At 71.9% G+C, this 56,232-nt stretch carries 48 protein-coding genes and 2 tRNA genes (1 of these 50 only partly in view); 23 read left to right on the plus strand and 27 right to left on the minus strand.

Features of this window, described 5'->3' with window-relative positions; all coding sequences use genetic code 11:
* Positions 1–95 precede the first annotated feature (95 nt).
* On the plus strand, positions 96–1,283 hold the full coding sequence (locus ACWEOH_RS17375) for a hypothetical protein (RefSeq protein WP_452033072.1): 1,188 nt from the start codon (positions 96–98) through the stop codon (positions 1,281–1,283).
* Between the two features lie 27 nt (positions 1,284–1,310).
* Here ACWEOH_RS17375 and ACWEOH_RS17380 read toward each other — a convergent pair whose 3' ends face one another.
* Positions 1,311–2,150: a class II glutamine amidotransferase gene (locus ACWEOH_RS17380; RefSeq protein ID WP_452033074.1), complete on the minus strand. Its 840-nt coding sequence runs from the start codon at positions 2,148–2,150 to the stop codon at positions 1,311–1,313.
* A gap of 473 nt (positions 2,151–2,623) precedes the next feature.
* Here ACWEOH_RS17380 and ACWEOH_RS17385 point away from each other — a divergent pair, with 473 nt between their 5' ends.
* From ACWEOH_RS17385 to ACWEOH_RS17395, 3 genes are all read left to right on the plus strand, one after another.
* Entirely contained in the window at positions 2,624–4,228 is a 1,605-nt protein-coding gene (locus ACWEOH_RS17385; RefSeq protein WP_452033075.1) for a M28 family peptidase, read from the plus strand.
* Positions 4,229–4,432: 204 nt separating this feature from the next.
* Entirely contained in the window at positions 4,433–4,627 is a 195-nt protein-coding gene (locus tag ACWEOH_RS17390; RefSeq protein WP_452033077.1) for a hypothetical protein, read from the plus strand.
* A 37-nt stretch (positions 4,628–4,664) separates the two neighbouring features.
* Entirely contained in the window at positions 4,665–4,865 is a 201-nt protein-coding gene (locus ACWEOH_RS17395; RefSeq protein WP_452033079.1) for a hypothetical protein, read from the plus strand.
* A 144-nt stretch (positions 4,866–5,009) separates the two neighbouring features.
* Here the strand turns inward: ACWEOH_RS17395 and ACWEOH_RS17400 are convergent.
* The 3 genes from ACWEOH_RS17400 to ACWEOH_RS17410 form a co-directional block, all read right to left on the minus strand.
* Positions 5,010–5,084, minus strand: a tRNA-Gln gene (locus ACWEOH_RS17400).
* 148 nt (positions 5,085–5,232) lie between these two features.
* On the minus strand, positions 5,233–6,756 hold the full coding sequence (gene gltX, locus ACWEOH_RS17405) for a glutamate--tRNA ligase (protein ID WP_452033081.1): 1,524 nt from the start codon (positions 6,754–6,756) through the stop codon (positions 5,233–5,235).
* 68 nt (positions 6,757–6,824) lie between these two features.
* Positions 6,825–7,763, minus strand: a complete 939-nt coding sequence (locus ACWEOH_RS17410) for a LysR family transcriptional regulator (protein ID WP_452033083.1) — start codon at positions 7,761–7,763, stop codon at positions 6,825–6,827.
* Between the two features lie 82 nt (positions 7,764–7,845).
* Between ACWEOH_RS17410 and ACWEOH_RS17415 the strand changes: the two genes are divergently transcribed.
* Positions 7,846–8,901 (plus strand): aminotransferase class V-fold PLP-dependent enzyme, encoded by a 1,056-nt coding sequence (locus ACWEOH_RS17415; protein ID WP_452033085.1) that lies wholly within the window; start codon positions 7,846–7,848, stop codon positions 8,899–8,901.
* A 43-nt stretch (positions 8,902–8,944) separates the two neighbouring features.
* Here ACWEOH_RS17415 and ACWEOH_RS17420 read toward each other — a convergent pair whose 3' ends face one another.
* From ACWEOH_RS17420 to ACWEOH_RS17435, 4 genes are read right to left on the minus strand one after another with little or no spacing between them, the layout of a single operon-like run.
* Positions 8,945–9,718, minus strand: coding sequence for a fumarylacetoacetate hydrolase family protein (locus ACWEOH_RS17420; protein WP_452033087.1), 774 nt, complete (start codon positions 9,716–9,718; stop codon positions 8,945–8,947).
* 9 nt (positions 9,719–9,727) lie between these two features.
* A complete protein-coding gene (locus ACWEOH_RS17425; protein WP_452033089.1) occupies positions 9,728–10,189 on the minus strand; it encodes a GNAT family acetyltransferase in 462 nt (153 codons plus the stop codon).
* 13 nt (positions 10,190–10,202) lie between these two features.
* A complete protein-coding gene (locus ACWEOH_RS17430; protein WP_452033091.1) occupies positions 10,203–11,318 on the minus strand; it encodes a branched-chain amino acid aminotransferase in 1,116 nt (371 codons plus the stop codon).
* A 26-nt stretch (positions 11,319–11,344) separates the two neighbouring features.
* Positions 11,345–12,406 carry a 3-isopropylmalate dehydrogenase gene (locus ACWEOH_RS17435; protein WP_452033093.1) on the minus strand — a complete coding sequence of 354 codons (1,062 nt, stop codon included), beginning with the start codon at positions 12,404–12,406 and terminating at the stop codon, positions 11,345–11,347.
* Positions 12,407–12,544: 138 nt separating this feature from the next.
* Here ACWEOH_RS17435 and ACWEOH_RS17440 point away from each other — a divergent pair, with 138 nt between their 5' ends.
* Positions 12,545–12,808 carry a DUF6458 family protein gene (locus ACWEOH_RS17440; RefSeq protein ID WP_452033095.1) on the plus strand — a complete coding sequence of 88 codons (264 nt, stop codon included), beginning with the start codon at positions 12,545–12,547 and terminating at the stop codon, positions 12,806–12,808.
* A 79-nt stretch (positions 12,809–12,887) separates the two neighbouring features.
* On the opposite strand, the gene ACWEOH_RS17445 is transcribed toward ACWEOH_RS17440, so the two are convergent.
* Positions 12,888–14,468: an MFS transporter gene (locus ACWEOH_RS17445; protein ID WP_452033096.1), complete on the minus strand. Its 1,581-nt coding sequence runs from the start codon at positions 14,466–14,468 to the stop codon at positions 12,888–12,890.
* 88 nt (positions 14,469–14,556) lie between these two features.
* On the opposite strand from ACWEOH_RS17445, the gene ACWEOH_RS17450 reads away from it, so the two are divergent.
* Positions 14,557–15,120 carry a TetR/AcrR family transcriptional regulator gene (locus tag ACWEOH_RS17450; protein WP_452033098.1) on the plus strand — a complete coding sequence of 188 codons (564 nt, stop codon included), beginning with the start codon at positions 14,557–14,559 and terminating at the stop codon, positions 15,118–15,120.
* A 16-nt stretch (positions 15,121–15,136) separates the two neighbouring features.
* Here the strand turns inward: ACWEOH_RS17450 and serA are convergent, their stop codons facing one another.
* The 3 genes from serA to ACWEOH_RS17465 all read right to left on the minus strand — a co-directional run bounded on the left by serA (position 15,137) and on the right by ACWEOH_RS17465 (position 17,792).
* A complete protein-coding gene (serA, locus tag ACWEOH_RS17455; RefSeq protein WP_452033100.1) occupies positions 15,137–16,729 on the minus strand; it encodes a phosphoglycerate dehydrogenase in 1,593 nt (530 codons plus the stop codon).
* A gap of 150 nt (positions 16,730–16,879) precedes the next feature.
* Complete coding sequence (locus tag ACWEOH_RS17460) at positions 16,880–17,278, minus strand: hypothetical protein (protein ID WP_452033102.1); 399 nt, start codon at positions 17,276–17,278, stop codon at positions 16,880–16,882.
* A 1-nt stretch (position 17,279) separates the two neighbouring features.
* Complete coding sequence (locus ACWEOH_RS17465) at positions 17,280–17,792, minus strand: DNA polymerase III subunit gamma/tau (RefSeq protein WP_452033104.1); 513 nt, start codon at positions 17,790–17,792, stop codon at positions 17,280–17,282.
* 146 nt (positions 17,793–17,938) lie between these two features.
* Here ACWEOH_RS17465 and ACWEOH_RS17470 point away from each other — a divergent pair, with 146 nt between their 5' ends.
* Positions 17,939–18,109 (plus strand): hypothetical protein, encoded by a 171-nt coding sequence (locus ACWEOH_RS17470; protein ID WP_452033106.1) that lies wholly within the window; start codon positions 17,939–17,941, stop codon positions 18,107–18,109.
* A gap of 58 nt (positions 18,110–18,167) precedes the next feature.
* Here ACWEOH_RS17470 and ACWEOH_RS17475 read toward each other — a convergent pair whose 3' ends face one another.
* Complete coding sequence (locus tag ACWEOH_RS17475; RefSeq protein ID WP_452033108.1) at positions 18,168–18,455, minus strand: hypothetical protein; 288 nt, start codon at positions 18,453–18,455, stop codon at positions 18,168–18,170.
* Positions 18,456–18,568: 113 nt separating this feature from the next.
* On the opposite strand from ACWEOH_RS17475, the gene ACWEOH_RS17480 reads away from it, so the two are divergent.
* Complete coding sequence (locus ACWEOH_RS17480) at positions 18,569–22,777, plus strand: nSTAND1 domain-containing NTPase (protein WP_452033110.1); 4,209 nt, start codon at positions 18,569–18,571, stop codon at positions 22,775–22,777.
* Here ACWEOH_RS17480 and ACWEOH_RS17485 read toward each other — a convergent pair.
* Both ACWEOH_RS17485 and ACWEOH_RS17490 read right to left on the minus strand, forming a co-directional pair.
* On the minus strand, positions 22,774–24,009 hold the full coding sequence (locus tag ACWEOH_RS17485) for a hypothetical protein (RefSeq protein WP_452033112.1): 1,236 nt from the start codon (positions 24,007–24,009) through the stop codon (positions 22,774–22,776). The two genes, ACWEOH_RS17480 and ACWEOH_RS17485, sit on opposite strands and share 4 nt — an antisense overlap.
* Positions 24,006–24,749: a copper homeostasis protein CutC gene (locus ACWEOH_RS17490; RefSeq protein WP_452033114.1), complete on the minus strand. Its 744-nt coding sequence runs from the start codon at positions 24,747–24,749 to the stop codon at positions 24,006–24,008. Before ACWEOH_RS17490 ends, ACWEOH_RS17485 begins: the two co-directional genes overlap by 4 nt.
* Positions 24,750–24,814: 65 nt before the next feature.
* Here ACWEOH_RS17490 and merB point away from each other — a divergent pair, with 65 nt between their 5' ends.
* Complete coding sequence (gene merB / locus ACWEOH_RS17495) at positions 24,815–25,489, plus strand: organomercurial lyase (protein WP_452033116.1); 675 nt, start codon at positions 24,815–24,817, stop codon at positions 25,487–25,489.
* 25 nt (positions 25,490–25,514) lie between these two features.
* Here merB and ACWEOH_RS17500 read toward each other — a convergent pair whose 3' ends face one another.
* On the minus strand, positions 25,515–25,781 hold the full coding sequence (locus tag ACWEOH_RS17500; RefSeq protein ID WP_452033117.1) for a hypothetical protein: 267 nt from the start codon (positions 25,779–25,781) through the stop codon (positions 25,515–25,517).
* A gap of 115 nt (positions 25,782–25,896) precedes the next feature.
* Between ACWEOH_RS17500 and ACWEOH_RS17505 the strand changes: the two genes are divergently transcribed.
* Complete coding sequence (locus tag ACWEOH_RS17505; protein ID WP_452033119.1) at positions 25,897–30,120, plus strand: nSTAND1 domain-containing NTPase; 4,224 nt, start codon at positions 25,897–25,899, stop codon at positions 30,118–30,120.
* Between the two features lie 82 nt (positions 30,121–30,202).
* Here ACWEOH_RS17505 and ACWEOH_RS17510 read toward each other — a convergent pair whose 3' ends face one another.
* The 7 genes from ACWEOH_RS17510 to ACWEOH_RS17540 form a co-directional block, all read right to left on the minus strand.
* Entirely contained in the window at positions 30,203–30,682 is a 480-nt protein-coding gene (locus ACWEOH_RS17510; RefSeq protein WP_452033121.1) for a hypothetical protein, read from the minus strand.
* A 134-nt stretch (positions 30,683–30,816) separates the two neighbouring features.
* Positions 30,817–32,676 carry a 5'-nucleotidase C-terminal domain-containing protein gene (locus ACWEOH_RS17515; RefSeq protein ID WP_452033123.1) on the minus strand — a complete coding sequence of 620 codons (1,860 nt, stop codon included), beginning with the start codon at positions 32,674–32,676 and terminating at the stop codon, positions 30,817–30,819.
* Positions 32,677–32,950: 274 nt separating this feature from the next.
* Positions 32,951–33,979 (minus strand): ketol-acid reductoisomerase, encoded by a 1,029-nt coding sequence (ilvC, locus tag ACWEOH_RS17520; protein WP_452033125.1) that lies wholly within the window; start codon positions 33,977–33,979, stop codon positions 32,951–32,953.
* A gap of 70 nt (positions 33,980–34,049) precedes the next feature.
* A complete protein-coding gene (gene ilvN, locus ACWEOH_RS17525) occupies positions 34,050–34,559 on the minus strand; it encodes an acetolactate synthase small subunit (RefSeq protein ID WP_148734657.1) in 510 nt (169 codons plus the stop codon).
* Between the two features lie 2 nt (positions 34,560–34,561).
* Positions 34,562–36,367, minus strand: coding sequence for an acetolactate synthase large subunit (locus ACWEOH_RS17530; RefSeq protein WP_452033127.1), 1,806 nt, complete (start codon positions 36,365–36,367; stop codon positions 34,562–34,564).
* Between the two features lie 47 nt (positions 36,368–36,414).
* Positions 36,415–38,109, minus strand: a complete 1,695-nt coding sequence (gene ilvD / locus ACWEOH_RS17535) for a dihydroxy-acid dehydratase (RefSeq protein WP_148734655.1) — start codon at positions 38,107–38,109, stop codon at positions 36,415–36,417.
* Positions 38,110–38,119: 10 nt separating this feature from the next.
* Positions 38,120–40,363 (minus strand): bifunctional alpha,alpha-trehalose-phosphate synthase (UDP-forming)/trehalose-phosphatase, encoded by a 2,244-nt coding sequence (locus ACWEOH_RS17540; RefSeq protein WP_452033129.1) that lies wholly within the window; start codon positions 40,361–40,363, stop codon positions 38,120–38,122.
* 96 nt (positions 40,364–40,459) lie between these two features.
* On the opposite strand from ACWEOH_RS17540, the gene ACWEOH_RS17545 reads away from it, so the two are divergent.
* Positions 40,460–41,320, plus strand: a complete 861-nt coding sequence (locus ACWEOH_RS17545; RefSeq protein WP_452033131.1) for a sugar phosphate isomerase/epimerase family protein — start codon at positions 40,460–40,462, stop codon at positions 41,318–41,320.
* 78 nt (positions 41,321–41,398) lie between these two features.
* Here ACWEOH_RS17545 and ACWEOH_RS17550 read toward each other — a convergent pair whose 3' ends face one another.
* Genes ACWEOH_RS17550 through ACWEOH_RS17560 form a run of 3 tightly spaced genes read right to left on the minus strand, consistent with a single transcriptional unit; the run spans position 41,399 to position 47,059 of the window.
* Positions 41,399–43,519: a YhgE/Pip family protein gene (locus ACWEOH_RS17550; protein ID WP_452033133.1), complete on the minus strand. Its 2,121-nt coding sequence runs from the start codon at positions 43,517–43,519 to the stop codon at positions 41,399–41,401.
* Complete coding sequence (locus ACWEOH_RS17555; RefSeq protein ID WP_452033135.1) at positions 43,516–46,443, minus strand: MMPL family transporter; 2,928 nt, start codon at positions 46,441–46,443, stop codon at positions 43,516–43,518. The genes ACWEOH_RS17550 and ACWEOH_RS17555 overlap by 4 nt, the downstream gene beginning before the upstream one ends.
* 10 nt (positions 46,444–46,453) lie before the next feature.
* Entirely contained in the window at positions 46,454–47,059 is a 606-nt protein-coding gene (locus ACWEOH_RS17560) for a TetR/AcrR family transcriptional regulator (RefSeq protein ID WP_452033137.1), read from the minus strand.
* A 97-nt stretch (positions 47,060–47,156) separates the two neighbouring features.
* Between ACWEOH_RS17560 and ACWEOH_RS17565 the strand changes: the two genes are divergently transcribed.
* The 9 genes from ACWEOH_RS17565 (at position 47,157) to ACWEOH_RS17605 (ending at position 54,275) form a co-directional block, all read left to right on the plus strand.
* Positions 47,157–47,345 (plus strand): hypothetical protein, encoded by a 189-nt coding sequence (locus ACWEOH_RS17565; RefSeq protein ID WP_148734652.1) that lies wholly within the window; start codon positions 47,157–47,159, stop codon positions 47,343–47,345.
* 156 nt (positions 47,346–47,501) lie between these two features.
* Positions 47,502–47,936: a hypothetical protein gene (locus tag ACWEOH_RS17570; RefSeq protein WP_148734651.1), complete on the plus strand. Its 435-nt coding sequence runs from the start codon at positions 47,502–47,504 to the stop codon at positions 47,934–47,936.
* Positions 47,937–48,052: 116 nt separating this feature from the next.
* A complete protein-coding gene (locus tag ACWEOH_RS17575) occupies positions 48,053–48,727 on the plus strand; it encodes a biotin transporter BioY (RefSeq protein WP_452033139.1) in 675 nt (224 codons plus the stop codon).
* The gene (locus ACWEOH_RS17580; RefSeq protein ID WP_452033141.1) at positions 48,724–49,941 is read left to right on the plus strand and encodes a class I adenylate-forming enzyme family protein; all 1,218 of its coding nucleotides are present in this window, start codon (positions 48,724–48,726) and stop codon (positions 49,939–49,941) included. The genes ACWEOH_RS17575 and ACWEOH_RS17580 overlap by 4 nt, the downstream gene beginning before the upstream one ends.
* Positions 49,938–51,098 carry a thiolase family protein gene (locus tag ACWEOH_RS17585; RefSeq protein WP_452033143.1) on the plus strand — a complete coding sequence of 387 codons (1,161 nt, stop codon included), beginning with the start codon at positions 49,938–49,940 and terminating at the stop codon, positions 51,096–51,098. The genes ACWEOH_RS17580 and ACWEOH_RS17585 overlap by 4 nt, the downstream gene beginning before the upstream one ends.
* Positions 51,095–51,775, plus strand: a complete 681-nt coding sequence (locus ACWEOH_RS17590; protein WP_452033145.1) for an energy-coupling factor ABC transporter ATP-binding protein — start codon at positions 51,095–51,097, stop codon at positions 51,773–51,775. Before ACWEOH_RS17585 ends, ACWEOH_RS17590 begins: the two co-directional genes overlap by 4 nt.
* A gap of 10 nt (positions 51,776–51,785) precedes the next feature.
* Positions 51,786–52,379 carry an energy-coupling factor transporter transmembrane component T family protein gene (locus ACWEOH_RS17595; RefSeq protein WP_452033147.1) on the plus strand — a complete coding sequence of 198 codons (594 nt, stop codon included), beginning with the start codon at positions 51,786–51,788 and terminating at the stop codon, positions 52,377–52,379.
* A 122-nt stretch (positions 52,380–52,501) separates the two neighbouring features.
* On the plus strand, positions 52,502–53,299 hold the full coding sequence (locus tag ACWEOH_RS17600; RefSeq protein WP_452033149.1) for a metal-dependent hydrolase: 798 nt from the start codon (positions 52,502–52,504) through the stop codon (positions 53,297–53,299).
* A 37-nt stretch (positions 53,300–53,336) separates the two neighbouring features.
* Positions 53,337–54,275, plus strand: a complete 939-nt coding sequence (locus ACWEOH_RS17605) for a 5'-3' exonuclease (RefSeq protein ID WP_452033151.1) — start codon at positions 53,337–53,339, stop codon at positions 54,273–54,275.
* A 49-nt stretch (positions 54,276–54,324) separates the two neighbouring features.
* On the opposite strand, the gene ACWEOH_RS17610 is transcribed toward ACWEOH_RS17605, so the two are convergent.
* Positions 54,325–54,400, minus strand: a tRNA-Lys gene (locus ACWEOH_RS17610).
* 138 nt (positions 54,401–54,538) lie between these two features.
* On the opposite strand from ACWEOH_RS17610, the gene hisN reads away from it, so the two are divergent.
* The gene (hisN, locus tag ACWEOH_RS17615) at positions 54,539–55,324 is read left to right on the plus strand and encodes a histidinol-phosphatase (protein WP_452033153.1); all 786 of its coding nucleotides are present in this window, start codon (positions 54,539–54,541) and stop codon (positions 55,322–55,324) included.
* Positions 55,321–56,232, plus strand: partial view of an LLM class F420-dependent oxidoreductase gene (locus ACWEOH_RS17620; RefSeq protein ID WP_452033154.1) — the 5' portion only. Its footprint extends 24 nt past the window's final position; only the first 912 of its 936 coding nucleotides appear in the window; the start codon lies at positions 55,321–55,323; its stop codon lies beyond the right edge, outside the window. Before hisN ends, ACWEOH_RS17620 begins: the two co-directional genes overlap by 4 nt.

Consider the following 56,232-nt stretch of genomic DNA (forward strand, 5'->3'; position numbering starts at 1 on the left):
CCTCAGCATCGGCCCGGTGTCCAGCACCCGACGCGACATCCGCGGCCGTGTCGCGCGGCGTTGTGGCATGGCGGCCCGCCGCGTTGAATGGCTGCGTGGACACGGACGACCGCGTTTCCCCCGGTGAGGGCGGTGCGCCCGCCCCGGGCGGGCGACGCGGCCGGATGCCCCGCCGGTTCGCCGCGGGCCTGGCGATCATCGCGGCGGGGGCCGCCGTGCTGTCGGGACTCGGGTGGTGGTCGGCGGACGCTCGGGCACGGTACGCGGATGCCGCGACGAGCTACGACGACGCACGGGCGGCGTACGAGGACGCGGCGGAGGAGGCGCGGTCGGCCCGGCGCGACGCCGACGAGGCGGTCACGCTCGCCGCGCGCTACACCGCGATCGACCTCGCCCCGGTCGTGGACGCCGTCGTCGCGGATCCGCTCGAGCGAGCGGCCGAGGAGCTCGACGGACTCGACGAGCCCGGGGCATCCGTGCAACCGGTCGCGCCGCCGGCATCCGACGACACGGCATGGCCGCCGGCGCTGGACGAGGCCGGCGCGGCCCTCGACGTCGCGTCGCGCGAGCTGGACGAGCGCGCCGACGCGCTCGAGGCGGACGCAGGGGACCTCCGCGAGGCCACCGACCGGGTGGAGTCCGCCGGCGACGGACTCGTCGCCGCGGTCGCGGCCTCGCGCGCATCGCTCGAGGCCGCTAATCCGTCGGCACGCAACGCCGACCTCCTCGCGTTCCGCGCGGCCGCCGACGCCATGGCGACGCGCGTCGGCCGGTGGGACGCCGAGAGCGCGGCACACGTCGAGTCGTACGTCGCGGCCGCCGCCGTGCTCGCCGCCTCGAACGCCGCCGAGCTGCAGGAGCGAGCCGGCGGCCTGGACGGGCTGCGGCGGGACGTCGAGGCGTTCGCGCGGTCGATCGCCGGCGGTGTGCTGCTGGAGTTCGACTGGGCGCCCGTCGTGAACGGCTACGGCGGAGGCGACTCCTACGGCGGGTGGGCCGCGGTGCCGGACGACGCGGCGCCGCAGGCCACGATCTCGCTGTCGGACTCGATCGCGCGCGACTGGGCGACGTCGGCCATCCCCCGCGCCGTCGTGGTGCACGAGGTCGGCCACGCGATGTCGAGCAAGTGCCGGGCGCTGTTCGCGCCGAGCACGCGCGAGGAGAGCGAGGCGTGGGCCACGGCGTGGGCGATCGGCATGGGCTACGACGGTCCGGGCAACGGCGAGAGCCTCTACGGCCGCCCGTCGGCGGCGCTCATCGAGCTCGCCGCCACGTGCCGCTGAGTGCGGCGTGCGGTCGCGGCATCCGACCTATGCGGCATCGAGGAACGGCTCGTACTGGTACCCGCTCTCGTGGAGGATCGCGACGGTCGACTCGGGCACCTCGAGGAACGCGCCGGGCAGGTCGTTGAGTGGCTCGGACACCACGACGCGGGCGCGGCGACCGAACAGCTTCAGGCGCTCGACCTCGGGATACATCTCCCGCAGCGTGTCGATCTCGACCGAGTGGAAGAGCGAGCGCGAGCGACCCTGCGACGAGTAGCGGAACGCCCAGATCGTCGACCCGTCGGAGAGCGCCATGGTGCCCTGCATCGGGAACCTCACCCCCAGCTCGTGGCCCACCGACTCGACCTTGCGGACGGCTTGGCGCATCGCCTCGATCGGATCGTCCATGAGCCCGTAGGTGAGCGCGAGGTGGAAGACGACCTCGGAGTCGGTCGTCCCCTTGATGTCGGGATACAGGGATGGATCGACCGCGAAGACGAGGTCGCGCTTCATCTTGAGGAAGTCGCCGAGGAAGCCGTTGTGCATGAACATCCAGTTCTGGTACCGGAACGGGTGGCAGTTCGTCTGCTGGATCGGCGGCCCGGCCGCCGCGCGGACGTGGCTGAAGAACAGCGGGCTCTCGATGGCGTGCGCGAGCTCACGCAGGTTCTCGTCGTTCCATGCGGGCTCGGTGCTGTGGAACAGGGCCGGGATGCCCCCTGCGGCCTCGTTGGCCGGATACCACCCGAGCCCGAATCCGTCGCCGTTCACGGTCTCGGCACCGAGCTGCGAGTTCAGCGACTGCTTGACGAGCGACTGCTGCGCGTCGAGGATCAACGTCGAGGGCTGAAGCGGTTCCCCCGTGTATGCGAGCCAGCGGCACATGTCTCCCTCTCCCTGCACGACGTGGGCCTCCCGCGCTCGACCTGCGCGGGTCGGCATCCCCCTGAGACGGAGCGTACGCGTGCCGACGAGGGCCCGCCAGAGCTCCTCGGTCCCCCATATCGTGCGGCTGTCGTGCGCGTCCACCCCCGGCGTCGCCCAGTTCTGGGGGCAGTGTCCCCCGCTCCCGCACCCCTACGATGGGAGCACCGCGTTTGTCGAGGCATCCTCAGTCATCGGCGAACGCCCACGAGCCCGACACCCAAAGGGAACGAGGGACTCCGATCAATTTCTCCGGGTCGGGGTCCCTCGCTTTGGGGTGGATGCCTCGCCGCCACCCGTCCGGACGGTCGTCGCCGCCGCGCGGGATCGGCGGACACCGGATCCCGGAACTGGGGGTCGACCGCATCTGCGATGGTGTGCCAGCATGCGATCACGGACAGCCGGCTCGATGGCGCGCCGGCGGAGAGGGCGACATGCCGATCCCGAACAGACGCATCTGGAGCGTTGCCACGATCGCCGCACTCGCGGCGGTGGCGGTGGCCGCGAGTCCTGCGTACGCAGCACCGAGCAACAACACCGTCAAGAAGCTCACGAACGCCGTCACCGCCGAGGGCGTCCTCGACCACCTCGATGCCCTGCAGGACATCGCCGACGCCAACGGCGGCGACCGAGCGGCCGGCCGTGACGGCTATGCCGCGTCGGTCGACTACGTCGTGGAGGAGCTCGAGGCCGCCGGGTACGCGCCCGAGGTGCAGGAGTTCGACTTCCCCTACTTCGAGGAGAACAGCGAGCTCATCCGCGTGACCCCCCAGCCGAGGACCTTCGTCAACGGCATCGACTTCCTGCGGAACACGTTCGACTCGGGCACGCCCGAGGGAACCGCAACGGGCACGCTCGTCCCGGTCGGCCTGGTCGTCCCCGCCGCCGGGCTCCCAGCGAACAGCAACACCAGCGGCTGCGAGGCATCCGACTTCATCGGGTTCCCGGTCGGCGGCATCGCCCTGATGCAGCGCGGCACGTGCGGCTTCGCCGTCAAGGCGCTGAACGCGCAGACGGCGGGCGCGGCCGGTGTCATCATCATGAACGAGGGCCAGCCCGGGCGCACCGGGCTCATCAACATGATCGGCGACGCCACCGGGCTCACGGTCCCAGCGGTGTTCGTCACGTCGGCGGCGGGCGAGAACCTCGCCGCGACGCCGGGCGCGACCGTCACCGTGACGGTCGACTTCGCCGCGGAGACGCGCAAGGCCTACAACGTGATCGCGGAGACGACGTCGGGGAACAGCGCCAACACCGTCATGGCCGGCGCGCACCTCGACAGCGTGCAGGACGGCGCCGGGATCAACGACAACGGCTCGGGCAGCGCCGCGCTGCTCGAGACGGCGATCCAGATGAAGAAGGTCAAGACCAACAGCGCCGTCCGGTTCGCCTGGTGGGGCGCCGAGGAAGAGGGCCTGCTGGGGTCGGAGTACTACGTCGAACAGCTCACCGACGACCAGATCGCGCAGATCGCGCTCTACCTCAACTTCGACATGATCGGGTCGCCCAACTACATGTTCGGGATCTACGACGGCGACAACTCGAGCGGGACCGCGGCTCCGGGGTTCATCCCCCCGGGCTCCGCGGAGATCGAGGACGTGTTCGAGGCGTTCTACGACAGCCGTGGCGAGCCCTACCAGGACACCGAGTTCTCGGGCCGTAGCGACTACGGGCCGTTCATCGCGGTGGGCATCCCGGCCGGCGGCCTGTTCACCGGCGCCGAAGGTGTCAAGACGGCTGACGAGGCCGCCCTCTACGGGGGCGTGCCCGGAGCGGCGTACGATCCGTGCTACCACGCGTTCTGCGACAACCTGAGGGGCGACGGCCAGAACGTGGCGCTGTACAACGAGCTGCGTGCGGACTACGAGCTGGTCGGGAACGTCAACGTGCACGCCCTCGACGTGAACGCCGACGCCCTCGCGGCCGCCGTGATCACGCTCGCCATGGACACCTCGACGGTGAACGACGTGCGCGTGCCCGGCAAGTCGCACGGCGCGGGCAAGAGCGCCGACGCGTTCAAGAACCGGTTCGACAGCTGACGCTGCGGCGGCGCGGCGGGTGCCTCCGGGCATCCGCCGCGTCGTCGTGTCCGGCGCGTGATTCGCCGATCCCCGGGGTCCCTCGCATTGGGGTGGATGCCCCGGGGCCGCCCGTCCGTGCGGTCGTCGCCGCCGAGCGGGGTCGGGCGTAGCATCCGGCGCAGGAACCGCGCGGTGACGTGGCGCGTCGATCGGAGGGGAACCATGGACCTGGTGAGCTGGATCGTGGTCGGCGTGGTGATCGTGCTCGCCGCGGTCGGGGTGGCTCTCTGGAACCGGTTCGGGAAGGGACGCGCGCCGATCGGCGGACTCGACCGCGACGGCGCGCGCGAAGCTCAGGACGCCGAGTCCGTCACCAAGCGGCGCGGAGGCATCGGCGGGCATCCCGGAGGCCTGTGACGCGGGACGCCGCATCGGGAACCGGAGGAGGGGAACCATGGACCTGGTGAGTTGGATCGTGGTCGGCGGGATCATCGTCCTCGCCGTCGTCGCCGTCGTGCTGTGGAAGCGATTCGGCAGGGGCAGTGCGCTCGACCGGCGGATGGGCGGCGACGTCGATCAGAACGTGCGCAGCGCTCGCGCGGAGACGGCCCTCAGGCGCGACACAGACGGCCACAACACCGCCGGACCGATCTGACCCGCGGGTCCCGCTCCTCGCCGAAGACCGCGGCGATCCGTAGCAGCTCGAGACTGGCGACGTTCGATGGACCGCCGAGAATCGGGCACTGCCCGACCCTCCGATGAAACACAGAAACCCCCGGATGACCGGGGGTTTCCTTCATGGCTGGGGTACCTGGACTCGAACCAAGAACAACTGAACCAGAATCAGCCGTGTTGCCAATTACACCATACCCCAATGGCCCTCAGCCGAAGCTCGGGCCGACACGCAACTCTAGCCTACGCACCGCACCCCGACCAAACTGAGCGAGCCTCGCCCCACGACCCCGCTCCCCCTCGTCCGAACGAAGGCAGCGACGACGACCACCGACTGGCCCGCGCCGCAGCTACTCCGCCGGGCCGAGCTCCCCGACGAGCCGGTCGATCCGGTCGATCGAGTCGATCTTGCCGAGGATCTGCATCGACTCGAACAGCGGCGGTGACACCCGGCGACCCGAGATCGCGGTGCGAATGGGCCCGAAGGCGACGCGCGGCTTGAGGCCGAGTCCGTCGACGAGGGCGCCGCGGAGCGCCTCCTCGATCTGGTCGTGCGTCCACGCGTCGGCGGGCAGCCGGTCGAGGGCGTCGCGGGCCGCGGCGAGCACTGCGCGCGCGTCGGCGGGGAGGGCGGCGAGGGCGTCGACGTCGTACGACAGGCCCGCGGCATCCGTGAACAGGAAGCCCAGCATGCCCGGCGCCTCGCCGAGCAGGCCGATGCGCTCCTGCACGAGCGGGGCGGCCTCGACGAGCACGGCCTCCTGCGCGGGCGAGATCGGCGTCTCGACGGCGCCGGCCGCCTGCAGGTAGGGCACGGTGCGCCCGGCGAAGTCTGTCGTCGCGAGCTGGCGGATGTGGTCGCCGTTGATCGCCTCGGCCTTCTTCAGGTCGAACCGCGCCGGGTTCGGGTTGACGTTCACCACGTCGAACGCGGCCACGAGCTCGTCGCGGCTGAACACGTCGCGGTCGGCCGAGAAGCCCCAGCCGAGGAGCGCCAGGTAGTTCACCAGGCCCTCGGGGATGAAGCCCCGGTCGCGGTGGTGGAACAGGTTCGACTCGGGGTCGCGCTTCGAGAGCTTCTTGTTGCCCTCGCCCATCACGTAGGGCAAGTGCCCGAACCGCGGCACGAACGTCGTGACGCCGATGTCGATGAGCGCGTGGTACAGCGCGATCTGGCGGGGCGTGGAGCTCAGCAGGTCTTCACCCCGGAGCACGTGCGTGATGCCCATGAGCGCGTCGTCGACCGGGTTCACGAGCGTGTAGAGCGGGGCGCCGTTCGGGCGCACGACCACGAAGTCGGTCGTGGATCCCGCGGCGAAGTCGATGCGGCCGCGCACGAGGTCGTCGAACCCGAGGTCGACGTCGGGCACGCGAAGGCGCAGCGCGGGCTGCCGTCCCTCGGCGCGGAACGCGGCGCGCTGCTCGTCGGTGAGATCGCGGTCGAAGTTGTCGTAGCCGAGCTGCTTGGGCCGACCGGCCGCCTCGTTGCGGGCGTCGATCTCGTCGGCGGTCGAGTAGCTCTCGTACACGTGACCCGACGCCTTGAGCTGCTCCACGACGTCGGCGTAGATCTCGCTGCGCAGCGACTGGCGGTAGGGGCCGTGCGGTCCGCCGACGTTCACCCCCTCGTCCCAGTCGAGCCCGAGCCAGGTGAGCGCGTCGAGGATCTGCTCGTAGCTCTCCTCGCTGTCGCGCGCGGCATCCGTGTCCTCGATGCGGAACACGAAGGTGCCGCCGGTGTGCCGGGCGTACGCCCAGTTGAAGAGCGCGGTGCGCACGAGGCCGACGTGGGGCGTGCCCGTGGGCGAGGGGCAGAAGCGCACGCGGATGTCGGAACCGGTGGCGGACGTGGTGGGGTGGGCTGTCTCGGACATACCCGTCCATGCTATCGAGCGGCGCGTCGCCGCCGTGTCCGCCGACGGCAGCCGCGCTGGCCGTCGCGTCAGGCGGCGAGCGACTCGAGCGCCGCGATCGCGGCCGCGACGGCGGGCACGCGCTCCGCACCTCGCGCGGTGACGAGATGGAGCGACCGCACATCCGCCCGTGCCGTCGGCCGCGTCACGACCTCGGGATGCCGCGGCGAGGCCGCGAGCGCGAGCGCGGGCAGCAGCGCCACGCCGAGCCGCTGCGCGACCATCCCCTCGACGGCCACGAAGTTGTCGGTCTCGAACGCGATGCGCGGCGTGAACCCCGCGGCATCCGCCAGCTCGAGCAGGTGGCCGCGGCAGCGGGGGCAGCCGGCGATCCACGGGTCGTCGCGCAGCGCGGCCAGGTCGACGACCTCGGATGCCGCGGCCGGGTGCCCCTCGGGCAGCACGAGCCGGATCGGCTCCTCGCCGAACGCGCGCACGTCGAGGCCGCGGGCGCTCGCGCGGTGCGGGTCGTCGCGGTCGCCGGGATAGCTGAACGTGATCGCGAGGTCGGCGCGGTCGGCACGGACGGCGGCCACGGCCTCGGGAGGCTCGGCCTCGACGTAGGTCACGGCGACGCCCGGGTGCGCCGCGCCCAGCGCCGAGATGAGCCGCGGCACGAGCGACGCCGACGCCGACGGGAAGGCGACGAGCCGCACGCGCCCGGCGCGCAGTCCGCGGATCTCGGCGAGCTCGCCGGCCGCGGCCTCGAGCGCGGTCGCGACCGCGTACGCGTGGCGCGCGAGCACGCGGCCCGACTGCGTGAGGCGGATGCCGCGACCCACGCGTTCGACGAGCGCGATGCCCGTGCGCTCCTCGAAGCGGCGCAGTTGCTGGCTCACCGCGGGCTGGCTGTAGCCGAGCGCCTCGGCGGCAGCGGTCAGCGAGCCGTGCTCGGCGACCTGGCGCACGACGCGCACGGTCTGGAGGTCGAGGGCGGCGGCGAGGCCGTCGATGGACGCGTCCGACATGCCCAGAAGCATAACGGCACGGCATGGGTGTGATCACATACCTGCCGTTGTCGAATGGATGCCGCAGGCGGAGACTGGGGACATGACCCCCACCGTGCAGAACCGACTCGCCGCCGTCCGCGACCGATTCTCGGCGGGCCGAGGCTACCTCGCCGCGTGCACGCTCGGCCTGCCCGCCGACGTCACCGTCGACGCGGTGCGACGCGACCTCGAGCGCTGGGCCGCCGGCACCGCCGACTCGCTGGAGTACACGGCGGCCGTCGAGCGGTCGCGCGCACATGCCGCGACGCTCCTCGGCGTCGACACGACGCGGATCGCCACGGGATCGCAGGTCTCCCCCTTCGTCGCGCTCGCCGCGGCAGCCGCGCCCGCCGGTGCGGAGATCGTGTGCATCGAGGGCGACTTCTCCTCGCTCGTCGGGCCGTTCCTCGTGCGCGGCGACCTGCGCGTGCGGCACGTGCCGTTCGACGCGCTCGCCGACGAGATCGGGCCGAGCACGTGGCTGGTGGCGTACTCGCTCGTGCAGTCCGCGACGGGCGCGGTCACCGACGCGGCATCCGTGGCCGAGGCCGCACGTGCCGTCGGTGCGCGCGTGCTCGTCGACACGACCCAGGCGACCGGGTGGATGCCGACGACCGACGTCGAGGCCGACCTGCTGGTCTGCCACTCCTACAAGTGGCTGTGCGCGCCGCGCGGCGCAGCGTTCGCCGCCTTCTCGGACCGCGCCCTCGCCGAGTTCGTGCCGATCGACGCCGGCTGGTGGTCGGGGACCGACCCGTGGGCCTCGTGCTACGGACCCGACCTGCACCTCGCCGAAGACGCGAGCCGCTTCGACGTCTCCCCCGCCTGGCACGCGTGGATGGGCGCGGAGGCCGCGCTCGGCTTCGCCGCGTCGCTCGATGCCGAGGAGGTGCGCGATCACGCCGTGGACCTCGCGAACGCGTTCCGCGAGCGCATCGGACTCGACCCGTCGAACAGCGCGATCGTCGCCTGGCCCGACGCCGACGGCACGTCGCTCCGGGCGCTCACCGCGGCCGGCATCACCGCCTCAGGACGCGCCGGTCGCGCCCGCGTGGCGTTCCACCTGTGGAACGACGACGAGGACGTCGACCTCGCCGCCCGCACGCTGGGCCGCTGAGCCGCTGGGCCGCTGAGCCCCGACGGCGGATGCCCCGGGCCGATCAGCCCGCTGCGCGCACCGGGTTCGACAGCGTGCCGAGTCCCGACACCGTGACCTCGACGGTGTCGCCGTCGACGAGCGGGCCGACGCCCGCTGGCGTGCCGGTGAGGATGACGTCGCCGGGCAGCAGCGTGAACACGCTCGACGCGTAGGCGACGATGGCCGGGATCGAGTGCACCATGTCGGCCAGCCGACCGTGCTGGCGCCGCTCGCCGTCGACGATGGTCTCGATCGTGCCGCCGTCGAGGTCCAGCTCGGTGTCGATGACCGGTCCGAGCGGACAGAACGTGTCGAAGCCCTTCGCGCGGGTCCACTGGCCGTCGCGGCGCTGCAGGTCGCGCGCGGTCACGTCGTTCGCGATCGTGTACCCGAAGATCACGCCCGCGGCATCCGCCTCGGCCACGTTCTTCGCGATGCGGCCGATGACCACCGCGAGCTCGCCCTCGTGCTCGACCTGCTCGCTCTGCCGGGGCAGCACGATGGCATCGCCGGGCCCGATGACCGAGGTGTTCGGCTTGAGGAAGAGCAGCGGCTCGGGCGGCGCCTCACCGCCCATCTCCTCGGCGTGCTCGTGGTAGTTCTTGCCGACCGCGACGACCTTCGACCGCGGGATGACCGGCGCGAGCAGGCGCGCCTCGACGAGCGGCACGCGCGCGCCCGTCGGCTCGTAGCCCGCGAACATCGGGTCGGCCTTCAGCACGACGAGCTCGTCCTCCTCCTCGTCGACGATGCCGAAGGCGATGGTGTCGCCGTGGGAGAAGCGCGCGATCTTCATGCAGCCAGCCTATTGGGCGGGCGAACCGGGTTCGGGAACGTCGGGGATGAGCCGCTTGCCGAGCCCCACCGCGTGGTCGGGCTCGTAGCCGAGCGAGCGGTACCAGTCGATGACGCCCTCGTTCGTCGACCGCACCTGCAGGTTGAACTTCGGGCAGCCTCGCTCGACGAGCAGGCGCTCGGCCTCGGCCATGATCGCCGCGCCGATGCCCTCGCCGCGGCGCGACTCGTCGACCGCGAGGTAATTCACCCAGCCGCGGTGGCCGTCGTAGCCGACCATCGCGGCGCCGACGACCTCCGATGCGGATGCCGCGTCGTCGACGACCAGGAACAGCTCGGGCTGCACCGAGAGCTTGCGCTCGATGTCGCGATACGGGTCGTTCCACGGGACGACGAGGCCGGCCGCGCGCCAGAGCGCCACGACCGCCTCGGTGTCCTCGCGCCGGAACGGCCGGATGCGAGCGGTCGCCATCAGGCCACCGCCATCAGGCGTCGAGCCGCGTCATCCAGCCGTGGCGGTCCTCGACGCGCCCGTACTGGATGCCGGTGAGCTCCTCGCGCAGCGACAGGGCGAGCTCGGTGGACTGCGGGCCCGAGTGCACGATCTCGAAGTCCTCGGCGAGCAGGCGGCCGATGGGCGTGACCACGGCGGCCGTGCCGCAGGCGAACGCACCCACGATGTCGCCGGATGCCGCGCCCTCGCGCCATTCGTCGATGGTGACCTTGCGGCTCTCCACCACGTGGCCGCGGTCCTTCGCGAGCTGGAGCACCGAGTCGCGCGTGATGCCCTCGAGGATCGAGTCCGACTCGGGGGTCACGACCGTGCCGTCGCGGTAGACGAGCACCACGTTCATGCCGCCGAGCTCCTCGAGGTACTTCCCCTCGTCGAGGAACAGCACCTGCTGGCATCCGTGCTGGGCCGCCTCGGCCTGCGGCAGCAGGCTCGACGCGTAGTTGCCGCCGGTCTTCGCCGCCCCGGTGCCGCCCTTGCCCGCGCGGGCGTAGTGCGTGGAGAGCCAGATCGAAACGGGCTGCACGCCGCCGTGGAAGTAGGCGCCCGCCGGGCTCGCGATGAGGTAGTAGGCCACCTTCTTCGCGGGGCGCACGCCGAGGAAGGCCTCCTTGGCGAACATGAACGGGCGCAGGTAGAGGCTCGTCTCGGGGGCGGTGGGCACCCAGGCGCCGTCGAGCGCGATCAGCTGCTTGAGCGACTCGATGAAGTACTCGCTCGGCAGCTCGGGCAGCGCGAGGCGCGCGGCCGAGCGCTGGAGGCGAGCCGCGTTCTCGTAGGGGCGGAACGACCAGATCGACCCGTCGGCGTGGCGGTACGCCTTGAGGCCCTCGAAGATCTCCTGCGCGTAGTGCAGCACCGCGGCCGACGGCTCGAGCTGGATCGGGCCGTACGGCGAGACGCGCGGGCGGTGCCAGCCGCCCTTCTCCGACCAGCAGAGGTCGACCATGTGGTCGGTGAAGTGGTTGCCGAAGCCCGGGTCGGCGAGGATCGCGTCGCGCTCGGCGTCGGTCTTCGCCGCGTCGTTGCGGGTGACGGCCCAGGTGAGCCCTGCCGCGGAGGGTGCCTGGAGCGGGAGGTTGATGGTCATGTGCTTTCGTCCTTCGGATGCGCTGGTTACTCGTGTGCGCCGATGCGGGCGACGATCGCGTCGCCGACCTCGGAGGTCGAACGTCGTGCGTCGCCGCGTTCGGCGATGTCTGCGGCGACCGCCCGCTGCACCTTCGCCGCCTGCTCGCGGTGACCGAGGTGGTCGAGCAGCAGGGCGACGGAGAGGATCGCGGCGGTGGGGTCGGCGATGCCCTTCCCGGCGATGTCGGGTGCGGAGCCGTGTACGGGCTCGAACATGCTCGGGAACCGGCCGTCGGGGTTGATGTTGCCCGAGGCCGCCAGTCCGATGCCGCCGCTGATCGCGCCGGCCAGATCGGTGAGGATGTCGCCGAAGAGGTTGTCCGTGACGATGACGTCGAATCTAGCAGGATCGGTCACGAGGAAGATCGTCGCGGCGTCGACGTGCAGGTAGTCGACCGTCACGTCGGGATACTCGGCGGCGACGGCGTCGACCGTGCGCTTCCAGAGCGACCCGGCGAAGACCAGCACGTTGGTCTTGTGCACGAGGGTCAGCTTCTTGCGCGGGCGAGCGGATGCCGCGGCGAACGCGTAGCGCACGACGCGCTCGACCCCGTAGGCGGTGTTGACGGACACCTCGTTCGCCACCTCGGCGGGCGTGCCGACGCGGATCGCGCCGCCGTTGCCCACGTAGGGACCCTCGGTGCCCTCGCGCACGACGACGAAGTCGACCTCGCCCGGGTCGGCGAGCGGGCTCGCGACACCCGGGTGCAGCACCGAGGGGCGGAGGTTCACGTAGTGGTCGAGCTCGAAGCGGAGCTTCAGCAGCAGTCCGCGCTCGATGTTGGCGCCCGCCAGGCGAGGATCGCCGGGCACGCCGCCGACCGCGCCGAGCAGGATCGCGTCGTGCCCCTTGATGGCGGCCAGGTCGTCGTCGGTCAGGACGTCGCCCGTCTCGAGATAGCGCCCGGCACCCAGCGAGAACGGCGTCTGCTCGAAGGCGACGTCGGTGTCGGCGACCGCCGCGTCGAGCGCTTTGAGCGCCTCGGCGACGACCTCGGGGCCGATCCCATCGCCCGGAATGACTGCGAGCCTGACCGTACCTACCATGGATTCTCCTTCGTGCGCCAGCCCTCCCAGCGTAGTGTCCGCGCGGGAGGCCGATGGTTACAGTGGGGCTCAGGACGAGGTATCCACCTCATCGAAGCGCGGCACCCGAAGCCGCCGGAGAGAAAGAGGAACCCCCACATGAGTCTCGGTCTCGGCATCGTGCTCTTCGTCATCGGCGCGATCCTCGCGTTCGCGCTCAACCTCACCGTCGACTGGATCAACCTGCAGCTGGTCGGCTACATCCTGATGATCGCCGGAGCGATCGTGATCATCCTGGGCATCGTCCTCCTCGCCCGCCGTCGCCGTTCGATCTCCACGTCGCAGACGAGCGTGGACCCGGCGACCGGCAGCCGAGTGACCCGCAACGAGCACTCGGCTCCCGAGGACCCGACGACGCTCTGACCCGAACGTCACGACACGGCCGCCGCCCGGGAGGGGCGGCGGCCGTTCGTCGTTCCGGCCACGCTCGCGCGCGGCGTGCTCAGGCGCGCGGTGCCTTCGGGTTCCGCAGGGCGATCGCCGCGACGACGGTCGCGGCCCCCATCAGCGCGACGCCGATGAGCGAGGTCACCACGACACCTGCGTCGAAGGCGTGCGCAGCGGATGCCGCGAGCTGCGCGCCGATCGGGCCGGGAAGCCCGTCGGCGACCGTCATCGCGCCCGCGAGTGTCTCGCGCGCGGCATCCGCCTGCTCGTCGGTGAGCACCGACGGGAGCACGAGGCCCGCCCGGAACTGCACCGCGAGGATGCTGCCGAGGATCGCTGTGCCGAGCACCGCGCCGAGCTCGTAGGCGGTCTCGGAGACGGCGGACGCGGCTCCCGCCTTCGCCGGCGGCGCGCTCGAGAGGATGAGCTCGTTCGACACGGTCTCGGCCGCGCCGATGCCCACGCCGAGGAGCACGAACGCGAGCACGATCGGGCCGATCGAGCCGGATCCGGCGAACAGCGCGATCACGAGGTATCCCGACGCCGACAAGCCGAGCGCGATCGGGACGAGCACGCGCGGACGCACCCGGCGCGCGATCGGCACGACGAGGAGGCCGGCGGCGATCATCGCGACGAGACCCGGCAGCAGCGCGAGTCCGGCCGCGACCGGACTGAGTCCCGCGATGAGCTGCAGGTGCTGCGACACGAAGTAGAGGAACCCGACGAGCGCGATGACGCTGAACAGGTTCACGACGACGGCGCCGCCGAACGAGCCCTGGCGGAACAGGCGCACGTCGAGCATCGGCGTCTCGCTGCGAAGCTGGCGCCGCACGAACCAGATCGCGCAGAATGCGCCGAGCACGATCGCCTGCACGCCGAACCCGTCGAGGCCCTCGGTCGCGAGCGACTTGATGCCGTAGACGATGGGGCCCATCGCCGCGAGCGACAGCACGGTGCTCACGAGGTCGATGCGGCCAGGAGCCGGGTCGCGGCTCTCGGGGATGAGCATCGGCACGAACACGAGCAGCGGCACGAGCACGGGCACGGCGAGGAGGAACACCGAGCCCCAGTGGAAGTGCTCGAGCAGCAGGCCGCCGACCAGCGGACCCATCGCGCTGCCCGCGGCGAAGCCCGACGCCCAGATCGCGATCGCGAGCCGGCGCTGCTCGCGCTCGGTGAAGACCGCGCGCAGCAGCGACAGCGTCGAGGGCATGAGCATGGCGCCGAAGAACCCGAGCGCGGCGCGCGCGGCGATGAGCGCCTCGGCCGTGGGCGCGAATGCCGCGCCGATCGAGACGAGCGCGAATCCGGTCGAGCCGATCAGCAGGAGCCGGCGGCGTCCGTAGCGGTCGCCGGCGCTGCCCATCGCCACGAGCAGTCCGGCGAGCACGAGCGGGTAGGCGTCGATGATCCAGAGCTGCTGCGCCGCCGTGGGCGCGAGGTCGGCGGAGATCGCCGGCAGGGCGAAGCTCAGCACGGTGTTGTCGACCGAGACGAGCAGGACCGGCAGCATGAGCACGGCGAGCGCGAGCCAGGCGCGCCCCGGCGCGCGCGTCGACCGGCCGGGATCGATGCGCGCGGCGGCATCCGTCGCGTGCTCGATGGGCGTGATCGTGCGTTCCGTGGTGTTCGTCATCTCGGGTTCCATTACTATACCGTCCAGCCGGTATAGTATCAGATCATGCACGGATGCCGCTCGCTCCCGTCTCGCTAGCATCGAGCACATGAGCCGCCCTCCAGCAGCACGCGACGCCGTGCTCGATGCGTTCGAGCGACTCCTCGTGGAGGACGGCGAGCGCGCCGCGACCCTCGACGCCGCGGCCCGCGCCGCCGGCGTCTCGAAGGGCGGGCTGCTCTACCACTTCCCCAACCGGGAGGCCTTGGTCGAGGGCGTGTTGGCGCGGTTCTCCGCGCTGGTCGACGCCGACCTCGAGGTCATGGCCGAGGCGCCCGAGGGCGCGGTCGCGTACTTCGTGCGCTCGTCGGTGTCGCACGACACGGCGCTCGAGCGCGCGGGCGTGGCGGCGGCGCGACTGGCGCAGGCGGGGCATCCGTCGGCCGTGCGCATGATCCGCTCGGTGCGCGAGCGCTGGATGGGCGCCGTGCGTACGCACGTGGCCGACCCGACGGTGGCGCTCGCCATCACCCTGATCGGCGACGGCCTCTACTACGACTCGGCGCTGCACGGCGACGACGCCGAGACCGGCGTCGACGCCCCGGCCGCGAGCGAGATGGACGCGCTCGTGGCGATGCTCGAGCGGCTCGCGGCCGAGCCGCCGACGAGCTGAGCCGGAGCGGCGCCCGCTACTCCTCGGTGATGTCGATCTCGACGAGCACGTCGGCGTCGATCGCCTCGCGCACCCGGTCGAGCACCTCGGTCGGCACCGGCGAGTCGACCGTGAGGACGCTCAGCGCCTGGCCGCCCGCCTCGCGGCGCGCGATCTGCATGCCCGCGATGTTGATGCCGGCGTCGCCGAACTCCCGGCCGTAGATCGCCACGATGCCGGGGCGGTCGGTGTACTGCATCACGATGTGGGTCGTCGCGATCGGCACCTCGATCTCGTAGCCGTTGACACCCACGAGCTTCTCGATCTGCTTCGTGCCGGTCAGCGTGCCCGAGACCGAGATCTGGCGGCCGTCGGCGAGCGCGCCGGCGAGCGTGATGACGTTCCGGTACTCGGGCGAGTCGGCGTCAACGATGAGGCGCACGTCGATGCCGCGCTGCTCGGCGAGGAGCGGGGCGTTCACGTACGAGACGCTCTCGCTCACGACGTTCGTGAAGACGCCCTTCAGCGCGGCCAGCTTGAAGACGCTGACGTCGTAGTCGACGAGCTCGCCGTGCACCTCGACGTCGAGGCTCGTGATCGCGGTGTCGGCGAGGCCGGCGAAGAGTTGGCCGAGCTTCTCGACGAGCGGGATGCCGGGCCGCACGTACGGGTCGATGACACCGCCGGCGACGTTGACCGCGTCGGGCACGAGCTCGCCGGCGAGCGCGAGGCGCACCGACTTCGCGACCGAGACGCCGGCCTTCTCCTGCGCCTCGTCGGTCGACGCGCCGAGGTGCGGCGTGACGATGACGTTCGGCAGCGCGAGCAGCGGCGACTCGCGCGGCGGCTCGGAGACGAAGACGTCGAGCCCGGCACCGGCGATGGTGCGCGCGGCGAGCGCGTCGTAGAGCGCGTCCTCGTCGATGAGGCCGCCACGGGCGACGTTGACGACGTAGGCCGTCGGCTTCATCTTCGCGAGCTGCTCGGTACCGATCATGCCGGTCGTCTCGGGCGTCTTCGGCATGTGGATGGTGATGAAGTCGCTGCGCTCGAGGAGCTCGTCGAGGCTCACGGTCTGCACGCCGAGCTGCTGCGCGCGAGCCGCCGTGATGTAGGGGTCGTACGCGATGACCTCGGTGCCGAACGCCTGCAGGCGGGCGGCGATGAGTGCGCCGATACGGCCGAGGCCGATGATGCCGATGGTCTTCTCGTAGAGCTCGACGCCGGTGTAGTGCGACCGCTTCCACTCCCCCTGCGCGAGCGCGGAGTGCGCCGCCGGAATGTGGCGGGCGAGGCTCAGGATGTGGCCGACCGTGAGCTCGGCCGCCGAGATGATGTTCGAGGTCGGCGCGTTCACGACCATGACGCCCGCCGTCGTGGCGGACTTGATGTCGACGTTGTCGAGGCCCACTCCGGCGCGGGCGATGACCTGGAGTCTCGGCGCGGCCGCGATCGCCTCGGCATCGACCTTCGTCGCCGATCGCACCAGGATGGCGTTCGCGTCGGCGATCGCCTCGAGCAGCGCCGGACGATCGGTGCCGTCGACGTTGCGGATCTCGAAGTCGGGCCCGAGGGCGTCGACGGTGGCGGGCGAGAGTTCTTCGGCGATCAGCACGACCGGCTTTGACACGAACGATTCCTTCGGGGCGAAGCGCGCACGCGGCGCTCTGATGTGCGGGTGGGGATGCGCCACACGCCGTGGGGGCGCTACCCGCTCACTCTACTGGAGGGCGCATGCGGCATCCGTTCTGTGACGACGCCGCCGTCACGGTCGCGCCCGTCAGCCGAGGTCGAGGCCGCCGACCTGGAAGAAGAGGTCGGTGAGCCCGAAGGTGAGGGCCTGCACGGCGGCGTAGCCGGCGAGGAACAGCACGACCTGCTGCAGCGGTCCGCGGCGGTGGCCGAGCCAGAACGCGACGCCGAAGAGGAGGAACGGCAGCACGAGCGCGACGATCAGCAGCGTGAGCCCGAGGCCCGAGAGGGCGATGCCGAGCGACCCCGCCTGCAGGTTGAGGCCGACGAGGTTGCCGACGGCCTCCCACACGTCGTAGGCGTAGAGCACGCCGAACAGCACGGCGATCGTGACGGCGAGCCAGAACGGGGTCGCCGATCGCGGTGCATCGACTTCGTCGGCGGATGCCGCGGCGCCGGCGTCGGCGGGAACGGAGGCCTCGGTCATCTCAACCTCGCAGCAGGAACGGGACGGGGACGAGGACGATCGCGCCGACGATGAGCCAGAGCAGCCGTGCGCGGCGGCGCTCGGACGCCAGCCAGAGGGTCGTGCCGAACCACAGCGCGGGCGCGAGCACGGCGAGCCAGCGACCGAGCCCGTACATGAACTGCGCGACCGGGTCGCCGAGGTCGGGGGCCGCCGAGATCGCCCAGATGAGCCAGCCGACGGAGTAGAGGAGGTACACGCCGCCGAGCACGCCGAGCAGCACGAGTTCCGCCGAGCCTGGCTGCGCCGCGGCGTCCGCGTCGTCGGCGTCGGCCGTCGCGGCTTGCTCGGCTCGCTCATCGCCGTCGACGTGGTCGACCGCCGTGGCGCCGTTCGGCTCGGTGCCCTGGGCGGATGCCGCGGCATCCGTCGACTCGGCCCGGGACGGGTTGCCGACGACCTTCCACCCGGGGGCGAGCGTGGGGTCGTCGTCGCCCTCCCAGCGCAGCGCGTCGTCGTCGGGATCCGGGCTCATGCGACCAGACTAGCGAGCCGGATGCCCCGGACCCGTGCGCACCTCGGCGAGCTCGGGCCGTAGCGCTCCGCCTGCAGCTTCCGTCACCGACATCTCCGTCTCACGGGGGACGCGGACCGCTGCCCCGCGCCCGCATGATCGAGCGTATGAGCGAGACCATCTTCACGCCGGGAGCCGACGTGCTCACTCCGCGCGGACGCGGCGCAGTCATCGATGTCCGGGCTACGCCGTCGGGCAAGTTCGTCTTCGGGGTCGAGGATGTCGACGGCGAGGTGAGCTACTTCACCGAGAAGGCGCTCCGGCTCGCGCGGAGCTAGGCCTCCTGCGACGCCGCGTCGTCGCCGGGCCACGGACCCGACGACGACGCGAGGGTGTTCACCTGGTGAGGCGCAGGCGGCGCTCGACCTGGTCGGCGTAGTGCGAGGCTGCTCCGTCGGAAACCTCGAATCCGGCCCGGCGCTCGGCCTGGTCGCGGTACTGGGACTTCGCGGCGAATGCGTCGACGCGGTTCTCGGCGCGCTGCACCTCGTGGCTGAGGTCGCTCGCCCGTCGCTCGGCGAACGTGTCCACGTTCGACCCGGCGCAAGCGCCGAGTCCGGCAGCCAGCGTCGCGGCGAGCGCGATGGTGAGGGCGGTGATACGGGTCTTCTTCGTGGTGTTCATGACCGCACGTTCGCGCGCAACGGTATGGTGCCGAACGGCGATCGGTATGGAACGGGTATGGGTGGCGCCCGGCCGTCGTTGACAGCCCTTCGGGCCGAGAACACAATGCAGGTGTGGAGATCCGAGTACTCGGTGACCTCACGATCGACAGCGGCAGGCTCAGCCCCAAGGAGCGGTCCCTGCTCGCCGTCCTCGTCCTTCGATCCGGAAGTGTCGTCTCGCCGTCCGAACTGGCGGATGGTCTGTGGGGCGACGACGTGCCGGCCACCTGGCGCAAGCAGCTGCAGGCGTTCGTGGTGCACGTGCGACGGGCCATCGGGGCAACGGCGGTGGGCACCACACGAGCGGGCTATCGTCTCCGCGTCGACGGCGACGCGATCGACGTCGTGCGGTTCGAAGGACTCCTCGACGCCGCGGCGACGCATCGTACGAACGGCGACCCGGCTCGTGCCGTCGACCTGATCGAGCGCGCCCTCGCGCTCTGGATCGGCAGGCCCTACTCCGACCTCGGCGAATGGCCGCCCGCCCTCATCGAGGCGCAGCGGCTCGATGAGGTCAGGGCCACCGCCGAGGAGGACCTCCTCATGGCGCGCCTCGAGAGCGGCGAGCACCGGGCGGTCGTCGCGGCCGCCGAGCGACTCGTGCGGAACGACCCGCTGAGGGAGCGGCGGTGGGCGATCCTCGCGACGGCGCTGTATCGGTCCGGTCGCCAGGCCGACGCGCTCGCCGCCCTCCGCGCGGCACGCGAGCGACTGGCCGACGAGCTGGGCATCTCCCCCGGCTCCGAGCTCACTACGCTGGAGACCTCGATCCTCAACCAGGACGCCGCACTCGAAGCGCCCACTGCCGTTCCGGTCGGAGGCCTCGGATGTCCGTACCGGGGCCTGCAGCCGTTCGGCATCGAGGACGCCGACGAGTTCTTCGGTCGCGACGCCGATGTGCAGGCGGCGCTGGGGCGGCTCGCGAGCTCGCCGTTCCTTGCCATCTCGGGCGCGTCCGGCAGCGGGAAGTCGTCGCTGCTCCTGGCCGGGGTCGTGCCCGCACTTCGGGCGCGCGGCGAACAGGTCGTGGTCATCAGCACGGGGGCGGCTCCGATCGCCCGGCTGCGTGAGGCGCTCGCTGACCGCACCGGGACGGTGGTCGTCATCGATCAGTTCGAGGAGCTGTTCCACACCGGACTTCCTGAGTCGCAGATCGAGGAGGTGGGCTCGCTGATCGCGACGGCCGTCGCCGCGGGCCAGCGGATCATCGTCGCCGTGCGCGCCGACTTCCTCAGCTCATGCGCCGCCGCTCCCGGCATCGGCCCGCTCTTCGCAGCCGGCGTGCACCTGGTCGGGCCGCTCACTCCCGAGGGCCTCCGCAGTGCGATCGAGGAGCCTGCGGCGCTCGCCGGCCTCCGCCTCGAGCCGGGGCTGGTCGAGTTGATCCTCCGGGATGCCGCGGGCGCCCCGGGTGTGCTGCCCCACGTCTCCCACGCCCTCGTCGAGACCTGGGCGCGTCGCGAAGGATCCACGCTCACGGTCGCGGGCTACGAGGACTCGGGTGGCATCTCGGGCGCCATCGCCCAGTCCGCAGACCACCTCTACCTGTCGCTCGACCCCGAGGCCCGGGCGACGTGTCGGTCGACCTTCCTGCGACTCGTCGAGATCGGGGCCGATGGCGCCCCGATGCGCCGGCGCATCCCGATCCGGCCCATGAGGCAGGATGCCGCGCACGAACGCGTCCTCGCAAGTCTCGCGAGCGCACGGCTGGTCAGCGCCGAGGAGGATTCGCTCGTCGTTGCGCACGAATCCCTCGCCACTGCGTGGCCTCGACTTCGCGGTTGGCTCGAAGACGACGCCGAGGGACTTCGCACGATGCGATCGCTCGCCACGGCCGCCGACACGTGGGAGGCCGACGGACGTCCGGACGAGGATCTGTATCGCGGGGCGCGTCTCAACGCGGTCTTGGCGTGGCGCGATGCCGCCCACCCCGAACTCACCGACACCGAAGAAGCGTTCCTCGAGGCATCCGCCGATCACGAGCGCGCCGCCGTCGAGGAGATCGAACAGCGCGCACGACACGACCGGCGGCAGAACCGTCAGCTGCGCGTGGCGCTCGGGGCATCCGTGGCGCTGTTCGCGGTGGCCGTCACCGCCGGAGGGTTCGTCGCTGCAGGGTCGAATGAGACCGAGCGCCAACGACAGACTGCGCAGATCGAGGCACTCACCAGCGCAGCACTCTCGCTGGGGGCCACGGAACGCGATGTCGCCGCGCTGCTCGCGGTGGAGGCGTACCGCCGCTGGCCCGAGGACCCACGTGCGCGTTCGGCGCTGATGGGCGCGATGACGCGGTCGCACGGACTCCTCGCGACGACGTACCTCGGGGACGTCCAGACGAGCATGCTGGTCCCCGGAACGCGGCGGGTGGTCGGCGTGGCGCTCGATGGGGTCGCGGTCTACGACATCGATTCCGGCGAACTGCTGTACCCGGTCGATCTCCCGAAAGACGGACCCGATACCGACACTCGATACGGCCCGGCCGTAAGCGGCGATGGAACGAGAGTCGCGCTTGCCGAGCGGTTCTTCGACGACGACGACGCTCTGACGATTCAGCTCGCGGTCGCCGACGTCGGGACGGGAGACTCGATCCTTCCCGCGATGGAGCTCGGCTTCCCGCTCAGTTCCATCACGATGAACCATTCGGGCAGCCTGATCGCCGCGGTCGACGAGGTCGGCGAGCTGCGCCTGATCGACGTCGAATCGGGTCTGGTGAGACAGGTGACCGGCACGTCCGCTCATGAGGCGCAGTGGAACACGAATCGAGCGGGAGCCGTGCGCTTCACTTCCGACGGACGTCTGCTCTACGGCACCGTCGAGGGACCGCTGCTCGTGGTGGACCCCGAGGCAGCGACGGTGATCGCCACCGTGCCGATGCCGCCGGAGTCGTCCAACGTCTCGATGTCGGTGGTCTCCGACACGACCGTCATCACGACTGGCGACCGTCGAGTCTCGTACGTGGACCTCGCCGCGGGCCGCGTCGCATGGTCGCAGCCGTTCGGCTCCGAGATGAACGAGCCGTGCCCGTGGGTGACCGCCTCCGCTGAGCTCCGGACGGTGTATTGCGGTGACCTGTTCGGGCAGATCGAGGAGCGCAGCCTCGACACGGGGTTGCCGACGGAGCGCTCCTTCAGGCCGCACCTCGGGATCGTGGGGAGCATGGCTGTCGTGGAAGACCGTCGGGAGCTCGTCGTCGTCGGTCGCGCCAACGCGATCACGCGATGGAAGCTCGACGGATCCGGGGCCGTCACCCGGGTGGTCGCTCCGGGGTGGGTGATTCGCGACGGGTACTCGCCGACGGGTTCGAGTCTGATCGTCGCCCGCCGTATGGTCGACGCCGAATGGTGGGCGGACTATCGCGAGTTCGCCGTGCTCGACACGGGCGCCGGCGAACTCACACTTCGACTTCCGACGCCGTCGTTCGGCGTCAAATGGGCGGGATCGTCGACCCTCGTCGGGGATTTCGGCGGCGACGGTCCGCAACGCACCGGCTACCTCGACCTCCGAACCGCGGAGATCCTCTCGGGCGACGAACTGCCCGCGGACGCTCTGGACGTCTGGACGAACGTCGAGGGCGACCGGACGTACATCGGCCGGGAGGGCGGCGAGATCTGGACGGTCGACCCGACGACCGGCCGCAGGATCGAACCGACGCTGCGGACCGACGGCGGAGATCCGGTCTTCTTCTCGACGAGTCCCGACGGCAGCCGAGTGCTCGTGACGAGCTGGAACGATGAGAACAGACCCGATTCCATCCTGTTCGACGCAGCGACCGGCGAGCGGATCGGCAAGGGACTGATCGGAATCGGCGTCACGGCGCTGACCGCGCGGAACGAGATCGTCAGCGTGTTCCGCAAGCGGTCGATCGTCCGTTACGACGCCGACACCTTCGAGCGGATCGGTGCCCTTCCGAGCGCCTCCGGTGGTCTCGACGGAGTCAGCGTGAGCGCCGACGGACGGACCTTCGCGACGTCGGACCTGAACGAGACGGTCTCGGTCTTCGACCTCGTCGCCGGGATCCGCCTTGGAGATCCCATCCCGGTGGCGGGCGAATGGACCTTCCCTGGCCAGGGCACCTTCTCGGGTGTGCTCCGTGCCGATGGCGACGAGCTTGCGCTCAACGTGGAGGCGGGCATCGCCCTGTGGGACCTCCGACCGTCATCGCATGCCGACGCAGCCTGCCGGATGGCGGGCCGCGATCTCACTCGAGACGAGTGGCACACGTACCTCGGCCAGCTCGGCGAGTATCGCTCGACCTGCGGCTTCGGCACCCACGAGGATTAACCGTTCGGCAGGCACCGGCCCTCGATGCGCGGCTGCGCGACCCCGAACGCGAAGTCGACCTTCGCGAAGTCGACGGCCGACATCGCGGCGCCCCCGAGGATCGGCTCGCCGTGCAGCACCTCGGGCGTGCCGAGCCCGGCCGCCGACCAGGCGAGCACGATGCGGTCGGCCGCTGCGAGGTTGGCCTCGGTCACGGCGCGGTCCTGCTCGTCGGTCGTGGTGTCGGTGATATCTCCCATCGCGAACTCCGCGTCGATGCGCAGCGCCGTGGCGCCGTCGCCGCAGTCGACCTCGCGCACGACGGCGCCCGGCTGGTCGCGCCAGCGCGCGTCGGGGCCGGCGGCGTCGACCGTGGCGGCGGCGAGCGTCGCGAACTGCGCCCGGCCCTCCTCGAGCGTGGGCAGCTGCAGGTCGTTCGCGGCGGGCTCCGGAGGGAGGTCCGTCGTCGGGTCCCAGTCGGCGCCCTCGTCGCCCCAGACGGTCGGCGGCGATGGGGCGGCCTCTCGCGCGGCGAACTGCGCCTGCAGCGTCACGCCGACCATGACCGCCACGATCGACGCGACGAGCAGCGTGAACCCGGCCCACGCGAGCCCGGCCGCGATGCGGCTGCGGAACGGACCGAGGGAGACGAGGATCCCGCTCAGCGCGAGCACTCCCCCGAGCGCGAGGAACGTCGGCAGTCCGCCCTCCCGCCATGCTCCGAACGGCAGCACGAAGAGCGCCGAGACGCCGATCGTCAGGCTGATGCCGACGAGCAGGCGCACCAGCACCGGCCGCCATTCGTCGAGCGGATGCCGCAGCGTTCGCTGATGCCCGCATGCCGCGACGACGACCGCGGCGACGACCCATACCGGCCAGAGCCATGGCGATGTGGCCCGACCGAGCACGAACACGGACCAGAGCACCGGGATCGACCCGATCGCGGCCGAAACCGGAACGACCAGGCGCTCCGCCGCGGTGCTCCACCCGAGCGCTCGCGCGACGGCCAGGCCGGCACCGCCCGCGACCCCGCCCGAGACGGACGCCAGCGGCACGAGCGGCCACGGGACCACGAAGAGGAACAGGACCGGGGCCACGAGGATCAGCACGGATCCGATGACCGTCGCGATCCCGCCGGCGAGGATCGCCGTCCCCGCGAGCTGCGCCGCTGCGCGGAGGATGCGATGCTCGGGCGGGTCCTCGCGCCGGGATTCGACCTCGGCCGCGACGGTGATCGACCCGGTCGCCGTCATCGCGCCGTCGCAGCGGCGGCGTCGACCGCCGCGCGGACGATCGCGGCATCCGTCGTGTCGAAGCCGACCTCGCCGCCGCCCGGGCCGCTGGGTCCGCCACGAGCCACGCGGCTGCGCGCCGACAGGAGCACCGCATCGACCCCCGCCTCGGCGAGCGCCGCGATGTCGTCGACGCCGACGCCGCCGCCGGCCATGAGCTCGACGGCTCCCCCGAGCTCCGACGCCATGCGCGCGAGGGTCCCTCGTCCGGCACGGCAGTCGGCGGCGCCGCCCGACGTGAGTACGCGGCGCACCGGCAGCCCAGCGAGCGAGGTCACCGCGGCAAGCGGGTCGGCCGCGGCATCCACGGCCCGGTGCACCGTGACGTCGAGGTCATCGGCCGCGTCGATGAACCGGCGCAGCAGGTCGAGGTCGAGCTCGCCGGCATCCGTCAGTGCGCCTACGACGACGCCGTCGGCTCCGAGCGAGCGAGCGAAGCGGATGTCGCGCAGCGTCACGTCGACCTCGTCGGCGTCGTAGACGAACCCTCCCCCGCGGGGGCGGACCAGCACGTGCACGCAGCCCGGTGCGGATGCCGCATGCGCCGCCTCCACCGCGAACTCGACGAGTCCGGGCGACGGCGTCAGCCCACCGAGGCCGAGCGCCTGGCACAGCTCGACGCGAGCGGCGCCCTCGCGGAGCGCAATGCGGACCCCGGCGGCATCCTGGACGGCGATCTCGACGGGGAGGATTCCTGGCACCTCGTCACCCTATCGAGCGGCGGCCGACACTGGCCCGTGCCGCCGATGAGGAGCACACTCGTGTCATGACCGACCGCAACGAGGCCGTGCGCCTCGCGATCTACTCGAGCCTCGCCGGCACCGGCCGGCTACCGTCGGAGGCCGAGCTCATCGAGGGGACGGGGTTCACCGCTCCCGAGCTCGCGGAGGCGATGGAGGAGCTCGCGGCATCCCGCCACCTGGTGTTCGACGAGGACCACGAGATCGTGCTCGCCCACCCGTTCGCGACCCGCAACTTCGCGTTCTCGGTCATGGGCGACCACACCCTGTGGTGGGGCGGGTGCGCCTGGGACGGGTTCGCGATCCCGAACCTCGTGCCCGGCGAGCCGTCGGCCCTCGTCGCGACGACGTGCCCTGCGTGCGGCACTGCGCACTCGTGGACCGTGACGCGCGAGGGTCCGCCCGAGGGGACGCAGATCGCCCACTTCCTCACCCCGATGGCGCGGGTGTGGGACGACGTGATCCACACATGCGAGCACCAGCGGATCTTCTGCGACGAGGCGTGCCTCGACCGCTGGCTCGACGAGACCGGTAACGAACGCGGTGCGGTGTTCGACCTCGCGACGCTGTGGCGGCTCGCGTCGGGGTGGTACGCGGGCCGGCTCGACACGCCCTACCAGCGGCGCGAGCCGAAGGAGGCGCACGCGTACTTCGCGAGCCTCGGGCTCGTCGGGCCGTTCTGGGGGAACGCGTCGGACTGAGGGGCGGCGCGCAGGATCGGCAGCCTCAGCGCCCGTGCACGCGGGTGATGATGAGACCGCGGGACGCGACGGGCTCATCGGGCAGGCGTGCACGGACGAGCTGCTCGATGACGTAGCGGTCGGCCGCCTCGTGCACGAGCATGCGCTGCATCACCGCGTCCACGTGCGGTGGAAGGAGGTGAGCGCGCGACCCGGCTGATGACGGCGGGGCCGCGCAGCCGGCGAGGCATGTCGCGACTGCGATCACGGATGCCGCGACGACGCGTCGAAGCGAAGCGGTTCCGGTGTTCATGCCTCCCACGCTCCACCCGACGGGTATGCGCCCGGCCCCGGACGGGTATGCAACGGGTATGCGAGGTATGCGCGCGTCGTTGACGGCGGCGCCCGAACGGCGAACAATGCGGAGCATGGGCCTGGGAGTGTTCGGCCCGCTCACCGTCGAGGGGGTCTCGCTCAGTCCGCGCGAACGGACTGTGCTGTCGGCACTGGTGCTCCGCGCCGGACGACAGGTCACGATCGACGAGCTCGCCGAGGCGCTCTGGGGCGACGACCTCCCGGGCACCTGGCCGAAGCAGTTGCAGGCGGCCGTGGGGCGCGTCCGGACGGCGATCGGGCACCACTCGATCGAGACCGCGCCCGGTGCCTACGTGCTGCGGATCGACCCCGAGAGCGTCGACGCCGAGCGGTTCGAGCGCCTCGCGGCATCCGCTCGGGTGCACCTCGACGACGACCCCGCCCGAACGGTGGACGCCGCAGGACGAGCCCTCGCGCTCTGGCGCGGCAGGCCGTACGCCGACCTCGCCTCCTGGCCGCCGGCCGTCGTCGAGGCCGAGCGACTCGACGAGGTGCGGATGGAGCTCGAGGAGGTGCGGCTCGACGGGCGCCTCCGCACCGGCGACCATGCCGCGGCCATCGGCGATGGAGAGCAGTTGGTCCGGGAGGCCCCGTTCAGGGAGCGGCGCTGGGTGCTCCTCGCCACGGCCCTCTATCGGAGCGGTCGCCAGGCCGACGCGCTCGCAGCCATCCGCGCAGCGAGGGAGCGGCTCGCCGACGAGCTCGGCGCCGAGCCGGGCGCCGAGCTGACCGAGCTGGAGCTCGCGATCCTGCGGCATGACGATGCGCTCGACCTCGGTGAGACACCCTCGACGGCCAGCGTCGAATGCCCCTATCGCGGGCTGCAGCCGTTCGGCGTCGACGATGAAGAGCTCTTCTTCGGCCGTGATGCCGACATCGCCGCCGCGCTCACCCGACTCGCTCGATCGGGCTTCCTCGCCGTCTCGGGGGCGTCGGGCAGCGGCAAGTCCTCGCTGGTGCGCGCCGGGGTGGTACCCGCCCTGCAGCGGCGCGGCGATCGCGTCGTGATCCTGACGCCCGAGCATCACCTCGACGTCCTGATCCGCGACGCGGCCATGGGCGCGGGACGCGCGGACGTCATCGTCATCGACCAGTTCGAGGAGGTCTTCCACGCCGGCGAGGCCGACGTCGACGCCGCCGCGCACGCCATCTTCGACGCCGTCGTGATCGAGAGGACCGTCATCCTGGTCGTCCGCTCCGACTTCCTCGACGAATGCGCGGCGAACCCGTATCTCGCCCCACTGGTCGCTGAGGGTGTCCACCTCGTGGGCCCGATGGCCGCCGACGCGCTGCGTCAGGCCGTCGAGCTCCCGGCCCGCCGCGCCGGCCTCCGACTCGAGCCCGGCCTCGTCGAGGTCATCCTCCGGGATGCCGCGGGCGAGACCGGCGCGCTCCCCCACCTCTCCCACGCGCTCGTCGAGACCTGGCTCCGGCGCGAGGGCGCGACGATGACGGTCGCCGGATACGAGGCGTCAGGTGGCATCTCCGGTGCGATCGCCCAGTCGGCCGACCGGCTCTACCAGTCGATGAGCACCGACCAGCGGGCGGTGTGCCGCTCCCTCCTGCTGCGACTCATGGCGCTCTCGCCCGACGGCATCCCGGTGCGTCGCCGGGTCTCGTCGAAGCCGCTGCGAACGGATGCGGCGCGCGATGAGGTGCTGACGATGCTCGCCGGCTCGCGCCTCGTCAGCACCGAGGCCGAATCGGTCGAGGTCGCCCACGAGTCCTTGGCGACGGCATGGCCGAGGCTCCAATCCTGGCTCGAGGAGGATGCCGAGAGCACGCGCATGCTGACCGCGGTCGCGGCCGCAGCGGAGGCGTGGAACGCCGCCGAGCGCCCGGAGGACGACCTCTACCGAGGCGTGCGCCTGCAAGCTGCGGTCGAATGGCGCGACGCCTCACCGAACGACCTCACGGACGTCGAGACCGCGTTCCTCGACGCGTCCGCCGCGCGGGCGACCGCCGAGCAGGAGCAGCTCGCGGAGCGCGCCCGCCGAGACCGCAGCCAGAACCGGCGCCTGCGCGTGCTGCTCGGCGTGGCGGGCGGCCTCATCGTCCTGCTCGTCGGCGCAGGCTCGGTCGCCGTCGTCTCGTCGCAGGAGGCCAACGCGCAACGCGACAGCGCCGCGATCGAGGCGCTCGTCGGGACGGCGCTCGCCCTGCGCTCGTCGGAGCGCGACGTCTCGGCGCTGCTCGCCGCGGAGGCGTACCGTCGGTGGCCCGAGGACCCTCGCACGCGGTCGGGACTCATGGGCGTCCTGCAGGGCGCCGGCGGGTTCCTCGGGAACACCATCGTGGCCGACGGGGGGAACACGTACGGCAGCGTCGTCCCCGGCACCGGACAGGTCGTCGTGGTGAGCACGGCCGGTGACGCCGCGGTGCATGACGCCGAAACGGGCGACGTCGTCCGCGAGCTCGACCTCGGGTTCCAACCGGGTCCGGCCCGGCCGCAACCGCTCGTCGAGGTGAGCGGCGACGGAAGGGTCGCCGCCGTCCTCTGGTCGGTTCGCACCCAGCTGGCCGGGCCCGCCTGGTACGGGACCTCGACGCAGTCGCAGGTCGTGGTCTTCGACCTCGAGACCGGACGACGCGCCATCGGACCCGAGCTGATCCCTGTCGGCACGGGGGCGCTCGCGGTGAACGCGGACGGCTCCGTCATCGCGATCGCCGACTCGCGTCACGGCGCGATCACGCTGCTGACGACCCAGGACGGGAGCATGTCGAGGATCAGCGGCGAGGCGACCGTCGCCCTGGATCGCATGACGTACGCTGCAGCGATCGCATTCGACGATCAGGGCCGACTGCTGGTCGGTCGCCTCGACGATCGTGTCGACGTCATCGACCCGACGACGGCGAGTGTGATCGCCCGCTTGGCGATGCCCGAGGACTCGGCGCACGTCGCCATGGCCGCCGATTCCTCGGGGCTCGTCGTGGCATCCGGAGACCGGCACTTGGTCGCCTTCGACCCCGATGACGGCGTCGTGCGGTGGTCCACCGACATCGCCCGCCCGTACCTGGCACCGTGCAACTGGCTCACCGTCGCGGCGTCGCGGCAGCGCGTCTACTGCGGAAGCCCGTTCGGGAGGATCAGTGCGTACTCGCTCGTCGACGGCGCAGCACTTCCGCAGGAGGAGCTCGGCCCGCTGTACGGCGAGGTGGGCCCCCTCGATGTCGTCGACGACACGACCCTCGTGTCGATCAGCGGGAGCAATCCGCTCATCTCGCGCTGGCGCATCGACGGTCAGGGCCTCGGGCAGCGGATGCTCGCGCCGGGCCAGATGATTGCCGGGCCCTACTCGGCGGACGGCAGCGCCGTCGTCGTGGCCCCGCAGGCGGTCAGCACGAACGTACCGCGGGACTTCGAGGGCGCCGTCGTGCAAGACATCGCCACCGGCGGGGTCGCGTACCAGTTCGACGAACGCGTCAGCGACATCGCATGGGCGGACGGACGCCTCATCGCGCGGAGTGCCGACAACGGGCAGTTCCGCTTCCTCGACACCCAGACCTGGGATCAGGTGGGCGAATCGCTCTGGAACGTGGCACGGTTCGTTCCAACCAGTGACGGCGAACGGCTCGAGGCGGTACGCACCGACGGACGGATCCAGACGTACGATCCGGACACGGCTCGGGCTTCCGACGACTCCTGGCGGGTGAGCGGCTGGGCCAACGGGCTCTCGATCTCGCCCGACGGCGATCGCGTCGCGGTCACCTACTGGGAGAACGAGTTCCCGAGGTCGGAGACCGAGGGCCTCACGAGCGAGCAGCTCGAGCTCCACCTCTCGATCGCAGATGCCGCGGAGCACCGTGTGCTCTACGACGAAGTCATGCTGGTCTCCGATCACGTGCTGCTCGCCGATGGCGACCTGATCGGCCTCGAGGACAACCGGATCGGACGCTACACGACCGAGCCGATCGACCGTGTTGGAACCGTGGCCGGCGCGGCAGGGGGGCTCTACGCCCCATCCTTGAGCCGCGACGCGCGGACCCTGCTCGTCATGGCGGCCGACGGCACGGCGCTGCTCTACGACGCACCAACGGGCACCCGGATCGGCGATCCCCTCCGCACCGATGGCCGCACGCTCGGCGTCGCGGTGCTGCGCCCGGACGGGTTGGAGATGGCCGTATCGATGCCCGACGGGGTCATGCTCTGGGACCTCGACCCGGCGCACCAGTTCGAGTACGCCTGCCAGCTCGCAGGTCGCGACCTCACCGACGCCGAATGGCGCACGTACCTGGCCGACCTCGGCGACCCGCAGAGCACGTGCGGATTCGACTGATCGCGCGGGCATAAGGAGCGGGGCCGGCCCGAGCCGACCCCGCCGGGGTTGTGAGGGTCGCGAACGCCGCGACCCGGGTGGATCAACGACCGCCGAGGGGGCTCAGGTCGTCATGGACGGGCACAGCAGCGGTCGTCTCGACGACCTCGTCCTCCGCCATGTGGGCACGGACCTCGAGCTCGTTGACGTAGCGGAGCGCGGACTCGCGCACGAGCTCGCGATGCATGGCGACCCTCCCCTGCGCGAGGCGGGCACGGACCTCGAGCTCGTTCACGTAGCGGAGCGCGGACTCGCGCACGAGCTCGCGATGCATGGCGACCGTCTCCGGCACGGTCCCCCGAGCCATCTCGGCACGGACCTCGAGCTCGTTGACGTAGCGGATGGCGGACTCGCGCACGAGCTCGCGATGCATGGCGGGTGTGGTGACGGGCCGGACGATCTGGCCGGCGCGGGAGTCGGCCTCGGCGGCGCTCGCGGCGCTGGCGGATCCGACGACGGTCACCGCGAGCGCGGCGGCGGCCGCGGCGGCGGTGAGGCGGGTGAGTGCGGTGGTGGTGTTCATGCCTCCACCATCGGATGCCGCGGTATGCGGCCGTCTCCCGAGGGGTATGCGCGAGGTATGCACCCAACTCGACGGTATGCGGACGGCGGGGCCGGCCGAAGCCGACCCCGCCGCCTCACGGCTCCTCACGAGGGTCAGAACACGGGCGTTCCGTTCCGCACGAGCCGCCAGTTCTCGACGTGGAAGTCCGCCGGATCGATCGCTCCCGCGGCCGACGCGTACGAGACGATGGCCTCGCGGATCGCGACCTGCGCGTTGTAGACGACCGGCGCGCCCTGGATGTGCGGGAAGCCGCCGCCACCCGACTGGCGGTAGTTGTTGACGGCGACCAGGAACTGCTGGTCGGGTGCGACGGGCACACCCTCGAACGAGAGGCCGACGATGCGCGAGCCGACCGGCTGGGAGATGTCCACGCCGTACTCGACGCCCGAGAACTGGTCGTAGTTGTAGTCGGGCGTGTTGCCGGCATTCGTCCACGTCGCGGGCGCGACCGGCGCATCGGGCGCCACCACCGCGAAGTACTTCGCCGAGTACTCGAGGTAGTCCTTGATCTGGGCGCCCGTGAGGATCGAGGCGAGCAGGGTGTTGTCGTAGATGTACAGCCCCGCGACATCCTTGTTGGTCACCTGCCCTGCCGGGAACGTGGCCGCACGGTTGAAGGGCGCCGCGATCGACACGATCGGCAGCGCCGCCTCGGGCGTGCCCGCCACTGCTGCCGCGACGGTGGCGGTCTGCACGGCGTTCACGTAGTCGAGGATCGCCGTGTCCTTCCAGCACGCCTCGGCCGCCGACATGGCCTCGGTCGACACCGCCACGGGTGTGTTGACGTAGTTCACCACGGCGTCGTGCTGGGCGCGCACGACGGCGACGAGCGCCGGGTCGTCGACGACGGTGTTCGTGTTCACGGTCGTGGACGAACCCGAGGTGACCGACCACCTGCCCTTCGCGTACTCGACGGTCAGGTCGAAGACGCTCAGGCGCTGGCCCCAGTTCTTCGGCTCGCTGAGCACCACGTCGCGGCCGGTCGCGAGGTTCTTCACGATCCGCTGCGGCACGTCGACGTGCGCGTGGCCGAACAGGATCGCGTCGATGCCGGGCACCTGCTCGGCCACGAGCGCGGCCGCGTTCTCGACCGGGAGGTCGCCGGTGTACGACGAGCGGCCGTTGTCGCCCGAGTGGGCGCTCACGACCACGACGTGGGCGCCGGCGCGGCGCATGACGGGCACCCAGCGCGCCGCGGTCTCGACGAGGTCCTGCACCTCGATCCTTCCGCTGACGTTGGCCTTGTCCCAGATCACGACGCCGGGGTTGGTGAGGCCGAGCACGCCGACGCGGATCGGGGGGCGCCCCGGCACTTTCATCGTCTTGATCGCGTACGGCGTGTAGGCGGGCACCTTCGTGCCGACGTGCACGGCGTTCGCGGCGAGCACGTCGGCGTCCATCTGGTCGATCCAGTAGTCGAGGAAGTCGAGGCCGTAGTTGAACTCGTGGTTGCCGAGCGCGACGGCGTCGTAGCCGATCGCGTTCATCTGCGCCGCGATCGGGTGCACGGCACCCGATTCGGTCACCGGGTCGACCAGCGCGCAGTAGAACCCGAGCGGCGATCCCTGGATGGTGTCGCCGGCGTCGAAGAGCAGCGTGTGCTCCCGTCCGCGCTCGGCACGGATGTGGTTCACGACGCTCGACACGCGAGCGAGCCCGATGGCGTTGCCGGCGCTGTCGCTGTAGGCGGCGTCCTTGTAGTAGTCCCAGTTCACGGCGTTGGCGTGCAGGTCGGACGTGCCCATGATCGTGATGGTCACCGAATTCTCGCCGGGCGCGGCCTGGGCGGCTCCCGGCCAGCCGGCGGCCGCCAGGACGCCGGCCGCGGACGCGCCGACCAGCAGGTTGCGCCGGGAGAGGCCGGACGTCGTCGTCTCGACCTCGTCGTCGGGTGCGGCGCAGGAACACCAGCGTGGAGTGGGCTCAGGGTGGGTGTGTGGAGTTCGGGTCATGGGACCACATGCGATCACGCCGCGCAGCCCCCTGACAAGGGGGTCGGGCCTGCTCATCCGAGCATGAGATGAGACTGCCTCAACACCGACGGCGGGGCCGGCCGAAGCCGACCCCGCCGTGCGGGAATCACCGCCGTGTGCGTCTCGATACGCGTCCGCCTGCGGCGGTCGCTACTCGACCACCGGTACTAGCGAGCGACCTCGCCGTCAGCGCCGGCCGAAGGACGGCGCGGCATGAACGCCGTTGACGGAGAGGGCGGCAGGTCCGCTCGCGTCAGCGAGCGACCTCGCCGTCCACGTAGTCGTCCTCGTCGACCTGGGTCCACGAGAAGAGCTTGCGCAGCTCGCGACCGGTGGTCTCGATGGGGTGCCCCTCGCCCTTGGCGCGGAGCTCGAGGAACTCCTTGGCGCCGTTGTCCTGGTCGTCGATGAAGCGCTTGGCGAACGCACCCGACTGGATGTCGGCGAGCACCGCCTGCATGTTCTCCTTGACGCGCGGGTCGATGACGCGCGGGCCCGAGACGTAGTCGCCGTACTCGGCCGTGTCGGAGACCGACCAGCGCTGCTTGGAGATGCCGCCCTCCCACATGAGGTCGACGATCAGCTTGAGCTCGTGGAGCACCTCGAAGTAGGCGATCTCGGGCTGGTACCCGGCCTCGGTGAGGGTCTCGAAGCCGTACTGCACGAGCTGCGACACGCCGCCGCAGAGTACGGACTGCTCGCCGAACAGGTCGGTCTCGGTCTCCTCGGTGAACGTCGTCTTGATGACGCCGGCGCGGGTGCCGCCGATGGCCTTGGCGTACGACTTCGCGAGGTCCCACGCGGTGCCCGAGGCATCCTGCTCCACCGCGATGATGTCGGGGATGCCGCGCCCGGCGACGAACTCGCGACGCACGGTGTGACCCGGTGCCTTCGGCGCCACGAGGATCACGTCGACGCCCTCAGGCGCCTGGATGTAGCCGAAGCGCACGTTGAAGCCGTGGCCGAAGACGAGGGTGTCGCCCTCGGCGAGCTGGTCCTTGACCGAGTCGGCGTAGATGTGGCGCTGGAACTGGTCGGGCGCGAGGATGACGACGACGTCGGCCCAGGCCGCGGCATCCGCGACGCTCTTCACCTCGAAGCCCGCCTCCTCGGCCTTGGGCTTCGACTTCGAGTCGTCCTTGAGGCCGATGACGACCTGGACACCCGAGTCGCGGAGGTTCTGCGCGTGCGCGTGGCCCTGCGAGCCGTAGCCGATCACGGCGACCTTCTTCGCCTGGATCAGCGAGAGGTCGGCGTCCTTGTCGTAGTAGATCTCAGCCATGCTGTTCATTTCTCCTTGTGATGGGTTCAGGTGACGGATGCCGCGACGCCTCGCCGAGGCATCCGCCGTGTCAGTTCTTGAAGACGCGCTCGGTGATGGACTTGCCGCCGCGGCCGATCGCGAGGAGGCCCGACTGGGCGATCTCCTTGATGCCGTAGGGCTCGAGCACCTTGAGGAACGCGGTGGTCTTGCCGGAGTCGCCCGTGACCTCGATCACGAGTGCGTCGGTCGACACGTCGACGACGCGGGCGCGGAAGAGGTTCACGGCCTCGAGCACCTGCGAGCGGGTCGCGTTGTCGACGCGCACCTTGATGAGCAGGTGCTCGCGCTGCACCGACTGCGCCGGGTCGAGCTCGACGATCTTGATGACGTTGATGAGCTTGTTCAGCTGCTTGGTCACCTGCTCGAGAGGCAGTTCCTCGACGTCGACCACGACCGTGATGCGGGAGAGCCCGTCGATCTCGGAGTGGCCCACCGCGAGGGACTCGATGTTGAAGCCGCGTCGCGCGAAGAGTCCCGCGACGCGGGTCAGCAGGCCGGGCTTGTCCTCGACGAGGAGGGAGAGCACGTGGGTCGACATGTTCAGTCCTCCTCCTCGCTGAACGCCGGCGAGTGGTCGCGGGCGTACTGCACGTAGCTGTTCGACACGCCCTGCGGCACCATCGGCCACACCATGGCGTCGGCCGAGACGACGAAGTCGATGACGACGGGGCGGTCGTTCGTCTCGAGCGCGAGCGTGATCGCCGCGTCGACCTCCTCCTCCTTCGTGACCCGGATGCCGAGCGCGCCGTAGGCCTCGGCGAGCGTCACGAAGTCGGGCACGCGCACAGTGTCGTGGCCCGTGTTCAGGTCGGTGTTCGAGTAGCGGCCGTCGTAGAACAGGGTCTGCCACTGGCGCACCATGCCGAGCGAGGAGTTGTTGATGACCGCGACCTTGATCGGGATGTCGTTCAGGGTGCAGGTCGCGAGCTCCTGGTTCGTCATCTGGAAGCAGCCGTCGCCGTCGATCGCCCACACGACCCGGTCGGGCTGGGCGACCTTGGCGCCCATGGCGGCGGGCACCGCGTAGCCCATGGTGCCGGCGCCGCCGGAGTTGAGCCACGAGTTCGGCCGCTCGTACTTGATGAACTGCGCCGCCCACATCTGGTGCTGGCCGACGCCGGCGGCGTAGACGCCCTCGGGGCCGGTGAGCTCGCCGATGCGCTGGATCACGAACTGCGGCGAGAGCAGGCCGTCGGACGTGGGAACGTAGCCGAGCGGGAACTCCGAGCGGAGCCCGTTGAGCGTGGCCCACCACTCGTCGAGGTCGGGCTCGTTCGCCGCAGTCGCGTCGCGGTAGGCGGCGGTGAGGTCGACGAGGACCTCCTTGAGGTCGCCCACGATCGGCACGTCGGCCGTGCGGATCTTCGAGATCTCGGCGGGGTCGATGTCGACGTGCACGATCTTGGCGTTGGGGGCGAAGAGCGCCGCCTTGCCGGTCACGCGGTCGTCGAAGCGAGCACCGAGCGCGACCAGCAGGTCGGCCTCCTGCAGCGCGAGCACCGCGGGAACGGTGCCGTGCATGCCGGGCATGCCGAGGTGCTGGTCGTGCGAGTCGGGGAACGCGCCGCGCGCCATGAGCGTCGTCACGACGGGCGCCTTCGTGGTCTCGGCCAGCTCGAGCAGCTCGGCCGACGCCTCCGAGCGGATGACGCCGCCGCCCACGTAGAGCACCGGGCGCTTCGACTCGGCGAGGAGCTGCGCCGCCGCGGCGACCTGCTTGCCGTGCGCCTTGGTGATCGGTCGGTAGCCGGGCAGCTCGACCTTCGGCGGCCAACGGAAGGGCGCGAGCTGCTGCTGCGCGTCCTTCGTGATGTCGACGAGCACGGGACCAGGGCGTCCGGTCGTCGCGATGTGGTACGCCGCCGCGATGGTCGCGGGGATGTCCTCGGCGCGCTTCACGAGGAAGGAGTGCTTGGTGACGGGCATCGTGATGCCGACGATGTCGGCCTCCTGGAAGGCATCCGTGCCCATGAGGTTCGAGAACACCTGGCCGGTGATCGCGAGCAGCGGCACGGAGTCCATGTGCGCGTCGGCGATGGCGGTGACGAGGTTCGTCGCGCCGGGGCCCGACGTCGCGATCGCGACGCCGATCCTGCCCGACGACGAGGCGTAGCCCTCGGCCGCGTGGCCGGCGCCCTGCTCGTGCCGGACGAGGATGTGGCGCAGCTTGCGGCTGTCGAGCAGCGGGTCGTAGACGGGGAGGATCGCACCGCCCGGCAGCCCGAAGACGTCGGTGATGCCGAGCATCTCGAGCGAGCGGACGACCGCCTCTGCGCCGGTGATCTCCACTGGCGCGCCGGGCGGCACGGGGGCGGGCGAAGGCACGGGGGTCGATTCCGTGGTCATTCGATTCCTGTTCTGGTGGACGGTGGAAATGCGGGGAGGCGCAGCACTCAGCCCGTCGTGGCGCCTTCGGCGGCGGAGCGCACGAGCTTCGAGTACTTCGCGAGGACGCCACGGGTATAGCGCGGAGGAAGCGGAGCCCAGCCTTCACGGCGGGCAGCCAGCTCGGCATCGTCGACCAGTAGGTCGATGGAACGAGCTGCGATATCGACCCGTATCAGATCACCATCGCGCACGAAGGCGATGGGACCTGCGTCCACCGCTTCGGGTGCTATGTGGCCGATGCACAGGCCGGTTGTGCCGCCGGAGAATCGACCGTCCGTCAAGAGTAGTACATCTTTTCCGAGCCCAGCGCCCTTGATGGCGGCCGTGATGGCGAGCATCTCGCGCATGCCCGGCCCGCCCTTGGGGCCCTCGTAGCGGATGACGACGACGTCGCCGTGCTTGATCTCGCCGGCGGTCAGCGCGTCCATCGCCGCGCGCTCGCGCTCGAACACCCGCGCGGGGCCCTCGAACGTCGCGGCGTCGAAGCCCGCGGTCTTCACCACGGCGCCCTCGGGCGCGAGCGAGCCGTGCAGGATCGTGAGGCCGCCGGTCTCGTGGATGGGGTTGTCGAGCGTGCGCAGCACCTCGCCGTCGAGCGGCGGGATGTCCATCTCGGCGAGGTTCTCGGCGAGCGTCTTGCCGGTGACCGTGAGGGCGTCGCCGTGCATGAGGCCCGCGTCGAGCAGCGCCTTCATGAGCACGGGCAGACCGCCGCGGCGGTCGACGTCGTTCATGACGAAGCGGCCGAACGGCTTGAGGTCGCCGATGTGCGGCACCTTCGAGCCGATGCGGTTGAAGTCGTCGAGGGTGAGCTCGACGTCGGCCTCGCGCGCGATCGCGAGCAGGTGCAGCACGATGTTCGTGGAGCCGCCGAGGGCCATGCCGACCGCGATGGCGTTCTCGAACGCCTGCTTGGTGAGGATCTGGCGAGCCGTGATGCCGTGGTTCAGCAGGTTCACGACGGCCTCGCCCGAGCGGTGGGCGTAGTAGTCGCGACGGCGGTCGGCGGCTGCCGGTGACGCGGAACCCGGGAGCGAGAGGCCGAGGGCCTCCGCGACCGACGCCATGGTGTTGGCGGTGTACATGCCGCCGCAGGCGCCCTCGCCGGGCGCGAACGCGCACTCGATGCGCTTGGCGTCGGCTTCGCTCATCGTGCCCGCCCGCACGGCGCCGACGGCCTCGAACGAGTCGATGATCGTGATGTCCTTCTCGGTGCCGTCGGACAGGCGCACCCATCCCGGGGCGATCGAGCCGGCGTAGAGGAAGACGGAGGCGAGGTCGAGTCGCGCGGCCGCCATGAGCATGCCGGGGATCGACTTGTCGCAGCCCGCGAGGAGCACGGAGCCGTCGAGCCGCTCGGCCTGCATGACGACCTCGACCGAGTCGGCGATGACCTCGCGCGACACGAGCGAGAAGTGCATGCCCTCGTGGCCCATCGAGATGCCGTCGGACACCGAGACCGTGCCGAACTGCAGCGGGTACCCGCCGCCGCCGTGCACGCCCTCCTTCGCCGCCTGCGCGAGCCGCGCGAGCGACAGGTTGCAGGGGGTGATCTCGTTCCACGAGCTCGCGATGCCGATCTGCGGCTTGTCCCAGTCCGCATCGCCCATGCCGACCGCGCGGAGCATCCCGCGGCTGGTCATGGCTTCGATGCCGTCGGTGACGGTGCGACTACGCGGCTTGGGGTCGAACTGCGACATGCATTCGAGTCTATGGCCAGCGCGAGTCGGCCTGGCGCGCCGCGTCACGCGCATCGGCGAGCTGCTCGAGCAGCTCGGCGACGTCTTCTGGGCTGCGCACGCGGTACGTCGCGATCGACTTGCCCTGGCCGACCTTCACCCCCACGTCGCCGGCGTCGAGCGTTGCGAACGCGTCCTCGTCGGTGACGTCGTCGCCCACGTAGATGACGGCCGTCGCGCCGACGTGCTGGCGCAGCCTGGTGAGGGACTCCCCCTTGTCGCTCGCCCGCACGGCGAACTCGAGTACGGCCTTGCCGGTGCGAACCGTGATGCCGAGAAGCTCCGCGGCGACCTGGTCGCGAGCGTCCTGCTGGAGCGCGCTGCCCTCGGGTCCCTTCAGGCGCCGCGTGTGCAGCGCGAGCCCCGCCGGCTTGCGCTCGATGAAGGCGCCCGGGGTGCTGTCGGCGACGCCCTCCACGATCTCGGTCAGCCGGTCGAGCTTCTCGAGCTCGGTGTCGCGCAGGTCGATCTGGATCGGACCGGTGTCGAGCTTCAGCTCGACGCCGTGCGAACCGCTGAGGAGCGTGCCCGTGGGCGGGCTCGCGACCTCGCCGAGACTGTCGAGCGCCCGGCCCGACACGATCGCGACGCGGGTGTCGTCGGCGCCCGCCAACCGCTCGATCGCCGCACGGGCGCGCTCGGTGGCGCGAGCGTCCTCGGGGCGTTCGACGATGGGCGCGAGGGTGCCGTCGAAGTCGAGCGCGACGAGGAGCCGCTCGGTGGCGGCGAGCCGGTTGAGGGCGGCCATGAGCGGGTCGGGCACGCCGGGCGCGATGATCCCCGCGCCCGTGAGCGTCTCGAGGAAGGTCGCCGACCAGTTCGCCACGTCGTTGTCGCGCACCCGCTTGCGCAGGGCGCGCATGCGGCGGGCTCGCTCGCGCCGCGGCATCCGGATCGCCTCGACCATGGCGTCCTTCAGCCCCTCGATGTCGTGCGGGTTCACGAGCACCGCCTGCCGCAGCTCGTCGGATGCCCCGGTGAACTCGCTGAGCAGCAGCACCCCGTCGTCGTCGAAGCGGCAGGCGACGTACTCCTTGGCGACGAGGTTCATGCCGTCGCGGAGGGCGGTCACGAGCATGACGTCGGCGGCGAGGTAGAGCGCCACCATCTCCTCGCGCGGGTAGCCGTGGTGCAGGTACGCGATCGCCTGGTGGCCGAGCGTCGAGTAGTCGCCGTTGAGGCGCCCCACGGTGAGCTCGATCTCGTCGCGCAGCTGCCGGTAGGTCTCGACGCGCTCGCGCGAGGGGCTCGCGACCTGCACGAGCGTGGCGTCCTCGACCTTCAGCCGACCGTCGCGCAGCAGCTCGCCGAACGCCTTCATGCGGTGCCGGATGCCCTTGGTGTAGTCGAGCCGGTCGACGCCGAGCATGATCGTCTCGGGGTTGCCGAGGCTCTCGCGGATCTCGCGCGAGCGCGCCTGCACCTCGGGCCGGCGGGCGATCTCCTCGAACCCGGCGGCGTCGATCGAGATCGGGAAGTGGCGCGCGACGACCCGGCGGCTCCCGCCGTCGTCGGGCACGTCGATGACCGTGCCGCGCGTGGAGTAGCCGAAGAGGCGGCGCACGGCCCGCGAGAAGTTGCCGGCGTCGGCGGCGCGCTGGAAGCCGATGACGTCGGCGCCGAGGAGTCCGTCGATGACCTGGCGGCGCCACGGCAGCTGCGAGTAGATGCCGTAGGCCGGGAACGGGATGTGGTTGAAGAACCCGATCACGAGGTCGGGGCGGCTCTCGCGCAGCATCCGCGGCACGAGCTGCAGCTGGTAGTCCTGCACCCAGACGACCGCGCCGTCGGATGCCGCGCGCGCGGCGGCCTCGGCGAAGCGCCGGTTGACCCGCACGTACGCCTCCCACCACTCGCGGTGGAACGACGGCGGCGCGATGACGTCGTGATAGAGCGGCCACAGCGTGTCGTTGGAGAAGCCCTCGTAGTACTCCTCGAGCTCGCGCGACGACAGGGGCACGGGGATGATCGAGATGCCGTCGTGCTCGAAGGGGTCGAGCTCGCGGTCGGCGACGCCGGTCCAGCCGATCCATGCGCCGTCGGCGGCCCGCATGACCGGTTCGAGGGCGGTCACGAGGCCGCCGGGCGAGCTCTTCCAGCGGATCTGCCCGTCGGGCCCCTCCTCGTAGTCTACGGGGAGCCGGTTCGACACGACGATCATGTCGTAGACGTGGTCGACGTAGAGGTCGTCGCGTGTCGGTTCAGGGGCGTGCATGTCGGCGGATGTCCCTCCTCGGCGCTTCGTTCAGGCTAACAGCCGCCCCCGGCGCCCTCCCCGCCGCCGGGTCGCGGGTCTAGACTGCGTGCCCTGATGATCCGCGTCGGCATGAGCACCTCGTGCGTCTATCCGCTGGAGTCCGAGCACGCCTTCCGGCTGGCGAAGCTCGCCGGCTTCGACGGCGTGGAGGTCATGGTCACGCAGGAGGAGGCGACGCAGCAGGCCGAGCCGCTCCTCGAGCTCTCGCGCCGCTACTCGCTGCCGATCCTGTCGGTGCATGCGCCCGTGCTGCTGCTCACGCACTTCGTGTGGGGCCGCGACCCCGGCGTGAAGCTCACCCGCACGGCCGAGCTCGCCACCGCCCTCGACGCCCGCACGGTCGTCGTGCATCCGCCGTTCCGCTGGCAGGCGGGCTACGCCGAGCGCTTCCTCGACATCGTGCGCGAGACCGCGTCGCGTCACGGCGTCGAGATCACCGTCGAGAACATGTTCCCGTGGCGCGCCGCAGGCCGGAACCTCAAGGCCTACGCCCCCGGCTGGGATCCGCGCGTCATGGACTGCGATGCCGTGACGCTCGACTTCTCGCACGCCGCGCTCTCGGGCATCGACAGCCTGCAGTTCGCGAACGACCTGGGACCGCGGCTGCGGCACGTGCACCTCTGCGACGGCTCGGGCGCGATCGGCGACGGCCAGGTGTTCGACGAGCACCTGCTGCCGGGGCGGGGCCGCCAGCCCGTCGCGGAGGTGCTCGAGGCGCTCACCGCCCGCGGCTGGGACGGCGCGGTCATCGCCGAGGTGAACACCCGCCGCGCGAAGACCGAGCAGGAGCGACTCGACCTGCTGCGCGAGACGCTCGAGTTCGCCCGCCGTCACACGCACCAGTCGCTGCGGCGCCGGGCGATGACGCGGTCGCGGCGCGCGCTCGAGGCGCTGCGGCCGAACCACCGGCGCTGAGTCGCGTCGAGCTGAGCCCGTCGAGCGGATGCCGCGCCGGCGTCGTCTCGCTCACGAGCGCGCCGGCGCGGCATCCGATCAGGCGGTCGCGACCGCGAGCCTCGGCGAGCGCACCGCGCGGCGGCGCGCGATGACGAACGCGGTGCCGAGCGCGCCGAGCAACCCGAACAGCGCGGTCGCGCCGACCGCCGCCCAGACACCCGATCCGCCCGCGCCCGAGACGATGAGCTGCATGCCCTGCACGGCCCAGGTGAGCGGCAGGAAGGGACTGATCGCCTGGTACGGGCCGCTCACGACCTCGAGCGGGTAGAGGCCGCCGGATGCCGCGAGCTGCAGCACCACGAGCACGAGCGACACGATCGTGCCGGCGCGGCCCAGCCACGAGTGCAGGAACGCGTGCACGGCCATGAACGACAGCGCGAGCAGCACCGAGAAGGCGAATGTCTGCGGCAGCAGCGACCACTCCACGCCGAGCGCGGTGTGCATGAGCAGCACCACGGCCACGGCCTGCACGATGCCGATCAGCGAGGCGCGGAACAGCGTCCGCGCGACGATCCGCCCGGTCGGTGCCGTGCTCGCGAGCGCCTCGCGGGAGAACGGCCGCCAGATGAGGAACAGCGCCATCGCGCCGAGCCAGAGGCCGATGGGGCCGAGCAGCATGGCGACCACCTGCCCGATCGAGGTGATCTCGTTGTCGCGCGTCGACTCCGACGTGACGGGCTTCGCGACGACGTCGGCGGTCGCGGCGGCGTCCATGTCGTCGAGCGACGACGTGCCCTCCGCGCCCTGCGCGAGGCCGTCGGCGAGCTCGCCGGTGCCGCCCGCGAGCTCGGACGCGCCGTCCGCCGACGCCTGCGCGCCCGACTGCAGTTGGGTGAGACCGCCCGCGAGCTCGGTCGTGCCGGATGCCGCGCCCGACGCGCCGGACTCGAGCTGGCCGAGACCGCCGGCCAGGCCGTCGACGCCCGACGCGATGCCGTCGGCACCCGTCCGCAGCTGGGCGGACCCGCCCGCGAGCTGGGATGCCCCGCCCGCGAGCTGGGCGATGCCGCCCTGGAGCGTGCCGAGGCCGGCGCCGCCCGCTGCGAGGGGCGCTCCGCCGGCTGACAGGGTCGTGAGCCCGTCGCCGGTGTCGACGACTCCACTCCGAAGGTCGCAGAGTCCCTCGAGCGGAACGGGCAGTGGATCCGTCGCGCACGTGGCGTCAGGCTGGCCGATCGCCTCAGCCGTGGCGGCGACGTTCGAGTCGATGAGCTGGAGCAGGCCGACCTCGAGCTGGTTGTAGCCGCCCGAGAGCTGCGAGACGCCCGCGGTGTAGTCGACGATGCCCGTGCCGAGCTCGCCGAGCTGCGAGGTCTGGGCCGCGAGGTCTCCGAGCCCGCCCGCGAGCCCGTCGACGCCCGCGGTGTACTGGTCGACGCCGTCGGCATAGGCGTACGCGCCCGACGCGGCCTGCGCGGCGCCCGAGGCGGCCGTGCCCACGCCGCCGGCGAGCTGGTCGAGGCCGCCCGCGAGCTCCGAGGCGCCCGACGCCGAGGCCCCGACGCCCGAGGCGAGCTGGCCGAGTCCCGACGAGAGCGAGTCCGCGCCCGAGGCGAGCTGCTGTGCGCCGTCGGCCGCGTCGCCGAGCGAGCCGCCCACGGTGATGAGGTTGCCGTAGAGGCCCTCGAGGTACTGCGTCGTGAGCGCGGTGCCGAACGTCGAGGCGATCGCGTCGCCGACGGTCGAGCCGACGATCCCGGCGAGGTAGCCGTGCGCGTCGTCGGTGCGGATGTCGAGCTGCGCGGTCGTCGGCGCGTCGCCCTGCAGCGAGGTCACCGAGGCCGAGAAGTCCGAGGGGATGGTCAGCACCGCGTACGCGTCGCCGTCGGCGAGGGCCTTCGCGGCCTCCTCGTCGTTCGAGATGGTCCAGTCGAACCCGGTGTCGCCGTCGCCGGTGAGCTCGGTGACGAGCTGGCGGCCGGCGAGCACGGGCTGCTCCTCGCCGTCGGGCGTCGTGATGGTGACGAACTCGTCGTTGTTCACGACGATGGCGGGGATCGCGTCGAGCCGCTCGTCGGCGCCGCCGATCGCGCCGGCGACGAGGCCGGCCACCGCGAGCGGCACGGCCACCACGGCGGCGATGAGGGCGGCGCGGCGACCGCGACGGCGCCCGGGGGTCGGTCCGTCGAGCACGGCTGATGCGTCGGGGCGGGTCATCGGAGTGCCTCCTGGGGGCGGGCGACGAGGTCGGGTGCGCCGGCGAGGCCGGCATCGAGGTCGAGCGAGCGGATGCCGCGGACCGCGAACGCGTCGACGGCGGGGATGGGGTCGGCGTCGGCCGGCACGGTGGCGATCAGCACCACGCCGTCGGGCACGAGCCGCGCGAGCGCGGGCCAGAGCCGGTCGGCGGAGCCCGAGGCGTCGTCGAGGTCGACGACGACGGCTCCGGGTTGCTCGGCGAGGGCAGCGGCCACCGCGACGAGCGTGCGGTCGAACGGGTCGAGCGACGCGAACGGCGTGTCGGGGTCGAGCGAGCGCGTGCGCCACGCGAGCGGGTCGGCGGCCGCGGTGCGCGCCTCCGCGACGCGGCGGAGCGCGGCGGAGACGGCGGCGCGGCTGGAGTCGAGGCGGTACCACGCACGCGTGGCGTCGACGCGGGCGGCGATGACGTCGCCCGCGGTCACGCCGGGCGCGGCATCCGTCGCCGAGTCGGCCACGGCGACACGTCGCATGACCGCGCCCGCGTCGGTGGGCAGCGGTGCGCCGAGCACCGCGAGCCGGCCGCCGGCGGGCGTGACGCGGCCGGCCAGTGTGGCGCCGACGAGCCGGCGCTCGTTGGCGTGGCCCCGCACCACGAGCGCGCCGCCGCGCGGAACGGACACCGAGAGCGGCCCGATCGGGTCGGCCGGGTCGCCGACGAGCAGGTCGTCGGCGAGCACGTCGGCGTCCTCCGCCTCGGCCCACTCGCTCTCGGCGAGGTGGTGGCGCAGGCCCTCGCCCTCGATGTCGACGTCGGGGAGGATGCGCGCGAGCCACTTCGGCAGCCACCACGCGCCGCGTCCGGCGAGCGCCATCGCGGCGGGCACGAGCGTCATGCGCACGAGGAACGCGTCGAACGCCACGCCGATCGCCAGCGCGAACGCGATGCCCTTGATCGCTCCCGTGCCCTCGGGCACGAACGCGAAGAAGACGAAGAACATGATGAGCGCGGCTGCGGTGACCACACGGGCGGCGTGCTGGAACCCGTGCACGATCGAGCTGCGCGGCTCATTCGTCTTCACGAACTCCTCGCGCATGCCCGAGACGAGGAACACCTCGTAGTCCATGGCGAGGCCGAACAGCACGGCCATGAGCAGGATCGGCAGGAAGCTCAGGATCGGGCCCGGCTCGATGTGCATGAGGTCGGCGAACCAGCCCCACTGGAACACGGCCACCGAGACGCCGATCGCGCCGAACGCGGAGAGGAGGAACCCGAGCGCGGCCTTGATGGGCACGAACACCGAGCGGAACACGATGAGCAGCAGGATGATCGACAGGCCGACGACGATGAGCGCGAACGGCACGAGCGCGTCGGTCAGTCGCTGCGAGATGTCGATCGACACGGCCGTGTAGCCGGTCACGGCGATGGGCGTGCCGAACTCCTCCTGGATCTCGGGCTCGAGCGCACGGATCTCCTGCACGACCTGCTTGGTCTCGGGGTCGTTCGGCGCGCTCTCGGGGATGACCTGGATGATCGCGGTGTCGACCGTCTCGTTGGGCATGCCGTCGCCCACGTACGCGACGCCGTCGACCGCGGCGAGCTTCGCGCCGATGGCGTCGAGATCCTCGAAGATGTCGGTCGTCTGCGTGATGTCGACGGTCACGACGAGCGGTCCGTTGTAGCCCGGCCCGAAGCCGTTCTCGATCATCTCGTAGGCCTCGCGCTGGCTCGAGCCCTCCTCGCCCGCACCCGAGGGCAGGTTGAGGTCGAGGCTCGCGGCCGGGATCGCCGCCGCACCGAGGAGGCCCACGACGAGCAGCACGAAGACGATCGGCGCCTTCAGCACGGTGTCCACCCAGCGGCGGCCCATGGTCTTCTTGCCGCCTTCGTCGCCGGCGACGGCACGGCGGTACGCGCGGCTGCTCGGCTTCGGGATCAACCGCTTCCCGGCGAGCCCCAGCAGCGCGGGCAGCAGCGTGGTCGCGCCGATGACGGCGATGAGCACGGCGAACGCCGCGGCGACGCCCATGACGCTGAGGAAGGGGATGCCGACCACGAGCAGGCCGAGCAGCGCGATGATGACCGTGAGGCCCGCGAACACGACGGCGCCGCCCGCGGTCGCGACCGCCTCGGCCGCGCTCTCCTGCGGATCCATGCCGCGCGCGAGCTGGGTTCGATGCCTCGACAGGATGAACAGCGCGTAGTCGATGCCGACCGCGAGGCCGATCATGACCGCGAGCATCGGCGCGGTGCTCGACACGGGCGCGAACGCGGCGACGAGGGAGATGCCGCCGAACGCGGCGCCGACGCCGACGAGGGCGGTGAGCAGCGGCATCCCGGCGGCGAGCAGCGAGCCGAACGTGATGATGAGCACGACGCCCGCGAAGAGCACGCCGATGGCCTCGGTGATCGTCAGGCCGAACGTCTGGTCCTGGAACACCTCGCCGCCGAAGGCGACCTGCAGGCCGGCGTCGCGGCCGAGGTCGCCGGTCGCCAGCACGGCGTCGAGCGACTCCTGCGTGACCTCGGTCGACGGCCCGTCGAATTGCACCTGGATGTACGCGGTGCGGGCGTCGTCGGACACCTGGTCGCCGGCGTACTCGTCGAACGGGCCGAGCACGCTCGCGACCCCGTCGACGTCCTCGAGCGCAGCCTCCATGTCCTCGATGGCGGCGGTGTACGAGGGGTCCTCGACGGATGCCCCGTCGGGCGCCTCGACGACGGCCTTCGCCGAGGCGCCGGCCGTCTGGGGGAACACGGCGGCGAGCTGGTCGATCGCCTGCTGGGACTCGGTGCCGGGGATCGCGTACGACTCCTGGAGCTGGCCGCCGAGGCCGATGCCGGCGCCGAGAAGGGCGGCCAGGGCGACCACCCAGCCCGCGAGCACGAGCCAGGCGCGCCGGAAGGCGAAGCGTCCGATGCGGTGGAGGAGGAGGGCCACGGGTCGTCTCTCAGTCGTTCGCGGTCGGTCGGGGGCGGTGCGCGGGCGCGAGCAGCTCGCCGAGCACCGTGTGCAGCGCGTCGCGGACCTCGTCGTCGGCGGGGAGCGTGTCCTCGTCGGCGAACGTGCGACCCGCGGTGAGGAGGAACGCGGCGCCGCCGAGGGCGATGCCGAAGCGCACCTGGTCGACGACGCTCTCGCGCTCCTCGCTGATGGCGGCGGCCAGCCGGCGCACGGCGGCGTTGGCGCGCGCGATGATCGGCAGGTCGGAGAGGCTCGGCCCCTGGATGAGGAAGACGTGCACCGCCTCGCGGTGCTCGAGCAGCATGTCGACGACCCGGTCGACGAGCCTGGCCCGCCGGCCGCGGTCGCGGCTGGAGAGGAACTCGTCGAGCACCGTCTCGAACTCGCTGATGGCGGGCTCGATCGCCGCCTCGAGCAGCGCCTCCTTCGAGGCGTAGTGGTAGAGCACGCTCGACTTCGAGTAGCCGGCGTGGTCGGCGATGTGCTGCAGCGAGGTTCCGGCGAATCCGACGGTGGCGAACTGCTCGAGGGCGACCTGCTTGAGCTCGTCCGCCGCGCGCACGCGTGTCGTCGGTTGGGTGTCGGTGGGCATGCCTCGACGGTAGTTGACCGATCGGTCAGATCCTGCACGATCGGTCAGATTCACGGATGACTCACAGCCCCTCGTCACCAACCGGTAGCGTGGCGACATGCGCAAGTACCTCTTCAGCGGAGCCGTGTTGAGTGCGATCTTCAGCGGGATCGGGGTCGTCCGCGCGACCGTTGCAGGGCCCAGGGACTGGCGCCTCGCGCTGATGTGGGTCTCGTGGGCCGCGAGCATGGCGATCGCCATCGGCACCGTCGCCGACGAGACGAAGCGCGCCGAGCTGACGGAGTAGCATCATCGCGGAGGTCGTCCTCCGTTTCGGCCTCGAACGCCCATGCCGGCGAACGCGGCGTGTCACCGGTGATCCGCGAACCGAAGGCACAGACTGAAAGTGCAGTGCCGTACGAGACCCTGACCGTGCGGTCCGAACCACCGAGAGGGGCCTCCGATGTTCCGCCGCTGGCGCCGCCGTGCGAGGCTCGCAGCCGAAGCCGCCGCCCACGCCGCTGCCCCCGCGCCGCGCCCGACCGCGGCCGACCTGCGCGGCGAGCACCTCTTCGAGCTCCTGAATGCGAAGCTCTCGGAGTTCATCGGCCCCGGCGGCTCATGGGCGCTCGTGCGTCGCACCGACGACGACACCGACCGCATCTTCCACGCGATGCTCACGCACCAGATCGCGGCCGAGCTGACGCGCACGGTGCTCGACGAGCGCGAGGCCGTGGCCGTCGTGGTGCCCGCCGAGGATGCGCCGCTCGCCCTGAGCTGGGAGCCCGCGCCGCTCGTCGTCTGGGCCGACCCCGTGGTGGTGCCCGAGTCCGAGGCGGATGCCGCGTCGCTCCCGTCGATCGGCACGCCGGCCGAGCTCGAGGCCCGCGCCGCCTGACGGCGCTCCAAATTCGACCCCCGATTCTTGTACGGCCGGGTCGAGAAGCCGCTCCCCCGCCTTTCGTAGCGTGAGACCGGGCCACGACGCCCGCAACCACGACGAGAGGGACCCCCATGAGCGCCCCGCAGCACACCTCGCCCGACGCATCCGCTGCCACCCCCACTGACGCGGCTTCACCGTACGGCCCGAAGCGGCGCAGCACCGCGACCGACCTCGCACAGATCGCCGTCTTCGCCGCACTCATCGCCGCCCTCGGCCTGCCCGGCGCGCTGTACCTCGGCGGCACGGCGGTGCCGATCACGTTCCAGACGCTCGGCGTCATGCTCGCGGGCGCTATCCTCGGCGCACGCAAGGGCTTCCTGTCGGTGCTCCTCTTCCTCGCGCTCGTCGCTGCGGGGCTTCCGCTCCTCTCGGGCGGACGCGGCGGCATCAGCGTGTTCGTCGGCCCCTCCGTGGGCTACCTCCTCGGCTGGCTCCTCGGCGCCGCCCTCATCGGCTGGGCCACCGCGCGACTCCTGCCGGCCTACCGCATCCTCCCGGCCCTCCTCTGGACCGCCCTCGGCGGCATCGTCGCCGTCTACCTCGTCGGCGTGCCCGTCTTCGCCGCGATCACCGGCACGCCGCTCGGCGTCGCGATCGCCGGCTCCGCGATCTTCCTTCCGGGCGACCTCGCGAAGGTCGTCGTCACCGTGCTCGTCGCGAAGGGCGTGCACCGGGCGTGGCCCGGGCTCGTCGCGCCGCGGCCCTGGCCGTGGAAGCGCGACGCGGCGGTGACCCCCGCCGCGTGAGCGACTGGCTCGGCGGTTCGCCGCACGACGTCGCCCTCGACTTCGGGGGCGCCGCCGTGCGCTACCGCGAGCTTGCCCGAGGGATCGGGCGGGTCGTCCTGCCCGACGGCGACGGCGCGGTCGGATGCCCCGCCGGCATGGATCCCGTCGCACTCGTGACGACCGTGCTCGCCGCGCTCGACCGTGGCCGGCCGGTGCTCGTCGGCGGCCCACCGAGAGGTGTTCTCGAGCAGCTCCCCGCGGGCACCGAGCTCGCGCTGCTGACCTCGGGCTCCTCGGGCGCGTCGCCGGTGCCGCGCGTCGTCGCGCGGACGAGCGCCTCGTGGCTCGCCTCCGCGCAGCCGCTCGCCGACGTCGCCGGTCTCGACGCCCGCGACCGCATCGCCGTGACCGGACCGCTGCACGTCTCGATGCACCTCTACGCAGTGCTGCACGCCCTGTGGCTCGGGGCGACGGCGAGCGACGACCTCCGCTCGGCGACCGTGATGCACGCGACGCCGACGCGCCTGGCGCGGGTGCTCGACGGCGGCGCGTGCCCACCTGCCGTGATCGTGGCGGGTGCGGCGACGAGCGACGAGCTGCGCTCGCGGGCAGCGGCGCGCGGCATCCGCCTCACCGAGTACTACGGTGCGGCCGAGCTCTCGTTCGTGCTCGCGGGCGGAGCCGACGGACTCGTGCCCTTCCCCGGCGTCGAGGTCGACCTGCGACCCGGGCCGGCGGGCGACGAGCTCTGGGCACGGTCGCCGTACCTCGCACTCGGCACCGTCGGCGGCGGGATGCTGCGACGCGACGACGCGGGCTTCGCCACGGTCGGCGACCTCGCCGAGCGCACGCCGTCGGGCGCGATCCGCGTGCGGGGCCGCGGCGACGCGGCGATCACCACCGCGGGCGCAACGGTGCTGGCCGAGCACGTGGAGGCGCAGCTCTGCACGCTGCCCGGCGTGATCGCCGCGGCCGTCGTGGGCGAGCCGCACGAGCTGCTCGGCCAGCGCGTGGTCGCCGTCGTCGAGCTCGCCGAAGGAACCGGCCTCGAGGAGGTGGCGTCCGCAGCGCGGGAGCGCCTCTCCGCAGCCGAACTCCCCCGGCGCTGGTTCGCACGCGCCCTGCCCCGCACGGACTCGGGCAAGGTCGCGCGCGGCGCCGTGCGCGAGGCGCTCGCGGCGGACGCGCTCGGCACGGGGCATCCGGTCGCACTGGAACGGAGCGCTTCGTGAGCGGCGCGCCCGTGATCGTCGCCGCGCGGCGCACCGCGATCGGCACCGCCGGCCGCGGGTTCGCCGCGCACACCGTCGACGCGCTCGCCGCTCCGGTGCTCGCCGAGGTCGCACGCGCCGTCGCGCCGGCCGGGCTCCCGATCGACGACGTCGTGCTCGGCAACTGCATGGGTCCGGGCGGCGACGTCGCTCGCGTCGCGGCGCTGCGGGCCGGGCTCGGGCAGGACGTGCCGGGCGTCACGGTCGACCGCCAGTGCGGCTCGGGGCTCGACGCCGTGCTGCAGGCCGCGTCACGAGTGCGCGCGGGCGATGCCCGTCTCGTGCTCGCGGGCGGCGCCGAGTCGGCCTCGACCGCGCCGCACCGTGCGTGGCCCGACTCGGGCGAGCGGTACGCGCGGGCGCCGTTCGCGCCCGGCGGCTTCCCCGATCCCGACATGGGGCCGGCCGCCGATCGGCTCGCCGCTGTGCGCGGCATCACGCGGGCCCGCCAGGACGGGTGGGCGGCGCGATCGCACGCGCTCGCGGCATCCGCTCGGGAACGTGGCGTCTTCGACGGCGAGATCGTCGCGGTCGACGGCGTCGTGCGCGACGACCGGCCCCGACCGGGCATGGACGCAGCGCGACTGGCGCGATTCGCTCCGGCGTTCCTCGATCCGGCGGCCGGCCCGGATGCCGCGGCATCCGGACTCGGCACCGTCACGGCAGGCAACTCGTGCGGGTTCTCGGACGGCGCCGCGGCCATGGCCGTCACGTCCGAGGAGGTCGCGCGCGAGCTCGGGCTGCCGGCGCTGCGCGTGCGCGCGGCCGCCGTCGCGGCGGGCGACCCCGCACTGCCCGGCCTCGGCGCCGCACCGGCCGCGCGCGCCGCTTTGGTACGGGCGGGTCTCGCGTCCGACGACCTCGGATTCGTGGAGATCACCGAGGCGTTCGCGGCGCAGGTGCTCGCGGTGACCGACGAGTTGGGGATCGACGAGGAGCTCGTGAGCGCGGACGGCGGGGCCATCGCGCTCGGGCATCCGTGGGGGGCGTCCGGTGCCGTGCTGCTCGTGCGCCTCGCGGCGCGCATGGCGGCCGCCGACGACGCACGCCCCGGCCTCGCGGCGTGCTCGATCGGCGGCGGACAGGGCGTGGCGATGATCGTGGAGCGGGTGACATGAGCGGGATCGTGTTCGAGGGCGTGAGCCACGACTTCGGGGCGGAGCGCGTGGTCGACGACGTGTCGCTCGTGCTGCGGGAGCGTCGCGTGGGCATCGTCGGGGCCAACGGATCGGGCAAGTCCACGCTCGCCCGCATGATCAACGGGCTCGTCGAGCCGACCGTCGGCCGGGTGCTCGTCGACGGCCTCGACGTCGCCCGGCACGGCCGCGAGGTGCGGCGCCGGGTCGGGTTCGTCTTCACGAACGCCGACAACCAGATCGTGATGCCGACCGTCCGAGAAGACGTCGCGTTCACGCTGCGTCGCCACAAGCTCGAGAAGGCGGATGCCGCGGCTCGCGTCGAGGCGGCGCTCGAGCGCGCCGGCATCGCGGACCTCGCCGACCGCCCGGCGCACCGGCTCTCCGGCGGGCAGAAGCAGCTGCTCGCCATCACGTCGGTGCTCGTCGCGGAGCCGGCGATCGTCGTCGCCGACGAGCCCACGACACTGCTCGACGCCCGGAACGCCCGCCGGGTCGCCGAGCACTTCGACTCGCTCGACCAGCAGCTCGTGGTCGTCAGCCACCAGCTCGAGCTGCTCGAGTCGTTCGACCGCGTCATCGTCATGGAGCAGGGGCGGGTCGTCGCCGACGACGTGCCGCCCGCCGCCCTCGACGCCTACCGGGCGCTGATCGGATGAACGGTCGGGCATGATCGGCGTCTTCCATCCCGGCACCTCGCTCGTGCATCGCACGCCCGCGCTCGCGAAGCTCGGGCTGCTCGCGGTGCTCGTGACCGCCGTGGCGCTCGCACCATCGCTCGCGTGGCTCGGCGCGGCATCCGTCGTCGTGGTGCTGCTGTTCGTGCTCGCGCGCGTGCCGTTCGGGCTGGCGTGGCGGCAGGTGGTGCCGATCCTCTGGGTGCTCGCGTTCGCGGTGCCCGTGCAGGTGCTGTTCGGTGGGTGGGAGGCGGCCGCGGTCATGGCGGTGCGGCTCGTCATCGCCGTGGCGCTCGCGGCGCTGTACACCCTGACGACGCCCGTGAGCGCGACGCTCGACGCCATGCAGGCGCTGCTGCGACCGTTCCGCCGGTGGATCGACGCAGACCGGGTCGGGCTCGCCCTGGCGCTCACCATCCGGTGCGTGCCGCTGCTCGCCGACCTCGTGCGCGAGGTCATGGAGGCGCGGAAGGCGCGCGGCGCGGAGGGGTCGATCCTCGCGCTCGCGGTGCCGGTGATCGTGCGCGCGCTCCGCACCGCAGAGCACCTCGGCGAGGCGCTCACAGCACGCGGCTTCGACGACTGAGTCGCTGCTCTCGCGGCGAGTCGTGCGGTCGCCGCGTGCCCTCGTCTCGATGTCGGCCGCTCCGTGCAGACTGGTCGACGGCCTGATCGGCCGAGCACCGGCCGACCGAGGAGCACCGCCGCATGATGGGCATCACGCACGCGACGAGCGGCGCCGCGGCATGGATCGCCGTCACCGGCGCGATGCCGATCGTCACCCTCGGGGCCTATCCGCTCGACCCGGTCGGCGTGCTCGCAGGCGCCGCCGTGTGCGCCGGCGCCGCGCTGCTGCCCGACGCCGACCACCACAGCGCGACGATCGCGCACTCCGTGCCGGTGCTCGGTCGGGTGGTCACAGGCACGGTCGGCCTGCTCTCGGGCGGTCACCGCCAGGGTGCGCACTCCGCCGTCGCCGTGGCCGTCGTCGCGGCCGCCGCCTGGGCGCTCACGCTGCTCGTCGTCGCGACCGAGGAGGTCGGCACGGTCGCGGTGGGCGCCGGGGTCGGCACGGCCATGCTCACATGCTTCGGCCTGAAGGCCCGCGACTACGTGCGCACGTGGGCGGCCGCGTGGGGACTCGGTGCGCTGCTCGGCCTGTTCGTCGCCGTGGTCGCGCCCGGACACGTCGCGTGGTTCCCGCTCGCCGTCACGGTCGGCTTCGTCGCGCACCTCGCAGGCGACTTCCTCACGACCGGCGGGCTGCCCGGGCTCTTCTGGCCATGGGTGCCCAGGCCGCCCGAGGTGCTGCATCCGGTGCCCGTGCTGAACCGCATCTGGATGCCGAACGGCTACGTCGCGCTCCCGATCCTCGGCGACACCGGATCGCTTCGGGAGACGGCGCTCGGCGCGGTGCTCGGCCTGTACTGCGTGGCCGGCTTCGCCTACGAGGGGATGCGCCTCGTCGGGCTCGATGCCCGGCTCGGCGCCCTCCCGTTCGGCTGACCGGCCCGATCGCGGTGGTCCGTGGGAGGATCGCCGTGTGGCCGACCGAATGATGCTCCTCGACACCGCGTCCCTCTACTTCCGCGCGTTCTACGGCGTGCCCGACTCGCTGAAGCGCGCAGACGGCACGTCGGTCAACGCCGTGCGCGGGCTGCTCGACATCATCGCGCGGCTCGTCACCGACTTCGAGCCGACGCACCTCGTCGCCTGCTGGGACGACGACTGGCGCCCGCACTGGCGCGTCGAGCTCATCCCGAGCTACAAGGCGCACCGCGTCGCCGAGGTCGTGCCCGGCGGCCCCGACGTCGAGGAGACGCCCGACCCGCTCGAGGCGCAGATCCCGATGATCCGCGAGCTCCTCGCCGTGCTCGGCATCCCCGTCGTCGGCGCAGAGCACCACGAGGCCGACGACGTCATCGGCACGCTCGCGACGCGCGCCGACCTCCCAGTCGACGTCGTCACTGGCGACCGCGACCTCTTCCAGCTCGTCGACGACGCCCGCGATGTGCGCGTGGTCTACACGGCGCGCGGCATGAGCAAGCTCGAGGTCGTGACGGATGTCACGGTCGTCGGCAAGTACGGCGTCCTGCCCGCGCAGTACGCCGACTTCGCCGTGCTGCGCGGCGACGCGTCCGACGGCCTCCCGGGCGTCTCGGGCATCGGCGAGAAGACCGCCGCGAGCCTGCTGCAGCAGTTCGGCGACCTCGACTCGCTCATCGCGGCGGCCGCCGATCCCGCGGCTCCGCTCTCTGCCACGATGCGCGCCCGCATCTCGGGCGCCGCCGACTACCTCGACGTCGCGCCGACGGTCGTCGAGGTCGTGCGCGACCTCGTGTTCGAGCCGTTCGATGCCCGGCTCGCTCCGCTCGACCCCGACGGCGTCGCCGAGATCGAGCGCCTCGCCGCCGACTGGAACCTCGGCGGCTCGGCGCAGCGCGTGCTGAAGGCCCTCGGCAACGAGGTCGCGGGCGCGTAACGCCCTCCGAGACGCGAGAAGCCCGGAACGTGGTCGTTCCGGGCTTCTGTGGTGCACCCCCAGGGACTTGAACCCTGAACCCACTGATTAAGAGTCAGTTGCTCTGCCGATTGAGCTAGAGGTGCATGATTCTGGTCTGTCTGCGACAACCCCGAACCGAGGGTCAACGTTATCAGGAGAACCGCCGGTTGCGCCAATCGAGCCGATGACGCGGCGCGTCGGCTTCGAAGGCGCGTCGCGGGGCCGCCCGATAGCCTGAATCGGTGACCGCCTACGCCGATGACCTCGCGCTCGCCCTCGAACTCGCCGACCTCGCCGACGCCGTCTCGCTCGGCCGGTTCCGCGCCGTCGACCTCGAGGTGCGCACCAAGCCCGACCGCACGCCGGTGACCGAGGCCGACCTCGCCGTCGAGCGCGCGATCCGCGACCGGCTCGCCGAGGCACGGCCCGACGACGGCATCCTCGGCGAGGAGTTCGGCACCGAGGGTGACACGACGCGGCAGTGGATCATCGACCCGATCGACGGCACCGCGAACTTCCTGCGCGGCGTGCCGGTGTGGGGCACGCTCATCGCGCTCGCGGTCGACGGCGTGCCCGTGGTGGGCATGGTCTCCTCCCCCGCCATGGGGCGGCGATGGTGGGCGGTCGAGGGCGGCGGCGCCTTCACGACGGATGCCCCGGGCCGCGAGCCGCGGCGCATCGGCGTGTCGCAGGTGGCCGAGCTCGCCGACGCGTCGCTCAGCTTCCAGAGCCTCGCCCAGTGGCGTGGCGCGGGCTACCTCGACCGGCTGCTCGCCCTCTCGGAGCGCGTCTGGCGCGACCGCGCCTACGGCGACGTCTGGTCGTACATGCTCCTCGCCGAGGGTCTCATCGACATCACGGGCGAGTTCGACGTGAAGGTCTACGACCTCGCGGCGCTCGTGCCCATCGTCGAGGAGGCCGGCGGGCGCTTCACGTCCATCACCGGCGAGCGCGGTCCGGGCCACGGCAACGCCCTCGCCACCAACGGGCTCCTGCACGACGTCGTGCTCGCGGAGCTCGCGAAGTGACGGCGCCGTTCGAGCTCTGCATCTTCACCGAGCCGCAGCAGGGCGCGAGCTACGACGACCAGCTCGCCCATGCGCAGGCGACCGAGCGGCTCGGCTTCGACGGCTGGTTCCGCTCCGACCACTTCCTCGCGATGGGCGGCACCGACCCGCTGCCGGGGCCGACGGACGCCTGGACCACCCTCGCGGGCCTGGCACGTGAGACCCGCGGCATCCGACTCGGCACCCTGGTCTCGTCGGCGACGTTCCGCCACCCGTCGCTGCTCGCGATCCAGGTCGCGCAAGTCGACGCCATGTCGGGCGGTCGCGTCGAGCTCGGCCTCGGCACCGGATGGTTCGCCGAGGAGCACGAGGCGTACGGCATCCCGTTCCCGGCCAAGCGGTTCGACCTGCTCGAGGAGCAGCTCGAGGTGATCACCGGGCTCTGGTCGACGCCGGTCGGCGACGGCTTCGACTACCGCGGGCGGCACTACGCGCTCGAGCAGGCGCCCGGACTGCCGAAGCCCGAGCAGCAGCCCATGCCGATCATCGTGGGCGGCGCAGGACCGCGACGCACCCCGCGGCTCGCCGCCCGCTTCGCGACCGAGTTCAACATCGGGTTCCGCTCGGAGGACACGATCGCGGCGGTGTTCGACGGCGTCGAACGCGCCTGCGAGGACGCGGGTCGCGACCCGGCCACGCTGCGCCGGTCGGTCGCCCTGCCGACCGTCGTCGCGACCGACGACACGGCGTACCTCCGCCGCCTGGCGGCGATCGGCGCCGATCCCGACACGTTCGCGGAGGTGAACATCGCCGGCTCGCCCGAGGCCGCCGTCGAGAAGATCCTGCGCCTGCGCGACCTCGGTGCCGACCGGGTCTACCTCCAGCTCGTCGACCTCCGCGACCTCGACCACCTCGAGCTCATCGCCGCC

Source organism: Agromyces sp. NPDC004153 (genome assembly GCF_053603635.1).

What these genes read in the sequence shown, in the direction of transcription:
- ACWEOH_RS17380 (WP_452033074.1), bottom strand. Translation starts at nt 2,150, where the DNA reads ATGTGCCGCTGGCTCGCATACACGGGGGAACCGCTTCAGCCCTCGACG.
- ACWEOH_RS17385 (WP_452033075.1), top strand. Translation starts at nt 2,624, where the DNA reads ATGCCGATCCCGAACAGACGCATCTGGAGCGTTGCCACGATCGCCGCA.
- ACWEOH_RS17390 (WP_452033077.1), top strand. Translation starts at nt 4,433, where the DNA reads ATGGACCTGGTGAGCTGGATCGTGGTCGGCGTGGTGATCGTGCTCGCC.
- ACWEOH_RS17395 (WP_452033079.1), top strand. Translation starts at nt 4,665, where the DNA reads ATGGACCTGGTGAGTTGGATCGTGGTCGGCGGGATCATCGTCCTCGCC.
- gltX (WP_452033081.1), bottom strand. Translation starts at nt 6,756, where the DNA reads ATGTCCGAGACAGCCCACCCCACCACGTCCGCCACCGGTTCCGACATC.
- ACWEOH_RS17410 (WP_452033083.1), bottom strand. Translation starts at nt 7,763, where the DNA reads ATGTCGGACGCGTCCATCGACGGCCTCGCCGCCGCCCTCGACCTCCAG.
- ACWEOH_RS17415 (WP_452033085.1), top strand. Translation starts at nt 7,846, where the DNA reads ATGACCCCCACCGTGCAGAACCGACTCGCCGCCGTCCGCGACCGATTC.
- ACWEOH_RS17420 (WP_452033087.1), bottom strand. Translation starts at nt 9,718, where the DNA reads ATGAAGATCGCGCGCTTCTCCCACGGCGACACCATCGCCTTCGGCATC.
- ACWEOH_RS17425 (WP_452033089.1), bottom strand. Translation starts at nt 10,189, where the DNA reads ATGGCGACCGCTCGCATCCGGCCGTTCCGGCGCGAGGACACCGAGGCG.
- ACWEOH_RS17430 (WP_452033091.1), bottom strand. Translation starts at nt 11,318, where the DNA reads ATGACCATCAACCTCCCGCTCCAGGCACCCTCCGCGGCAGGGCTCACC.
- ACWEOH_RS17435 (WP_452033093.1), bottom strand. Translation starts at nt 12,406, where the DNA reads ATGGTAGGTACGGTCAGGCTCGCAGTCATTCCGGGCGATGGGATCGGC.
- ACWEOH_RS17440 (WP_452033095.1), top strand. Translation starts at nt 12,545, where the DNA reads ATGAGTCTCGGTCTCGGCATCGTGCTCTTCGTCATCGGCGCGATCCTC.
- ACWEOH_RS17445 (WP_452033096.1), bottom strand. Translation starts at nt 14,468, where the DNA reads ATGACGAACACCACGGAACGCACGATCACGCCCATCGAGCACGCGACG.
- ACWEOH_RS17450 (WP_452033098.1), top strand. Translation starts at nt 14,557, where the DNA reads ATGAGCCGCCCTCCAGCAGCACGCGACGCCGTGCTCGATGCGTTCGAG.
- ACWEOH_RS17460 (WP_452033102.1), bottom strand. Translation starts at nt 17,278, where the DNA reads ATGACCGAGGCCTCCGTTCCCGCCGACGCCGGCGCCGCGGCATCCGCC.
- ACWEOH_RS17465 (WP_452033104.1), bottom strand. Translation starts at nt 17,792, where the DNA reads ATGAGCCCGGATCCCGACGACGACGCGCTGCGCTGGGAGGGCGACGAC.
- ACWEOH_RS17470 (WP_452033106.1), top strand. Translation starts at nt 17,939, where the DNA reads ATGAGCGAGACCATCTTCACGCCGGGAGCCGACGTGCTCACTCCGCGC.
- ACWEOH_RS17475 (WP_452033108.1), bottom strand. Translation starts at nt 18,455, where the DNA reads ATGAACACCACGAAGAAGACCCGTATCACCGCCCTCACCATCGCGCTC.
- ACWEOH_RS17485 (WP_452033112.1), bottom strand. Translation starts at nt 24,009, where the DNA reads ATGACGGCGACCGGGTCGATCACCGTCGCGGCCGAGGTCGAATCCCGG.
- merB (WP_452033116.1), top strand. Translation starts at nt 24,815, where the DNA reads ATGACCGACCGCAACGAGGCCGTGCGCCTCGCGATCTACTCGAGCCTC.
- ACWEOH_RS17500 (WP_452033117.1), bottom strand. Translation starts at nt 25,781, where the DNA reads ATGAACACCGGAACCGCTTCGCTTCGACGCGTCGTCGCGGCATCCGTG.
- ACWEOH_RS17505 (WP_452033119.1), top strand. Translation starts at nt 25,897, where the DNA reads ATGGGCCTGGGAGTGTTCGGCCCGCTCACCGTCGAGGGGGTCTCGCTC.
- ACWEOH_RS17510 (WP_452033121.1), bottom strand. Translation starts at nt 30,682, where the DNA reads ATGAACACCACCACCGCACTCACCCGCCTCACCGCCGCCGCGGCCGCC.
- ACWEOH_RS17515 (WP_452033123.1), bottom strand. Translation starts at nt 32,676, where the DNA reads ATGACCCGAACTCCACACACCCACCCTGAGCCCACTCCACGCTGGTGT.
- ilvC (WP_452033125.1), bottom strand. Translation starts at nt 33,979, where the DNA reads ATGGCTGAGATCTACTACGACAAGGACGCCGACCTCTCGCTGATCCAG.
- ilvN (WP_148734657.1), bottom strand. Translation starts at nt 34,559, where the DNA reads ATGTCGACCCACGTGCTCTCCCTCCTCGTCGAGGACAAGCCCGGCCTG.
- ACWEOH_RS17530 (WP_452033127.1), bottom strand. Translation starts at nt 36,367, where the DNA reads ATGACCACGGAATCGACCCCCGTGCCTTCGCCCGCCCCCGTGCCGCCC.
- ilvD (WP_148734655.1), bottom strand. Translation starts at nt 38,109, where the DNA reads ATGTCGCAGTTCGACCCCAAGCCGCGTAGTCGCACCGTCACCGACGGC.
- ACWEOH_RS17540 (WP_452033129.1), bottom strand. Translation starts at nt 40,363, where the DNA reads ATGCACGCCCCTGAACCGACACGCGACGACCTCTACGTCGACCACGTC.
- ACWEOH_RS17545 (WP_452033131.1), top strand. Translation starts at nt 40,460, where the DNA reads ATGATCCGCGTCGGCATGAGCACCTCGTGCGTCTATCCGCTGGAGTCC.
- ACWEOH_RS17550 (WP_452033133.1), bottom strand. Translation starts at nt 43,519, where the DNA reads ATGACCCGCCCCGACGCATCAGCCGTGCTCGACGGACCGACCCCCGGG.
- ACWEOH_RS17560 (WP_452033137.1), bottom strand. Translation starts at nt 47,059, where the DNA reads ATGCCCACCGACACCCAACCGACGACACGCGTGCGCGCGGCGGACGAG.
- ACWEOH_RS17565 (WP_148734652.1), top strand. Translation starts at nt 47,157, where the DNA reads ATGCGCAAGTACCTCTTCAGCGGAGCCGTGTTGAGTGCGATCTTCAGC.
- ACWEOH_RS17570 (WP_148734651.1), top strand. Translation starts at nt 47,502, where the DNA reads ATGTTCCGCCGCTGGCGCCGCCGTGCGAGGCTCGCAGCCGAAGCCGCC.
- ACWEOH_RS17575 (WP_452033139.1), top strand. Translation starts at nt 48,053, where the DNA reads ATGAGCGCCCCGCAGCACACCTCGCCCGACGCATCCGCTGCCACCCCC.
- ACWEOH_RS17590 (WP_452033145.1), top strand. Translation starts at nt 51,095, where the DNA reads ATGAGCGGGATCGTGTTCGAGGGCGTGAGCCACGACTTCGGGGCGGAG.
- ACWEOH_RS17595 (WP_452033147.1), top strand. Translation starts at nt 51,786, where the DNA reads ATGATCGGCGTCTTCCATCCCGGCACCTCGCTCGTGCATCGCACGCCC.
- ACWEOH_RS17600 (WP_452033149.1), top strand. Translation starts at nt 52,502, where the DNA reads ATGATGGGCATCACGCACGCGACGAGCGGCGCCGCGGCATGGATCGCC.